Origin of the sequence: Arthrobacter sp. Bi83, assembly GCF_918698095.1 — a bacterium.
In the GTDB taxonomy this organism is placed as follows: Bacteria; Actinomycetota; Actinomycetes; order Actinomycetales; family Micrococcaceae; genus Arthrobacter.
Genome location: NZ_CAKKLY010000034.1, coordinates 1 through 53,388, shown reverse-complemented (window position 1 = coordinate 53,388; position 53,388 = coordinate 1). Strand labels below are relative to the sequence as shown.

The window sequence follows — 53,388 nt, the reverse complement described above, 5'->3', positions numbered from 1 at the left end:
CGAAGACCTCGAACTCGTCGCTCAGAAACTCAACGGCCGGCCACGTAAAACGCTCGGCTGGGAAACCCCAGCCGAGCGTTTACGTGCTTTACTACTAACCACCTAACCAACAGGTGTTGCAACGACCCCTAGAAACCGCCTTGTGAAGCAGGGGCCTCAAGTGTTCGCTCGCGCTTGACGGCAGGGGGAGGGTTAGAAGCCGGAGGTTCCGACGAACACCTGGATGAAGGCGAAGAAGATCGTCGCGATGACCGCCACGTAAAGCAGCGCAGTGATGATCCACCCGGCGTCGCCGAGGATCCTGGCCACCCCGGCAGGCACCGGGATCACGCCCTGGACAATATTGCGTACCGTCACCCAGACGAACAGCGGAATCATGGCTGCCCAGACCACCATGCAGAACGGGCAGAGTATGTGGATCACGTACAGTGCCTGGGACCACAGCCACACTACAAAGATGAAACCCAGCGTGATGCCGGCCTGCAGCCCGAGCCAGTACCACCGTGCAAACTTCGCCCCTGCCAGCAGCGCCATCCCTACCGTGATGGTGACAGCGAAGGCGACGATGCCGATGAACATGTTGGGAAAGCCGAAGACCGAACTTTGGGGAGTCTGCATCACCTGGCCGCAGGAGATCCAGGGATTCACATCGCAGACGGTGGTGTGGTTGGGGTCCTTGAGCACCTCAAGTTTCTCCAGCACCAGGGTGCCCGACGCGAGCCACCCCACGATGCCGGTGATGACCAGCAGCCACCCGAAGGGACGGTCACGGGTCATGGCCGGCAGAGAGGTGCCGGCAGTCGCCGGAGTTCGTCCGGATTCGTCGGCGTAAGCGTGTCCGGAATCCGTGCCGGTGGAAGACGAAATGCTGGGCATGGGGCTGGCGTCCTTTGTCTGGGGGTGCTCCTGCCCAGATTGTATCGCCGCGAACTGGGTGCAAGCTTGGGGCAGCCAGCCGTCCGCGGGTCCCTTGACCGCCTTTGTCACATAATTACGGCGTTTTTGTACGGTGGTGTGAGAGAATGAACGTGGCTGGAGCGCGAACCACATTCGAGTTCCGGTCCGGTGGCTTGTTCCCAAGACCGCCAATGAGAAGCAGTGCAGGCTCCGGATTCGGAAATCCGGCCTCCCGCATTCCATTGGACGGCACCTAGTTGTGGATTGCAGAAACAACGGGTTCCAGTAGCATTCCCGCCGGCCTTTCAGGGCTGCCGCACCCCACTGCCGGTGCGAACCTGAGGGTATCCAATTGACTTCTGTCAACGCCCGCGGGTTTTGACAATATGTGCCCCAACGGGTGCCGGATGTGGCGGCATGTCAGGGGCAGGAGTGTTGCCACATATGGATAATGACCAGGTAATAGCCGTTAACGAAGAACCGGCTGCCAGTGCAGAAGCAGTAGCCGCGGAGGCTCCCAAGAAGGCCACCCGAACCAGGCGCAAGGCAGCGCCGAAGGTAAAGGAACCGGAAGCCCCGCTCTCGCTGCCGGAACCGGAACTGCAGGAGCCCGCCCTGGCTGAACCCGCACTGTCGGCTGAGCCCGCTGTGTCGGACCCGGCAGATGCCGCGCATGCCGAAGTGGCGGCAGTGGAAGCTGCCGTTGCCGAGGCCAAGGCCCCGGTGCGGCGCACGCGCTCCCGCAAGAAGGTTGCCGACGAGCCCTTGCCCGCCTTCGCCGGCGATGCAGGTGCTGACACAGGCGCCGCGGAGGTCACGGGCGCAGACGCAACGCTTCCGGGCGGTGCAGTCTCCCCTCCCGCCGAAGCTGCCGCCGTCGAATCCGCCACTGAGGAACCTGCCGCCGAGGTGAAGCCGGTGCGCCGCCGCCGCGCCACCAAACCCAAGGCCGTGGAACCCGAGACCGTCGCCCCTCAGACCGCGGAAGCGGCGGCTGAACCCGCCGCCGCGGCCGAAGCTCCGGCGTCCGAAACACGGGTTGAAGAAACACCCGTCACGGAAATACAGGCTGAGGCTGCAGCCGCCGCGGCGACCCCGGAAGCCGAGGCCGCAGAGGCCGAGGAGGCACCGTCGCAGGCCGCTCCTGCCGGTTCGCTCTTCCTGGAGCCCGCGTCGGTCACATCGATCATTTTCCAGGCTCCTGACCTGAACACAGTGATCCGCCCCGCAGCGGCGCCCGCTGCAGCGGAGGAAACTGACGCCGAAAGCGGCGAGGACGGTGACCTGGAGGACGACGGCGGACGCCGCCGCCGTCGCAGCCGCGGACGCCGCGGCCGGAACCGCAGTGAAATCACCGACCGCGACGACGCCGAAGGCGACTCCGAAGGAGCCGACGCAGCCGACGACACCGACGAAGAGAACGCCGGCCAGCCCGAAGAAGGCGTGACCTCACGCCGGCGCCGCCGCCGCCGCCGCGGTGACCAGGACCTTGAGCTCACCGGCGGGGGAGATGACGATCCCCCCAACACCGTGACCCGTGTCCGCGCTCCACGTGTCCCCAGTGAACCCGCCGTCAACAACCGCGTAACCAGCGTCAAGGGCTCCACCAGGCTGGAAGCGAAGAAGCAGCGCCGCCGCGAATCCCGCGACACCGGCCGCCGCCGCACCGTCATCACAGAGGCCGAGTTCCTTGCCCGCCGCGAATCCGTGGACCGCCAAATGATCGTGCGCCAGCGCGACGACAGAATCCAGATCGGCGTCCTCGAAGACGGCGTGCTGGCCGAGCACTTCGTGTCCAAGACGCAGCAGGACTCCCTCATCGGCAACGTCTACCTGGGCAAGGTCCAGAACGTGCTGCCGTCCATGGAAGCCGCCTTCGTCGACATTGGACGCGGCCGCAACGCCGTGCTCTACGCCGGTGAAGTGAACTGGGAGGCCGTCAACCTCGAAGGCAAGCAGCGCCGGATCGAGAACGCCCTGAAGTCCGGGGATGCCGTCCTGGTCCAGGTCACCAAGGATCCCGTGGGCCACAAGGGCGCACGCCTCACCAGTCAGATCTCCCTGCCCGGACGCTACCTTGTGTACGTGCCCGGCGGCTCCATGACGGGCATCTCCCGCAAGCTGCCCGACGTCGAACGCAACCGCCTCAAGCGCATCCTCAAGGACCGCCTGCCGGAAAATGCCGGCGTGATCGTCCGGACCGCGGCCGAAGGTGCGTCCGAGGAAGAGCTCACCCACGACATCAACCGCCTCCGGGCGCAGTGGGAGGGCATCGAGAGCCAGTCCAGCTCCACGAAGGTCCTCGCCCCGGAACTGCTCTACGGCGAACCGGACCTGACGATCAAGGTGGTCCGTGACGTCTTCAACGAGGACTTCTCGAAGCTGATCGTTTCCGGCGAGGAAGCGTGGGACACCATCGAGGCCTACGTCACCTATGTGGCACCCGACCTGGTGGGCCGGCTGGAGAAGTGGACCAAGGACACCGACATCTTCGCGGCGTGGCGGATCGACGAGCAGATCCACAAGGCGCTGGACCGCAAGGTGTTCCTGCCGTCCGGCGGTTCCCTCGTGATTGACCGCACCGAAGCCATGACCGTGGTTGACGTCAACACCGGCAAGTTCACCGGCAGCGGCGGCAACCTGGAAGAGACGGTCACCAAGAACAACCTGGAGGCGGCCGAGGAAGTCGTCCGGCAGCTCCGACTCCGCGACATCGGCGGCATCATCGTGATCGACTTCATCGACATGGTGCTCGAATCCAACCGCGACCTCGTGCTGCGCCGCATGGTTGAGTGCCTCGGCCGCGACCGGACCAAGCACCAGGTCGCGGAGGTGACCTCGCTGGGACTCGTGCAGATGACGCGCAAACGGATGGGCACCGGGCTGCTGGAAGTCTTCGGCGAGCAGTGCGAGGCGTGCGCCGGCCGCGGCATCGTCACCCACGACGAGCCGGTCGAGCACCGCCGGGCCAATGTCGTTGCCGCCGAGCACCACATCCCTCGGGCGGAGCACCAGCCCGCCGTGCGCCCGGAGCGAAAGAGCCGCCGCCGCGGTAAGGGCGGCCAGGTTCCGGCCGAGTCCGCGCCTACTGCTCCCGCCGCTGTCCATCACGAGCCAAACGAGGCCGAGCGCCATGCCAAGGCCGAAGCCACCCGGGCGGCCCTCGCCAACATAGCGGCAGCGGCACACGCAGCCCACCTGCATGAGGATGCCGCCCACCACGGTGTCTCCGGCGATGCGGCGCGGCCTGCTCCCGTGCCGGCGGCCTCCGCTCCGGAGAGCCCGGCAGTGCACCGCAGCCCGGAGACGGAAAGCATTTCCGGCCGTCCCGGCGCCGTGCTGACGTTCGGAGGCGAGAAGGTGGTGCTTCCCTTCGTCGAGCACGCCGACGAGCTGGCATCCGAAACGCCTGCCCTGACCCTGGACCGGCTTGAGGAAGCCTTCGCACACCTTGGCGAGCCTGCTGCTCCCGCTGCGGAGGAGCCGACGGCGGCCCCGGTACCTGCTGTTGTTGATCCGGCTGCAGCCGGCCCTGCCACTGCGGTAGCTGCCCCGGCGCGAACCGGGGCGAGTCCCGCTCCGGCGGTTGCGGAGAACGACGCCGACCGGTTCGCGGATCACTCGGCCGTGCAGACCCGGGCCCGACGTCCGCGCCGGAACCGCAGCGCAAGCCGTGCGCAGGGCGCAGCCAACGAGACGTCCGTGGAACACCATGAGACGGCGCCGGCAGCAGTGGCCGGACACTCGCATGAGGCCAAGGCTCCGGAAGCGGAGAAGGTGGCTGCCGCCAAGCCGGCCAGCGAGCCGATCATTCTTGGCGTAGGCGTACCCGCGTCTGAGCTCTGAGTCGACCCCCTTCCAACGGGCCGGTGCTGCAATCGCAGCACCGGCCCGTTGGGTTTTGGGAGTAAGCCGCTAGGCTGGGGGACTGACACGGGGTGCCGAGCAAAGTGCCGGCTGAGATCCAAACCCGTTGAACCTGACCGGTTAGCACCGGCGAAGGGATGTCTCCTTTGTCCTCAGCATCTGTCCTGCCTCCCGCGGTTGATTCCTCCGTTGCCGCCTTCAAATTCTCCCCGCGCACCGGCCGGGACATTCCCCGGGTCTTGGCGATCGCCGGCTCGGACCCTTCAGGAGGCGCCGGCGTCCAGGCGGACCTGAAGAGCATCGCGGCCAACGGAGGCTATGGAATGGCCGCCATCACGGCGCTGACCGCGCAGAACACCCGCGGCGTCAGTGCCGTCCACGTTCCGCCGGCGGATTTCCTCACCGCGCAGCTGTCAGCGGTCAGCGACGACATCACTGTGGACGCCGTGAAGATCGGCATGCTGGGCGACGAAAAGGTGATCACCGCGGTCCGCAGCTGGCTGGAGAAGGTCCGTCCCGGCGTCGTGGTTCTTGACCCGGTCATGGTGGCAACGAGCGGGGACCGGCTCCTGCGGGAGTCCGCCGAGTCTGCACTTCGGGCACTTCTGCCGCTGGCCGACCTGATCACGCCCAACCTTGCCGAGCTGGGCATGCTGCTCGGGGAACCGGAAGCCGCCACCTGGTCCGACGCGCTCGAGCAGGGAAAACGGTTGTCGGCCGAAACCGGGGCTACAGTCCTGGTCAAGGGAGGGCATCTGGACGGTGCTGATTGCCCGGACGCCCTCGTGAACACCGGTGGTGTGCTGTCGGCTGACGTCGTGGTGGTGGACGGCGAGCGGGTTCCGACGCGCAACAGCCACGGCACAGGGTGCTCGCTGTCCTCAGCCATGGCTACGGTGCAGGCGCGCTTAGGGGACTGGGAGCTGTCCTTGCGTACCGTCAAGCCGTGGCTTGAGGGGGCCCTCCGCACGTCCGGGAGGCTCGACGTGGGGCACGGTAACGGACCTGTCCACCACTTCCACCACCTGACGGTGGCGGGCGAAGGCAGCTATGCCGGGATGCTCCACGCCGAAGCCGCACCCGACCTGGAAGCGATCTACGGCCTGGGCTTCATCCGCGGCCTGGTGGAAGGCACCCTGTCGGAAAACGAGTTTGCGTACTACCTCGCCCAGGATGCCATCTACCTCAACGGGTATTCACGCGTCCTGGCGCGGGCCAGCGCCCTTGCCCCCACCGAGGCCGAGCAGCTCTTTTGGGCGCGTTCCGCGCAGCAGTGCCTCGAAGTCGAGTCGGAGCTGCACCGCAGCTGGCTCAGCACCCGGAGGGTGCGGGCGGAGCTGGGCCCGGTCACCAAGGCATATGTGGACCACCTGCTGGCTGCGTCGGCATCCGGAAGCTATGCCGTGCTGGTGGCGGCGGTGCTTCCGTGCTTCTGGCTCTATGCCGACGTCGGGGCGAGCCTCCACGCCGAATTTGCGGCGGCGGGCGCCCCGGAAGAGCATCCGTACGCGGAGTGGCTGCGCACCTACGCCGACGAGGACTTCGCCGCGGCCACCCGGCAGGCCATCGGGATCACCGATGCCGCCGGGCGCGCGGCGTCTGACTGGGAACGCACCCAGATGCTCACGGCCTTCCGGCAGTCCTGCCGCTACGAAGTGGATTTCTTCGACGCGCCACGCCGCCACGGCTGAGTGGCGGCGGGCGCGGCAGCCGGTACGATAGATGCGCACGGTTACGGCAGGCGGTGCGGCAGCCCTTGTGGCGCCTATCACGGACAGCCCGCCGAAACCAGCCTCATTTGCGGCCGAAGGCGAAATTAGCGTAGTCTAGATCTTCGGTGCTTACGCCAACACTTGGGTTATGACCCCGGAACGATCCAATCGGAATTGTTCTTGGGATAGCTCACGGGTTCCCCCGGGGAATCCACGGCGTTGAGGCACAGCGAGAGCCAGGCCAAACAATTGGACCCAGGTTCCGCACGCAAATTTAGTAATAAACGTCGAGAGAAGTGAGTTCCCAAGTGGTGTACGCGATTGTCCGCGCAGGCGGCCGCCAAGAGAAGGTTTCCGTTGGAGACTTCGTTACCCTGAACCGCGTCGCCGGTGGAGCTGGCAGCACCATTGAGCTGCCCGCACTGCTCCTGGTAGACGGTGACAAGGTCACCTCCGCAGCTGCGGACCTGGCCAAGGTAACTGTTACGGCTGAGATCCTTGAGGACCTTCGTGGTCCGAAGATCGTCATCCAGAAGTTCAAGAACAAGACCGGTTACAAGAAGCGCCAGGGTCACCGTCAGGAACTGACCAAGGTCAAGATCACCGGTATCAAGTAACCACTGGTTACTGTTCAGGTTTTCAGCAGATTCCCCAGAATTTAAAGGCAGGCATTCCAAATGGCACATAAAAAAGGCGCGAGCTCCACTCGCAACGGTCGTGACTCCAACGCCCAGTACCTCGGCGTCAAGCGCTTCGGCGGCCAGGTAGTTTCCGCAGGCGAGATCATCGTCCGCCAGCGTGGAACCCACTTCCACCCCGGCGCAGGCGTTGGCCGTGGCGGCGACGACACCCTGTTCGCACTGCAGGCCGGCGCTGTCGAATTCGGCACCCGCCGCGGCCGTCGAGTCGTGAACATCGTTGCTGCTGCAGCTGCAGAGTAACAACAGGATCTGAACCGGTGGAGCGGGCCATGATGGCCCGCTCCACTGTTCTTTTAACCGCATTACAATCAATTTGGGTGTCCAAGACAGTCAGATTAAGCACAGAGGAGATTCACCGTGGCGAGCTTTGTAGACCGGGTAGTACTGCACGTATCCGGCGGTACCGGCGGCCACGGCTGTGTCTCCGTTCACCGTGAGAAGTTCAAGCCGCTCGGCGGACCCGACGGCGGCAATGGCGGCAACGGCGGCGATGTCATCCTGCGCGTGGACCTGCAGACCACCACGCTGCTGGACTACCACCACGCCCCGCACCGGCACGCCACCAACGGCGGCCCGGGCATGGGTGACTGGCGCGGCGGCAAGAACGGTGAAACGCTGATCCTGCCCGTCCCGGACGGCACCGTGGTCAAGACGAAGGACGGCAAAGTCCTCGCCGACCTCGTCGGCGAAGGCACCGAATTCATTGCGGCTGCCGGCGGCATCGGCGGCCTTGGCAACGCCTCGCTGTCCTCGCAGAAGCGTCGCGCCCCCGGCTTCGCACTGCTGGGCATCGAGGGTGATTCCAGCGACATCGTGCTGGAACTGAAGTCCATCGCGGATATTGCCCTGGTCGGATTCCCTTCGGCGGGCAAATCCAGCCTGATTGCCGCGATGTCCGCTGCCCGGCCCAAGATCGCCGACTACCCGTTCACCACGCTCATCCCCAACCTCGGCGTGGTCCAGGCCGGCGAGGTCCGGTTCACCATCGCAGACGTCCCCGGACTCATCGAGGGTGCCAGCGAAGGCAAGGGCCTGGGCCATAACTTCCTCCGCCACGTGGAGCGTTGTGCGGCTTTGGTGCACGTTTTGGACTGCGGTACGCTCGAATCTGACCGTGACCCGCTCTCCGACCTCGCCATTATTGAAGCCGAGCTTGAGAAGTACGCCGTTGACATGAGCTACGCCGGCACCGACGGAGAAGTTGTCCCGCTCAACCACCGGCCCCGGCTGGTGGCACTGAACAAGGTCGATCTGCCCGACGGCAAGGACATGGCCGAGTTCGTCCGCCCGGAGCTGGAGTCCAGAGGCTACCGCGTCTTCGAAGTCTCAGCCACGAGCCACGAGGGCCTGCGCCAGCTTGGTTTCGCCATGGCCGAGATCGTCAAGGCCGCCCGGGACACGGTGGCGGCCACGCCGCCCAAGGTGCACGCTCCTGTCCTGCGCCCCCGTGCGGTCAACGAGGCCGGCTTCAAGATCCGCCGCGAGGAGAAGAACCTGGAGCCGCTGTTCCGCGTCCTGGGCGAGAAGCCTGTGCGCTGGGTCAAACAGACCGACTTCACCAACGAGGAAGCCATTGGCTACCTGGCCGACCGCCTTGCCAAACTGGGTGTGGAAAACGAACTGTTCAAGCAGGGTGCCAAGCCCGGCGACACAGTGGTGATCGGTGAGGACGACGGCGTGGTGTTCGACTGGGAGCCCACCATGATGGCGGGCGCGGAATTGCTCGCCGCGCCGCGCGGTACTGACGTCCGTTTCGCTGACATCGGAGACCGGCCGACGCGTGGACAGAAGCGCGATGAGCAGGTCGAGCGCCGTGAAGCCAAGGCCGCGGCACGCGCCGAGCTGGAGGCTGAGCGCAAGGCCGGAATCTGGACTGAGTCAGTCAGTGGACGCCGTGCCGCACGGCCTCTCAAGGAGAGTGGACTGAACACCGACAATGAGGAGTGAACCCGCACACGTGACCGACAATTCCGCAGTAGTCATCGAGGAAACCAGAACCGACGACCGCAGGATGCTCGCGAGGGCACGCCGCATCGTAGTCAAGGTCGGATCGTCGTCGCTTACCAGCATCAAGGGCGGAATCTCGGAGGAGGCGCTGACCGAACTTTCTGACGCGCTGGCGGCCAAGTGCAACGCGGGCGCCGAAATCATCCTGGTTTCCTCCGGCGCAATCGCGGCAGGACTGGCACCGCTTGGCCTGGCCAAGCGTCCGCGCGACCTCGCCACGCAGCAGGCAGCTGCCAGCGTGGGCCAGGGCCTCCTTATGGCCCGCTACACACAGGCTTTCGGCGCGCACGGTGTCACCGTCAGCCAAGTGCTTTTGACTGCAGATGACCTCATGCGGCGAAGCCATCACCAGAACGCGTTTCGCGCACTGAACCGTCTGCTGAACCTCGGCGTTGTGCCCGTGGTCAATGAGAACGACACCGTCGCAACCCACAAGATCCGCTTCGGCGACAACGACCGCCTCTCCGCCCTCGTTGCCCACCTGGTTCGCGCCGATGCGCTGGTGCTCCTTTCCGACGTCGACTCGCTTTATGACGGTCCGCCCTCGAAGGGCGCCAAGCGCATCCCGCAGGTAGACGGCCCGCAGGACCTTGAAGGTGTATCCATCGGCAGTCCCGGCAAAGCCGGGGTGGGAACCGGCGGCATGCAGACCAAGGTGGAAGCCGCCACAATGGCTGCAGATTCCGGCATCCCCGCGCTTGTAACTTCCACCGCGAATGCGGCCGCGGCCCTTGCCGGCGAAGACGTGGGAACCTGGTTCTCCGTCAACAGCGGACGCAAGTCCGTGCGCATGATGTGGCTCGCGCACCTCGCGCACGTGCAGGGCCGGCTAATACTCGACGACGGCGCCATCACCGCCGTGCGGGACAACCACACCTCGCTGCTCCCGGCGGGCATCACGGCCGTTGAAGGCACCTTTGAATCCGGCGACGCCGTCGAAATGGTATCTGCCGACGGCACGGTCATTGCGCGCGGCCTGGTCAACTACTCCGCCAGCGAATTGCCGCAGATGCTGGGCCGCTCCACCGTGGAGCTGGGGGAGTCCCTGGGGCGCGGCTTTGACCGTGAGGTTGTTCACGTTGATGACCTGGTTCTGGTCTAACGGCCGCACTCGCCTAGACTTGAATGATGACTGAGGCACTGATGAACCAAGCAGCAGAGACATCCACCGACGCTACGCAGGTCCCTTCCATGCCGGAAAACTCCCAGCCGACACCGGCAGAGGTCGAGGCGGCCGTCTACGCGATCGCCGACCGTTCCCGCCACGCGGCCCGCAGCATGTCCCGGGCCAACCGCGCCCTGAAGGACAAGGGTCTTCGTGCCATTGGAAGCGCATTGCTGGAGCGCAAGGCCGAGATCCTTGCCGCGAACGCCAAGGACGTGGAAGCCGGCCGCGCGAACGGAACTACGGCCGCCCTCCTTGACCGGCTGACGCTCAACGACGCCCGGATCGACGCCCTCGCAGGCGCCCTCGAAAATCTCGCGGGCCTGCCCGACCCCGTCGGCAACGTTGTCCGGGGCCAGACGCTGCCGAACGGCCTGCGCCTGCGTCAGATCAACGTCCCCATGGGCGTGGTTGCGGCCATCTATGAAGCCCGCCCCAACGTGACAGTTGATATCGCCGGTCTCGCGCTGAAGAGCGGCAACGCCGTGATCCTGCGCGGCGGCTCAGCGGCGGCTGCCACCAACGAGGCCCTGATCCTCGTACTGCGCGAAGCTCTCGACTCCGTGGGCCTTCCTTCGGATGCCGTCCAGAGCGTCGACCAGTTCGGACGCGAAGGGGCCAATGTGCTCATGCGTGCCCGCGGCCGTGTTGACGTGCTGATTCCCCGCGGCGGCCGTGAACTGATCCAGACCGTCGTGAACAATTCCTCCGTCCCGGTCATCGAGACAGGCGAGGGCAACGTCCACATCTTCATCGACGAGTCTGCCGGCGAGGACATGGCCGTGGAGATCCTCCTCAACGCCAAGACCCAGCGGCCCAGTGTCTGCAACACCGTGGAAACGCTGCTGGTCCACTCCGGCTCCACCGTCCTACCGGCGGTGGCCGAGGCGCTCAGCAAGGCCGGCGTCCGTCTGCATGCCGATGACCGGATCCGCGCCGTGCTGCCCGCATCCGTAGAGTCCGTGCCGGCCACCGACGAGGACTGGGCCACCGAGTACATGGACCTGGACCTGGCGGTGGCCATGGTGGACAGCCTGGACGAAGCGGTGCAGCACATCCGTACCTGGACCACCGGCCACACCGAGGCCATCCTGACCAACAACCTCGCGAACGCCGAACGCTTCATTGCGGAAATTGACTCGGCGGCGGTGATCGTGAACGCGTCCACGCGCTTTACCGACGGCGGCGAATTGGGGTTGGGTGCCGAGGTCGGCATCTCCACGCAGAAGCTTCATGCACGGGGTCCGATGGGCCTCACGGAGTTGACCACCACCAAGTGGATCGTGCAGGGCGAAGGCCAAGTGCGCGGTTAACAACCGCGGTAGCCGTGGCTAACAACGCGGTAACATAGTACAGAAGTCCGGAACGGCGGGAATTTCCGCCGTCGTCATCCTTTCAGTCCTAGGGGAGAAAATGCTGCTCCAGCAGATCGCCGTGTCAGTTGCCGAACACGAAGAACGGGCCCCCCTGTGGGCTGAACCGTGGGTTTTTGGCGTGTCGATCTTTAGCATCCTGCTGGTTCTGATGTTCATCACGCTGTCCTACTCGAACCTGGGCAACCGCCACTCCCCGGTGGACGAACATTCGGATCCGCACCGCCAGCACCCCAACAAGCACGATCACGGGCAGGGCCACTAACATTTCCACCGCATTGCATCACGGCGGTCCGCAACGCCGGCTGAGGTTGGGCGTGATGGGCGGGACGTTCGATCCCATCCATCACGGCCACTTGGTGGCGGCCAGCGAGGTAGCCGCCAAGTTCGGACTGGACGAGGTGGTCTTCGTTCCGACCGGCCAGCCGTGGCAAAAGTCGAGTAAGAAGGTCAGCGAGCCGGAACACCGCTATCTCATGACCGTGATTGCCACGGCGTCGAATCCGCGGTTCACCGTCAGCCGCGTGGATGTGGACCGTCCCGGTCCCACCTACACCATCGACACGCTGCGGGATCTGCGGACCCAGCGTCCCGACGCCGACCTGTTCTTCATCACCGGTGCGGACGCCCTGGCTCAGATCCTGTCATGGAAAGATATCGACGAACTGTGGTCGCTGGCCCACTTCGTGGGCGTCACCCGGCCGGGGCACGAACTGGACGGCATGGGCCGAAAGGACGTCAGCCTCCTCACGGTGCCGGCCATGGCCATTTCCTCAACGGACTGCCGCGCACGCGTGGCGGCCAACAATCCGGTCTGGTACCTGGTGCCGGATGGCGTGGTTCAGTACATCGCGAAATACGGACTTTACGCCGCGCCGCGGACCCAGCAAGGCAGCTCCGCGCTTACCGAGACAGACGATCCCGACAGCACTGAATGAGTTCTTAAATGAGTCAGGAACAGCCACCCGTCCGCAGCCGCCGTGAATTACGGAAGGCCAGAGATGAAGCCCTGGGTAAGAACCGGGATGACGCCAGCACCACGCGTGCCGGCGGGGTAGCCCCTGCCTCAAAGCAACCTTCCCCGAAACAGCCTTCGTCCAAGCAGCCGGCTGATCCCCGCGCAGCGGAAGCGTCCAGGGCCGCCGGCGCTCCACGTCCCGCGGACACTCCCGGCAATCCCGATGGCGCGCGCGCCTCTGATGCAACGCGTCCATCCTCCGAATCTGGGCGTGTCCGCCGCGTCGCGCCGGGGCCCGTGGATTCCGTCCCCGCAGGCTCAGCGGCTGAACGCTCGTCCCAGATCAGGGCGAGGGACCGTGCCGCGCTCCGCACCATCAAAGAGCTCGCGGAAAAAGAAGGGCAACTGTCCGGAGGCGGACCGCCCACTCGCCGCCAGCTCAGGCTGATGCAGCTGGAACAGGCTGTCACCTCGGCCATGCCCGTGGTCCCGCCCGCTGCTGGCGGCCCGGCTCCCGCCCAAAAGAAGGGTTCCACGCAAGCGCAGGCACCTGCCGCGCCTGCTCAAGCTCAGCCCCCAGCCCAACCGCAGGCGCCCGCGCAGCCGAAGGCCGCGCCGGCGTCGGCCGGGGCGTCCGCTGGGGACGAGTTGCCCGAGGGCATGACTGTCGAACAGGCACTTGAGGCCCGCACCCTCATCGCCGAACAGGCCAAGAACCAGCTCGCCAAGATGGAGCACATCGCTGCCACGGACCCGGAAGCCGTAGACCCCGAGATCCTGGCTCAGCAGATAGCCCTCGCTGAACGCGCTGCCGTTCTCAACAAGCGTGCCATGGCCAAACAGAAACTTGCCGAACAGAACGCCCCGACCCAGCCGCAGAACGCCCCGACCCAGCCGCAGAACGGCCCGTCCACGGCCAGCAACCTGGCCATGGTAACGCCCCTGGAATTTGTCCAGGTTCCGGGAGTGGACCGCCCCGTCATGAAGCGGCCGGCCACATCGTATGTTCCGGTCGTGACCAGCCCGGGGCCGCGCGTTCCCTCACGGGCTGCACGCCAGACCAAGAAGCCGCGGTCAGGCGGCAGCACGCCATCGACAGGACGCTCGCGGGTGATCGCCCGTGCCGAGGCGGCAGCAAGGGCCGCGTCCGGAGCCGCAGCTCCTCAGACGAACGCCGCCTGGGATGCGGAGTTGAATGAGGATTTTGCCGGGCTGCCGCCTGTGTCAGCGAAGTCCGCCTACGGACTGGATCCGCTCGATGCCGCAACGGCCGGTCTCGGCAGGGCCCACCGGCTCCGGCTCCTCCAGTTGGGAGTGCTGGCCCTCGGGACCATCGCCCTCATTACCGGAATCATCATGATCATCAGCGGCCTCTCGCGCTGACTTCAGCAATAGCCACCAGGTTTTACACCACAACAAGGAGTCCCGTGACTGCATCCGATTCATCCATCACCACAGCCCGACACGCAGCGAGGGCCGCGGCGGACAAGATTGCCCAGGACATCGTTGCCCTGGACGTCAGTGAGCGCCTTGCCCTCGCAGACGTCTTCCTGATCGCTTCCGCGCCCAGCGAACGCCAGGTCAACGCCATTGTCGACGGCATCGAAGAGGAGCTCATCAAGCAGGACCTTCGCCCGGTCCGCCGCGAGGGCCGCTCGGCCGGCCGCTGGGTCCTGCTGGATTACTCCGACGTAGTGATCCACGTCCAGCACGAGGAAGACCGCGTCTTCTATGCCCTCGAGCGACTCTGGAAGGACTGCCCGGTCGTGGACCTGCAGCTCGGCGACGACACCTCCGCCAAGGCCGCCGCGACTTCCGAATCAGAGTAGGGCTGGCCCGAACAGTGGCCAATATGCCCGATTTGGAATTTTCGGAATCGCTGTTCTAAGATATTTGAGTTGCTTCGGAGAGATCCGAACAAAAGGTCGGGCCCTGAGGCGAACGCTGAAGGTGCCGGAGCAGCGAAAATTAGGGGCTGTGGCGCAGCTGGTAGCGCACCTGCATGGCATGCAGGGGGTCAGGGGTTCGAGTCCCCTCAGCTCCACAAGAAACCGCTGGAACTCAGGGCTGCGGCCCGGTTCCGGCGGTTTTTCTTTGCCGACATTCAGCACGCCTCCGTGTTTTGCCCATGTTTTGAAGACGCGAACACCAGCAATCGACGGCGCGGCAAGCAGCGCAGCGTAGATTCCGGCACCAGAGGTCTTTTGTCGCTCCTTTAGCCGGCCCAGAACCGATGGTGTGTGTGCCATGGTGCCCCTTTCATCTTGGTACGGGCGTCATCTGAGGTGTCGTGAGGGGCCTTTGGGCGGAATGAAGCCTTTCCTGTTCCATGTGCAGCTCGGCGGTTTGAACTGAGGGCCCAACCGCCGTCCACTGTCGGCATTAATCAGCTTCCGGCCTCTCGACGTGCCGGCTGGATCGGAGGACGATTAAGGGGCACCGCTTTTAGGAGGTCAGTGATGTGCGGTTCATACAGCAAGGATTTCCGTCGTGACGCCAGGAAAGACGCCACACGGGATGCTGACGAGCGCCCGGAGCGCCGGGTGGAGGCAAAGGACTTCAAGTTCTGGGCCTTCCCTTGGCGCCGCAGGGAGTTCACGGTCCAGGAACCCGAGCAGGCTCCTGACAGGACCGGGGAGAAGGTCTAATCCGAGAACGGAAGGAGGGGCAGCCGCAATGGTTGCCCCTCTTTCGTGCCTGTCTGGACTATCGGCCGAAGAGCCGGCGGAACGCCGACACCTTCACCGGCTCAGGGCTCTCCGCCGGCTTTTGCTGGCGGCCAATAGTCACTGTCCGCATGGTGCTTTACCAGCCAGCTGCAAATGTCCGGAACGTTGCTCACCCCCCATCGTGGGGGTCGGCGAGTACCACGTATTTGAGGGGGAGCTCCCGTTTTTTCACAAGGCCCTCGGACGAGAGTGAACATGTCCTGGAGCGGACCAAACCGCTAGTCCGAAGCTCCGGATGGCCGGGCCCGGCGTCCCCAGCAGCGACGGGCCCGGCAACACACCCTCGGCTTGGCGGCCGTACTCTGGCGGAAGGCAGGTAGGCGGACAGCCTTCTCGACCTACGGTTCCCTCAGGAGCCCCTACGGTGGCCGCCGGTAAGCGCACGCCAGAAGGCCTGACGGGGCGTTCAATACATCAGACGCTGGTAGAGTCGGTGGTCCTGCCAAACCCCGGCAATCTTCAGGTAGGCGGCCGCAAGGCCTATTTGCTCGAAGCCTGTTGCTAGGCAGCGGACATGAGTTCAGCATCTGCCTGGCCCAGCAATCTGACCTGCACATCCCCGATCAAAGTTTTTATCCCCGCCATCACCGCGCTACTTTAGCGGAGAAGTCGGCGCAACGGTTCCTGGCCGCCAGAGTGCTCGGCGGGTTGCGTGTGCCGAGCGTCGCCGCTTGGTCTGTGGCGTCCGTGGTGGCGCACCCGATGTGCGGCCTCAACGGAGGCATCACTGCCTTCGTAGCTGCTTTTCCAGAAGAAGCCGCTGGACCTGGTCATCAGCCCGGTCCAGCGGCTTTGTTTTATCCGGTGCCGATATGATTTCCTTCACCACTAGCGATTTTTAAAGGGGAGATATGGAAGGTACCGTGCAGCCGGACCCCATGACTCGGCGAGGATGGGTTTGGCTGATTGCCGCGGGATTCTCCGTATCGATCACCGGAATCATCGTCGGCTTGCAGAAAGCCGGCCCGCTTTGCGGCAGTGCGCTTATGCCGCAAAGCCGCGCCGCTGAAATCTTCGACGCCCTTCGGAGCCGCTCCCGTGCCGCGGCAGAGTGCTATCGGAGTGTCGACTCTTCTGCGGTTCCGACCTGGATCCTTATAGTGCTGGGCATCGCCCTGGTCCTTGCCGGAGTCATCATCCGGGTGCTCAGTATCAACCGATACGCGGCCAGCGCAGCATCCCCGTCTGTGGCGTCGCAGATCCAGGAACTTGTACGCCTGCAGCGGCAGGGTCTGATCTCCGACGAGGAGCTCAACACCAGGCGGGCCGAATTACTCAACCGCCTGTAAGGCCGTTGGAGCAGGAGCAGAAGGCGCCAACGGCCACCCGTCGGCTGGCCGCGTGCCCAACGGCTCGAGACATCCGGAACCTCGTGGTTAGGCTGCCTGCCAGCTGACCGGGAGCTCCTTGAGTCCGTAAATGATCGTGCTTTCCACCCGCTCGAGGCGCGTTTGGGCGGCCACGACCAGTCTGGGCAGGCGGGACAGAACGGCCGCAAGTGCGATCCTCGCTTCAAGTCTGGCAAGAGGGGCACCGAGACAGAAGTGAATGCCGTGTCCGAAGGCAAGATGCCGGACAGGACCGCGGTCGATATCGAACTGGTCAGGTCGCTGGAAGTGCCGGTCGTCGCGGTTCGCCGATCCGATCCACGCCACCAGCGGGGCTCCGGCGGGGATCTGGAGACCGCCCAGGATAGTTTCTGTAGCCGCTACCCGGTACATGGACTGGACGGGAGAACGGTAGCGCAGCACTTCTTCTACCGCCTGCGGCAAAAGCGCTGGTTCCGCTTGGAGCCGTTCGATCGTGCCGGGCACTTCCGTGAAACAAAGCACCGCGTTGCCGATCAGGTTGGTGGTCGTTTCATTGCCGGCGACGAGCAGCAAACTGCAGAAGCCCAGCAGCTCGGCGACACTCAGTTTTTCGCCTTCGATCTCGGCTGCCAGCAGGTTGCTGATCAAATCGCTTCCAGGGCGGCGTCTACGCTGTTCGATCATGGCCAGGAAGTACTCAGTCATGTCCCGGTTGGTGGTGCGGTGGTCGGCGCTCTCCGCTCCCGCCCGCGTTTGGCTGACGATGACATCGGACCACTTCTTGAAGCGATCACGGTCCTCGGCGGGTATGCCCATGAGCTCCGCGATCACGATCACCGGCAGCGGGTACGCCAACTCCTCGACAAGGTCGGCCGTACCGATGGCAGCGATCCCGTCCAGTAGTTCCTCCGTGAGCGTTGAGATACGGGGAGCAAGCCCGTCCACTGCCTTCGGCGTGAACGCCTGAGTCACCAGGGAGCGCAATTGCCGGTGCCGGGGTGGGTCGGTGGTGACCAGACTCGCCGCGAACAACTGGCCCGTCTCCGACGGATCGCCCCCGCCCATCCTTGAGGAGAACGTGGCATGTTCGGAAAGCACACGCTGCACGTCGTCATACCGGAAGACGTGCCAGCTCCCGGATGACTCGTCGTGGAGGACAGGTGCGTGTTCCCTCATCCTCTTGTAATGAGGGAAGGGGTCCATTCGATGCTCATTATCCGGTCTGAAGTCCATGGTTGGCCTCCCTGCTCCGCCCGCGGTCTTCCGGGCGCAGACGAAGTGTCGGGGCGCGCGTTGCACGTCTCACCGGTAGACGCGGACCCAATCGACCTGCATCTGGGTTGGTTTGGTGGCCGTTCCGTTCGGGAACCAGTCGAGCTGGAGGGTCTGGTGCATCCCGACGGTCGGCTGATGGGCTGGATTCGTGTCGGTGAACCACAGGATTCCATCGATGTATCCGGTGATCCCCGTTGAGGTCCACTGGACGGCGTAGTTGTGCCATTGGGTGACGTCGATCGTCCGTGCCCCCCGGGTCTGATAGCTGTATGGTCCGGCGCAGGCGTAGTGCAGGGCAAATTTGACCATGGTGGTATCGGTGAGCGCCTCGGCGTAGTCAACTTCAGCGCAGTTCGGGGAAGTGTTGCCGTTCGGCCACAGGAGCACGACAGGGTGGTATTTCGGGTCTCGCACGCTGGTCTTCATTCGTGTTTCCCAACGGCCGTACTTTTGTTGGGCGAAAATCGCCGACATCCCGCCCGTCGTGCCGGAAACGTTACCGCTGACCGTCGCCACTCCATTGGCCACGTTCCACGCCTTTGGGCTACGGATCCCTTTGCCGGCGTGCCCCAGCCCGTCGTACAGTTTCCATTTTTGCGGGTTGGGCGCCCCGACGTAGGAAAACTCGTCGCCTGCCACCACCCGGCCCCATCCCCGCAGGACTGCAGCCTGGACTCCGTCCGTGGCCGCCGTTGCTACGAATCCCGGGTCCGATGCCGGTACCGACACGCGCCCATTCAGATTCACTGCCGCCAGACTCAACGTGGCGGCAGCAATAACCGCTGCTGCCAGCTTTCGCTTCAAACGCATGGCTCTCCTCAGCTCTGCATTATCCACAGCGCCCCAGCAACACGCATGCGGGTCATTCCGCTGGACTCAGGCTACGGGACAGACCTTGGGAAAGTCTTGGAGTCCGGGTCCCCGCTTGCGCTTAGCCACTCAAAAAGGCCGCGGCGGGAAGTCACCGTGCCGGGCACGGGGACGGCCTGATTGGCTTCCAGCCCAATTGTGCATTAGGCTATTCAGGTTGCTTCCGGGAGACACAAAAGACCGGCAGGAACAAGGTTTGGGGCTGTGGCGCAGCTGGTAGCGCACCTGCATGGCATGCAGGGGGTCAGGGGTTCGAGTCCCCTCAGCTCCACCAAGAAACCGCTGGAATTCAGGGCTGCGGCCCGGTTCTGGCGGTTTTTCTTTGCCGAAACTCGACACAGCTCTGACACGTGGGCACCTTTTGACCACTTTTCACGGAACCTTCATGCTCCTTCTGACGCCTGAGGAAATCCAGGCCAGGTCACAGAAACGTCGCAACAGGGTAAATTTTGTCCCACGAACCGCCCTTCCGCCAGGTCGCAGCTTTAGGATGAGCTCGTTTCACTCACTCGAAAACATGGGGGTACAACTTGAGTTATCCGCAATACCCGCAGCAGCAAGCGCAGCCCTGGCAAGGCGGTGAACCGCCACTCTGGGCTCCGTACTATGGCGCGCCTTTCCCGGCAGCAGTCCGCCGGTTCTTCAAGAAGTACGCCACGTTCTCCGGGAGGGCCAGCCGCAGCGAATACTGGTGGTGGACCCTGGTATCCGTTGGCGTAAGCATCATCGTGAACATCATCATAGGAGCGGGAGCTGCCGCCACGCCGGCAAGTTCTAGCCTCGGCAGCACCCCGGCTCCCGGACCTGGTGCCATCGTCGGCTACATTCTGCTCGTCATTTGGGCGCTGGCCACCATCGTTCCGTCCCTCGCGCTCACCGTACGGCGCCTGCACGACGTGAACATGAGCGGCTGGCTGGTGCTCCTCGGGCTGGTGCCGTTCCTGGGTGCACTGGCCTTGCTGGTGTTCATGATTCTGCCCGCCAACCCGGCAGGTCAGCGCTTCGACCAGCCCGGCAGCGTCTAGTCAGGACCTGTCCGCAAGGACCTCCGGTCGGAGAGCGCGAAAGGGGCTGCACTGAGGTGCGGCCCCTTTTGTGTGCCCAGGGCGGGTAGTGTGCCGAAATCCGCCAACAGAGTTCGTTTGCGCCACTTTTGGGTCAGCCCATGCTGCCCGGGCGAGCGGAGGAGTCAGGGGAGTGCCCGGCGGGCGGTGCCGCCGGTGAGGAGGTCCTCAACCCTGGCCGGCACGAGGTCTTTCAGGAACTGCAGCCGGTCATCGGGGGACCTGGTCGCCGCTGCAGCGTGCCCGACGGCTTCCATTGCAGATCGCGCGGTGACCCTGGCATCATCCGCTTCCAGGCCCCAGGCCGCTCCTTCCCGGACGAGGTGTTCCAGTGTGAGGTGATTCAGCCCGATCTGCCCGCCGAGCGCGTGGCCGGCGTTGGAGCTTGGCGGGTAGAGCAACAGCGTGGGCGCCACGTCGTACAGGGGAGCGAGCAGCACTTCGCCGCCGTCCCGGATCAGGATCGAGTAGTTTTTCGAGTGGGCATCGCCGTTGCCGATGACAAGGTTGAAGGTGACGGCCCGGAGCAGGTCACGTCGGAAATCGTCAGGGTGGCGGGTGTGCGGTGACGCGGCAGCAACGACTCGGGTGAGCCGGGACGGCGGGACCGTGGTTCCCTCGTACTTGGCCGTGCTCGCGAGGGCGAGGGCCTGGGTGAAGTCTTCCTGGTGCAGCCTGCCCCCGTCCGGGGTGCGGTCAAAGCGCGTCACGACGATGGCGTCCCGTTCCCCGAACGTTTCCAGGTGCGCTTGGGCTGCCGGCAGCCCTGCTGCCGCAGCGACCCGGAGGGCCCAGTCTTCGGAGGTGAGGAGCTGGGGGATCGGCGAATCGAGCGGCTCGGGCTTGATGATGTGCGTGGACACCGCGCCCCGTCCGGGCCAGGCCCACCCGCCGTCGTGCCTGCTCAGGAGGACCTTTGACTGGACGCCTCCCAGGGAGGCCGTGATGGCGAAGTCGGCGGGCAGATCCCAGGTCGGCAGTGACTCAACGACATGGCGGACCTCCTCGTCCGTCATGGCTGCCGCCTGCGAGGGCCCGTCCGGCCCGGTTCCTGGCGGCAGCGCCTGGACCGCGCCGGCGCAGTCGGCCCCGAGGACGGACAGCAGGCCGAGGGCATCCGGTGTGGTGATCCGGTTCGCGGCAGCCAGGTGCGAGCGCACCTGGCCTTCGGGCAGCAGTCCGTCGAAGTAGTTAAAGACCGCGGGGCCGTCCAGTTTCTTCCGCGTCACCGGGAGCGCCAGGGAGAGCAGGATGGACGATGCACCATATTCGGCGACGATGTCCCGGTCGTACTGGAAGGCCAGCCTCAAGGGCGTGCCGGAGAGAACCCCGATGGGGCGTCCATGCAGAAAGACCTCAAGGCTACGGCGGGTCACGGCCTGACCTGCAGCTTGGAGAACCGGGGGATCAGTGCCACATCCCGGCCGAGGGCACGGATTGCGTCTATCGCGACGATCATGGACACCGCTTCGCCGTGTTCGAGGCGGTGGATGGTGCGGCGGGTGGTGCGGATCCGGTCGGCCAGTTCCTGCTGCGTCAGGGATGCTTCCTTGCGGGCATCGCTGATGGCCAGTCCGAAAGAGACGGCATCCACAGCGCGATAGAACGGGGTCAAGTCCGGCGAATGTGACATATTTTGATCATATAGGGATTTTCTGCGCTTGGGACATATCTGGCACATCCGAGCTTACTTCGCAGATGCGACATATATGTCCCATTATTAGTGGGGTGCGGCTCCGACCCGACCAAGCCTGACCTGCGATCTCCTGGGGCGAGGGGCACTGGAATCTTGTGATGGGGACGTCAAGGCACAGGCCAACGGGCAACGCGGTTCCGGGTGTCCCGGGCACCGGTGCGCCCAAAGTAATCGCCCCGCCTTAGCAGGTGCTGGAACCTGCCAGCGCGCGCCGGAAGCATCATTCCAGGATCTTCTGTTTGACGATCGCCAGGTAGTCTCCGGCGGCTTCCTCGAAGCCGAAATCCAGCCAGTACGCTTTCAGGGCCGTCGTCGCCGCTTCATATTCAGGAGATTTTTCGTCTGGAAAAGCTCCGCTGGTCGCCGGAGCTGCATGAAGCACAACCAGGTCAGCGGACCTGCCGATCGTCTCGATAATTGCGTGCAAAGCCGCGTAGCCGATCCTGTCGCCCCGGTATTCAGGAAGGATTTCCAGGGATGATACGACCATCATGTCACCGCCGTACTGGAGATACTCGGCCACCAAGTCCGGGCGGTCACTCGTCAGCATCTCGGCGACCAGCTCCATTTCCCGGTCCGCTCCGTCGGCTGCCACGGCGAGGTTGAGCATCCCTGCCTTTGGCACAAGGTAGACGGCCGCGCTTCCGACTTGGACGTCGTCTTCGTTGTGTCCGCCGCTAATGGTGATTTCCCACCGCATCGGAAGGTCAGCCGGATCGTGCTCGGGGCCGGGGGCGCCGCGATACCGGAGCCTGTACTCGAAGGTCAGCAATTCCGGATCGATCGCGGTCATGACGCCATCCTTGAGTTAACTCCAACGATGCTTACAGGGGAAGTTTATGCCCGGAGCGGCCCAGGAATCTCGACTTCGTTCGATTGCAGCGACAGCCGCTGCCCCTGACGCGCGGATTAGGATAGGCAACGTGAACGAGACGCTTCCTCCTTGCCCGGATTGCTCAAGCGAATACACGTATGAGATGGGTGCTCTCCTGGTCTGCCCTGAATGCGGCCACGAATGGTCAGCGGCGCCGGCTGAAGCGGACGGGCCGGGGGAGCGGGTCATCAGGGACGCCGTGGGAAACGCGCTGGCCGACGGCGACACCGTTACCGTGGTCAAGGACCTCAAGGTCAAGGGCAGCTCCACCGTCATCAAGGTTGGCACCAAGGTGCGCGGCATCCGCCTCCTGGACGGCGTGGGCGACCACGACATTGACTGCAAAATCGACGGTGTGGGTCCCATGCAGCTGAAGTCGGGTGTGGTGAAAAAGGTTTAGGGACCGACCGCAGTACGAGCCACGGAAACGTCACCGAGCCCTGCCGAAGCCCGTCGTGTGCCATTTCCGGCTTCCGCCCCCCATGTCCTCGTGATAGGGGAATGCCGGTGAAATGGTGTATGTTGCATTCCCGTCAGATAAGAACGTCAGAGAAGAGAATGAACCAAGTGGCAACCGATTACGACGAAGTACGATCCGACGTCAAAGAATCTCAGGACAGGTCCCTCGAAGCGCTTCAGTCCGCGAACGCCCCGGACGCCCGCAGCGTCGTCCGCGAGCTGGACGAGGCTGACGCCATGGACGGCGCCGTCACCCCGGGCGGAGAGTTTGTCGCCGAGGAACTGGTCGTCCAGGTCGTACCCCAGGCGGAGGACGAATTCACCTGCTACTCCTGTTTCCTGGTCCGGCACCGGTCCCAAATTGCGCGTGAGAAGGACGGCCACGCATACTGCACTGAATGTGAAGGCTAAGGCGGAACCACGCGCCGGGCTGCTCCCGGATCCGGAATGATGCACGGTGCCGCCGCGGCGACAGATCCGCGGCCGCATCACGAAGATGACTGCGAAGAGTATGTGCCTCTCAGGCCTTCGGGGCAGAACTTGCTGCGGCTGCCCCGAAATTTCACGGGCAGGGTTGCCGCAGAAAGTTGCCGCCGGCAGAACCTCTTCTCCCGTCATGAAGCGTTCGTGCCGCCAAAACGGACCCTCATAAATCGAACAGAAGAGGGGATGGAGCTTCCGAAGGCCCAGAGCCCCGAGATCCGTGAAGAAGTGAGTACTGGCTGATACTTCTTCAGCCCGAGGGTTGCGGCGAGAGTTCTTTCGGGATTAAAAATCCCCCGGACGCCCGGTGCCGTCCCAGTAAGAGGGTGGCGTCCAACATGACATGGTGTCTCCGGAACAGCTCCCAGCCGACTCTCTCCGACGAGTCAAGCCTAAGTTCGTTGCCGCAAGCAAGCAAGTGGGGTAGCGGCTTCTGGAGGTCTGATGTCGCATTCCGAAGAAGGGTTCATTCCCGTCCGCCGGTGACGGTGCGGGTTTTGGCGGGCGGCCTGCACCGAATTCGCGGTAAGTTTGCTCAGTAGCCTGCCCCTCGAGGGGCACGGCATATTCGGCATTGGCAGGCAGTAAAGAACAGGCGGCGGCATCAGGTGACGGAAAACAGCCTTGGGCACCTACTGGGCAGGCTGCGGAGGTACCCGGACGTTGAGGCCACCAACCTGCAGGCATGGGACGCCACCGACACGCTGCTGCTGGAAACGGCCGCCGACTTCCTGACGCCCGAGAGCAGCGTTGCGGTCCTCGGCGACCGCTACGGGGCTCTCGCGCTGGGGCTGCTCGCTGGCCGTGCGTCACCGCCTGCGCGGGTTCGGGTGTACCAGGATCTCATCACGGGGGAGCGTGCACTCCGCAACAATGCTGCTGCACTCGGCGTCGACGCCGGGTTTGTGCAGCTGCCCCTGGGGGCAGCGCTGCTGGACGGCGCGGACATCGTTCTGCTGCAGCTTCCCAAGACGCTCGCCGAGCTCGAGGAAATTTCCGACGCCGTGGCGCGGTACGCGTCCGCTGGGACCGTGCTGCTTGCCGGCGGTCGGGTTAAGCACATGTCCCTGGGCATGAACGCGGTGCTGGGGAGGTATTTTGAAACCGTCCAGCCGCAGCTGGCGCGGCAGAAGTCACGGCTCCTCGTGGCATCGGGGCCAATGCCCGGGCAGCCAGCGTCGCCGTATCCGGTGATGGAGTACAACGCCGAGCTGGATCTCACCGTCTGTGCGCACGGTGCCGTATTCGCCGGCACCAGGCTGGATATCGGAACGCGCTTCCTGCTGGAGTTTCTTCCGGCGATCCCTGCGGCCGGCAGCGCAGTGGATCTGGGCTGCGGCACCGGGATCCTGGCGGCCATGTATGCGCGAGCCCATCCGGAGTCGGCGGTGACGGCCACGGACCAATCAGCGGCGGCAGTTGCGTCCGCGGCGGCCACGGCAGCGGCGAATGGCCTGGACAGGCAGATCACTGTGCTTCAGGACGACGCGATGAGCTCTGTTCCGGCCGGCAGCGCCGACCTCATCCTGCTAAATCCCCCCTTCCACCTTGGAGCGAGCGTCCACACCGGTGCGGGGATCAAGATGTTCGAGGCCGCGGCCCGGGTGCTGGCTCCCGGCGGTGAGCTGTGGACGGTCTTCAACAGCCACCTGCCGTACTTGCCGGCTCTCGAAAGGCTGGTTGGACCGACCCGCATCAAAGGCAGGAACCCGAAATTCACGGTGGCTGCCAGCACCAAACTGCACGGCAGCTAAGCGTCGCCGCCGGCACGGGCTGCCCTCCGCCTTGGTCCGCGAGTGGGACATACCCGTATACCGGTAGGTAACGTACGATTCAGACATCGATAGTGACGCACCGACGATGCTTAGGGGATTCATTGACCGAGATCCGCCAGCCCACACCGCGGCGCGGAACCAACCTGCCCCGCATGGGTGACTTCAACCTGACAGTCATCCTGGACGCGATCCGGCGATCCTCAGGAGGCCTCAGCCGCGTCGAGCTGGCGCAGATCGTAGGCCTGTCGCCGCAGACCATCTCGAACATTTCCCGCCGGCTGCTGGACCAGAACCTCATTGTCGAGGCAGGGAAAGAGGGGAGCGGGCCAGGAAAGCCACGGACCATCCTGCGACTGAATCCGTCGGGTATGTATGCGGTGGGTGTGCACCTGGATCCCGCCGTCGCAACCTCCGTGCTGCTGGACCTCACAGGTGCAGTGGTTCAGCATTCGCAGATCAAGACTCCGGACGACGGCAATCCGGATGCCGTCATCTCCGCCATCGCCGCGGAGATCGAACAACTCGTGGACGCTTCCGGCGTGGACCGGGACAAAATAGCCGGCCTCGGGGTGGCTACTCCGGGTCCGATCAACCATGACCACGGCACCGTGGTGGAGCCGCCGTTGCTGAACGGCTGGGACAGCGTTCCGCTCCGGGACGCGCTGGCCGAAGCCACGGGGATGTCGGTGCTCATGGACAAGGACGTGACCAGCGCCGCCGTGGCGGAAACCTGGGCTGGCGGCCCCAGCGGCACGGGCAGTTTCATCTTCATGTACATGGGCACGGGAATCGGCTGCGGCATTGTCCTCAACGACGAGGTGGTCCGCGGTACGTCGGGTAACGCCGGAGAAATCGGCCACATCATCGTTGATCCGGACGGGCCGCCCTGCGACTGCGGCCTTCGTGGCTGCGTAAAGTCCTCTTGCATTCCCCAGGTCCTCGTGGCCGAAGCCCAGGCTGCCGGAATCCTGGACAACTCAAGTCCGTTGACGAGCGGGCCTGCGGTGCAGGACGGTTTTGCATTGCTCTGCGAGGCTGCCGAGGCGGGAAACGGGGCGGCCGCTGCGATCATCGACAAGTCTGCGGCGCTCGTGGCACGGGCAGCGGCGGTGGTGGCCAATACGCTCGACGTCGACCGCGTGGTGTTCGGCGGACCATTCTGGGCTCCGCTGTCACGGCGCTACTTGGACCAGGTTCCCGAACTGATCAATCAGAACAGCGACGCGGGGAACATCCATGGCATTGAAGTGGTGGGCACGGGTGTGGGGGAGGATGTGGGGGCCGTGGGCGCTGCGTGCCTCGTCCTCGAGCACACGCTGGCTCCGCGGGCGCAGCGGCTGCTGCTGGAGGGCTGAGGTTTCGGGCCGGCCGACTAGTGCCGGGGGCAGCCCTAATCGATGTCCTCGACAATCGTTCCGTACGGAATGGTGTCGTCAAGGTGCGCCTGGTGCCCCTTCGGAATGAACAGCACACGCACGCCATGGAGCTTGTCGGCGGCGGACTGCATGAGGATCGGACGGACCATGTCAACGAAGCTTGGGTCCTTGCCGACGAGATATTCCTGATAGCTGGCTGGTAGCTGGATCATGGCAAAAGAATAGACCCGTTCCCCCTGCATAGGGAGGGTAACGGCTACTTCTGCGGCGCCGGAAGCGGGACTGGACGACGCCGGGACCAACGTCGTCCGGACCATCCGGGCTGATACGCCCCGGTTGACCGCTGTCATGCCATCTGGCCCAGGCGGGCGCCTTGAGCGAAGAATGTTCTGTGCAGGGCACAACCGGAGGCGTAAGACTGCGTCTTAATTCGATGCCGACTTGAACCGGCCCCCAACTGGCTTCTAAAGTTCTATACAAGTTACCGAGGTAACGTGTCAGCGATCCTCCGCTGTGGTCCTGCCGCCCGTCGGCAGCCAAGGAGGGTGTGGGTGCCCCCATGTGGGCCTGACATTTGCTCACGGACTGCTTTTATTCAGGCGTAACAGTCGCGGCTGCGCCCTGCCGAAGTACGTTCCGTGTTCCCCAAACTCAATTCATTGACCGCACACTGCACGGGCCACCGCCACGGCAGTGCCGCTTTCAATGGCCCATAGCCAAGGACGCAAATGTCACCACCCAGCCTTATTGAGACCCATCCAAATCTTTCCGACACCGCCCCTGTTGCGCTGTCGTATGAGCTCTTCCCTCCCCGGTCGCCCGCGGCTGCGGAAACGTTGTGGACGACCATCCGCGAGCTGGAGACGACGGACCCCGACTACGTGTCCGTCACCTACGGTGCCAGCGGCTCCAACCGGGACACCGCGGTCGAACTCATCAACCGCCTGGTCCTGGAAACCACCCTCCGCCCTCTGGCCCACCTGACCTGCGTCGGAAACACGCCGTCGGAACTTGCCGAAATCATCGGCGAGCTGCTTGACGCCGGAGTACGCGGCATCCTTGCCCTGCGCGGCGACCAGCCCAAGGACAGCGGTGAACCGGTCAGCGGCTCCCTTCGCTACGCTCAGGACCTGATCGAACTGATCCGGCGGGTTGAGCAGCGGCGGTCGGCGCTGCTGTGCGCCGGCAAGGTGGCAGTCGGCGTGGCGGCCTATCCCACCCGGCACCCGGAATCCCCGAGCGAGGCACACGACGTCGAGGTACTGCTGGCCAAGCAGCGCTCAGGCGCGGACTTCGCCATCACCCAGGTGTTCTTCCGCACCGAGCAGTACGCGGACCTCATCACGAGGGCCCGCCGCGCCGGAGTCACGATCCCCATCATCCCAGGCGTCATGCCGCTCACGAGCCTGCGCCGGCTGAAGCGGCTGGGCGAGCTGACCGGCGTCGAACCGGCTCCGGAGCTCATCGAGCGGCTGGCCGCGGCGGATTCCGATGCCGAGCGCCTGCGCATCGGTGTGGGCGCCACGGTGGACCTGGCCAACGCCGCACTGGATGCCGGAGCCCCCGGCCTGCACCTGTACACGTTCAATGAACACCAGAGCGCGCTGGAGGTACTGGACAAGCTCTCGCTCGTCCGTCCGGCACGCTCGGCCAGCCGCCTCAACGCGATCGCCCGCCGCCAGCTCGCCAGCTGACCACGGCCAGCTGACCCCACCCCAAGACCTGCACGCCTTCCCACCCATTCAAGGAAATTCACATGACTGAGAAGAACACCCCGTTCCCGTCCGCCTCAATCCTCGGCTACCCCCGCATCGGCCGCCGCCGCGAACTCAAGAAGGCCGTCGAAGCCTACTGGGCCGGCAAGATCGACGCCGCCGCCCTCGACGCCGCAGCCAAGGAAATCCAGCTGGGCACGGCCAAGCGCCTGCAGGGCCTGGGCCTGACCGAAGCGGCCGCCGTTCCCGGCACGTTCTCCTTCTACGACCAGGTGCTCGACGCCGCTGCTCACCTCGGCGCCGTGCCGGCCCGTTTCGGCAACCTCCTCAACGCTGAGGGCCAGCTGGACATCGATGGCTACTTCACCCTGGCCCGCGGCAACAAGGACGAGCAGCCGCTGGAAATGACCAAGTGGTTTGACACCAACTACCACTACCTGGTGCCGGAAATCGGCCCGGAGACCAACTTCGCGCTGACCTCCAACCGCATCGTTGAAGAGTTCGAATACGCCCTGGCCAACGGTGTGGAGACCCGTCCCTACATCGTGGGGCCCGTCACCTTCCTGCTGCTCAGCAAGGCTTCCGACGACGCCCCGGCCGGCTTTAGCCCGCTGTCGCGCCTCGAGGATGTACTCCCCATCTACACCGCGCTGCTCGAGAAGCTGGCCGCTGCCGGCGCCAGCTGGGTCCAGCTGGACGAGCCGGCCCTGGTTGTCGACCAGGAAACCTCCGCGCAGGAGATCCAGGCCGCCGTTGCCCGCTCTTACGAAGTCCTCTCCGCGGCCGGCCAGCGCCCGCAGCTGTTCGTCTCCGCCCCGTACGGCGCCCTGAACGGCCAGCTCGGCACCCTCGCGGCCACCAACATCGACGCCCTGCACATCGACGTCTTCAAGGGCGCCGTCCCGTCCGCCGCAGCACTGGCGGCACTGGGCAGCAAGACCCTGGTTGCCGGCGTCGTGGACGGCCACAACATCTGGCGCAACGATCTTGCAGCCTCTGCCGACAAGATCGCCGAACTGAAGAAGTCGGTGGCCAAGCTGGCCATCAGCACCTCCACCTCCACCCAGCACGTCCCGCACGACGTCGAGGAAGAGGCACAGCTGTCCGAGCAGCTCCGCAGCTGGCTGGCATTCGCCGACCAGAAGGCCGTTGAGGTTGTGACCCTTGCCGGTCTGCTCACCGACGCCGCCGCCGTGCAGCCGGCCATCGATGAGGCCACCCGCATCATCGCCTCGCGCGCCGCCGCCGAGGGCGTCCAGCGCGCCGACGTCCGGGCCCGTACCGCCGCCCTGACCCCGGCCGACTTCAACCGCTCCGAGTACTCGGTCCGCGAAGCCGCCCAGGAAGAGGCCCTGCACCTGCCGCCGCTGCCCACCACCACCATCGGCTCCTTCCCGCAGACCTCCGAAATCCGTTCGGCCCGTGCCCGCAACAACAAGGGCGACCTCACCAACGAGCAGTACGAGCAGCTCATGAAGGACGAGATCAAGCGCGTCGTCGAGCTGCAGGAAGAGCTCGGCTACGACGTCCTGGTGCACGGCGAGCCCGAGCGCAACGACATGGTGCAGTACTTCGCCGAGAACCTCGAAGGCTTCGACGTCACGGTCCACGGCTGGGTCCAGTCCTACGGCTCACGCTGCACCCGCCCGTCCATCCTCTGGGGCGACGTCACCCGCAGCGCCCCCATCACGGTGGCCTGGGCCGAGTACGCCCAGTCGCTGACCAGCAAGCCGATGAAGGGCATGCTCACCGGTCCGGTCACCATCCTGGCGTGGTCCTTCGTCCGCGACGACCAGCCGCTGGGCGAAACCGCCAACCAGGTCGGCCTGGCGCTGCGCGACGAGATCGCCGACCTCGAAGCCGCCGGCATCAAGGTCATCCAGGTGGACGAGCCTGCCCTGCGCGAACTCCTGCCCCTGCGCAAGGCCGACCAGGCCGCTTACCTGGACTGGTCCGTGAACTCGTTCCGCCTGGCCACCGCCGGTGCCGCCGACGCCACCCAGATCCACACCCACCTGTGCTACTCCGAGTTCGGAGCCATCATCGACGCCATTGACGGACTGGACGCGGACGTCACCTCCATCGAGGCTGCACGCTCCCGCATGGAGGTCGTCCACGACCTCGAGTCCCACGGCTTCGGCCGCGGCGTCGGCCCGGGCGTCTACGACATCCACTCGCCGCGCGTTCCGGGCGAGCAGGAAGTCACCGAGCTGCTGAGCACGGCCGTCAAGCACGTTCCGTCCCGCCAGCTCTGGGTCAACCCCGACTGCGGCCTGAAGACCCGCGGCTACGCCGAGACCGAAGAGTCCCTGCGCAACCTCGTCGCAGCCACCAAGACGGTCCGCGCGGAACTGCTGGAAGCAGCAAAGTAGGAACCAGCAACCACGCACGGCGGCGGGCGGTCACCTTTTTGGTGACCGCCCGCCGTCGGCGTCTAATCATCGATTGCTGAGCAAACGCCGTTCTGAGCCCTCAAAAGGGCCGTTATGGAGCAATCGATTCGACTTGGGGATGGGTTCAGGACTCCCAGACGATTTCGTCGTCCACCACGCCGTCCTCATCCGCAGACGCCACGAGCAGTTCGTCAGTGAAATGGGAACCCAGTGTGAAGTCGAGGACGAAGTAGCGCTCGGGCTGGCCCGGGTAGATTCCCACGTGGCCCAGCTTCAGAGCCTTCAGGAACACCGCATTGGTGAGCTGGCTTTTGTCTGAGACGCCGAAGACCTTCTGCAGGTGCTCATCCTTGATGGCATTGCAGTGGAAGCGGAGATACTCCTGGGGGCTCGTCCCCTCCTGCTCCAGCTCTTCCGCGATCATCTCCCGGACCTCGTCCACGAGCTCGGGCAGGTAGCGCAAACGGTAGTCCACCTTGTGCATGGCCGCCTCATCGAAGTGGTCATGGGCGTTGATGTTGAGGTCCAGCTCAAGGCGTTGGCCAGCCAGCTCGTGCTCCGCGGCGACGTTATGGTCCCGGCCGTGGTTGAGCTCGATCTCTCCGAAGTGCTGGCTCGCTACCTTGGTGGTCATATCTTCAACATAGACCCGAAAAGCGGTGCATTCCAGCTTCGGGGATTATTTATCTGGAGACCCCAGGCTGCCCAGCGTGTCAGCCAGCAGGTCCACGAAGAGCTGAACCCGGGCGGTCTTCTTGTCGTTGATCAGCAGTGCGAAGACGTTGCGGGCCAGCCTGATCTCCGGGACGTCCAGCACCACCACGCCGGCCGGCCGGTGGCGCAGCGCAAGCTCAGGTACCAGTGCGGCGCCCAGCCCGGAGGCCGCCATTTCAAGGCTGGCGTGGAAGTCATCGCTGTAGGCCACCACGCGGGGGTGCAGGTTGCAGCTGGCGAAGAGCCGTTCGATCACCGTGGCGTCGCTCGTGCCCGGGTGGTGCATGATCCAGGGCATGTCGGAGAGGTGGTCCGCGGCCACTTTGGCCTCAGTGCGGAAGCCCCATCCGGTGGGTAGGACCACCCGGAAATTGTCGTCGCCGATCCACTGCCGGTTGATGGTGTGCGGCCACGCCAGCCCGGACTGGCCCACCTGGTACACGAGCGCCACGTCCACGTCGCCGCCTGTACGCAGGCCCTGGATGGTCTGGGCGGGTTCGGCCACGGAAACCCGGAGGTCGATGCCGAGACCTTTCCACGCCGGATTCTTCAGGATCCGCGGGAGGACGTAGGTGGCAAGGCTGGGAAAGATTCCGAGCCTCAGCTCCTGGCTGGTGGTGTCGTGGGTTTTGGACGCGGCGGCCATCAGCGCCTCAATGTCGGTGAGGACCTTGGCCGCGTGGCGGGCCATCACCAGGGCGGCATCGGTGGGCACCACGCTCCGTGCCGAACGCTGGAACAGGTGCACTCCCGTGTCCCGTTCGAGGGCCGACATCTGCTGGGAAACGGCCGAGGCCGTATACCCGAGCCTGCTCGCCGCGGCCGCGAAGGATCCCAGCCTGGTGACCTCCAGCAAGGTCCTCAAATGTACGGGGTTAACCACCAGCTCACCTTACTCTCGGTACCGTTTGCCAGCGAAAAAATTGCCCACCCATCCGTGTGACTGATGGCTCCGAATAGCCCCTGAGTAGTCAATCAGCGGCAGCTGTTCAGCAAAGGAGCAAAGATTGTCACCCAGCCCAGCACGGAGTGGAGACGAGAGCCGGCGCATCGCCGTCGTCGGCAGCGGGGTGGCGGGCCTGACGGCCGCGCACATCCTCAGTCGGCGTGACCACGTCACCCTCTTCGAGGCGGAAGCCAGGCCCGGCGGCCACGCCCACACCCACGACGTCCCACAGACTTCGGGGACGCTCGCCGTGGATACGGGCTTCATCGTGCACAACAACCGCACCTACCCCAACCTCATCCGGCTGTTCGGCGAACTGGGTGTCGAAACGCAGGATTCGGACATGACCATGAGCATCAGGTGCGACGGCTGCGGCCTCGAGTACGCCGGGGCCAGGGGAGCCGCCGGCGTCTTTGCCCGGCCAGCCAACCTGCTGCGTCCCCAGTACCTGCGGATGCTGGCCGAGATCCTGCGCTTCTGGCGAAAGGCGCGCGCACTACTGTCCTCCGCCGCTCCAGAAGACGGCGGCGAGGAAACGCTGGGCGCCTTTCTGGACCGGGAAAAGTTCAGCGATTACTTCACAGCCCACTTCATGGCGCCGGTGGTGAGCGCCGTGTGGTCCTGCGACCCGACGACCGCGCTCGCCTATCCGGCACGGTATCTCTTCACCTTCCTGGATCACCACGGCATGCTCGGCATCAAGGGTTCGCCGCAGTGGAAGACCGTGAAGGGAGGCTCGCGCAGTTACGTTGACCGCGTGGTCGCGGGTTTGCAGGAGGTCCGCCTCGGCAGCCCCGTGCTGGCGGTGCGTCGCACCGGATCCGGCGTGGAAATCACGACGGCGGCCGGCACCGAAGAGTTCGACGCCGCCGTCATCGCCGCGCACCCGCGCGAGGCACTGGCCATGATGGCGGAGCCGACGCCGGACGAAGTCAGGATCCTGGGCGACATGTCCTATTCTGTGAACCACATCAAGTTCCATCGTGATCCCGCCGTTCTGCCGCGCACGGAAGCGGCCCGCGCGTCCTGGAATTACCGGCTTCCTTCCTGCGGGGCCCGCCCGGACCACGTGCTGGTCAGCTATGACCTCACCCGCCTCCAGCGGCTCAGCCCGGACGACGGCGGCAGCTATATCGTGAGCCTTGGCGAATCCGACCTTATCGAACCGGGAGCCGTACTGCAGGACCTCGTCTATGAGCACCCCCAGTACACGCCGGAATCTGTGACTGCGCAGGGCCGCCTTGGTGAACTCGGCGATTCCCGGCTCGCGTTCGCCGGCGCCTACCACGGCTGGGGCTTCCATGAGGACGGTGCAGCGTCCGGGGTTCGGGCGGCAGCGCTGCTGGGCCGGGACTGGGAAGCGCCCGCTGACCGGCACGAGGTGCTGGAAGCCGGGCGGCCGGCGGAGCTTGTCCCATGACGGCGGCCATCTACCGCACCAGCATCCGCCACGTGCGGCGGGATCCGCTGGAGAACGCCTTCACCTACCGAAGCTACAGCTGGTTCGTGGATCTTGACGCGTTGCCCCTGCTGCCCTGGTGGCTGCGTCCGCTCGCCGGCTTCCATGCCGAGGACCACCTGGGGGACCCGGCGGCCAGCATCCGGGAGAACGTTGACCGCTTCCTCGCCGTTAACGGTGCGAAGCCCGACGGCGGCAAGGTCACCATGCTGGCCAACGCCAGGGTGCTGGGACAGGTCTTCAACCCCATCAGCCTCTTCTGGTGCCACGGCGCTGACGGCACGCTGCACGCCGTGATCGCCGAGGTCCACAACACCTATGGCGAACGGCACTGCTACCTGCTGCATCCGGATGAGGCCGGACGTGCCAGGACCGACAAGGACTTCTACGTCTCCCCGTTCAACGAGGTGGACGGCAGCTACCGGATGAACCTGCCTGAACCTGACGGGAACCTCGCCGTCGCGGTGGTGCTTGAACGTGCCGGGCGCAAGCCGTTTACCGCCGCCATGACCGGGGTAGGCCAGGCCGCCACTCCGCGCAGCATCCTCGCCGCGGCGCTCGCCGTTCCGTTGGCACCTCTCCGCCTTGTGCTGCAGATCCATTGGCAGGGAATCAAACTCTGGGCCCGCGGATTGCCCATCATCAACCGCCCCCACCACCCATCACAGGAGGCAGTCTCATGACACTCACAGACCCGACCTACCAGGGAAACGCATCCGGTCCGTTCCGGATCCCGGCTGCTCCGGCGGCCATCGACGCCGAGGTGTGGCCCGGCGTCGCCCGTCCTCCTGCAGGAGCGAAGGCGGCCCTTGCCGGCAAGGCGGCCGGCGCGCTGTTCAGGGGTGCCGCCCGGCGGCTGCCGCTGCGGATTGAGTACCCCGACGGGTCCGTGCTGGGGACCGGGGACGCCGGCTCGCCGGTGATGACCATGGTCAGGCCGGAGGATTTCGACGCCCGCATCGGCGATAACGGCCTGATCGGGCTGGGGGAGTCTTTCATGGCCGGGGACTGGGAGGCGTCCGACCTCGCCGGCGTCCTGGAGGTCTTTGCCTCCTCTCTGGACACGCTCATCCCGGTGCCGCTGCAGAAGCTGCGCAGCCTTTACCTGCCGCGGGCGCCGCGCCAGGAACGCAACACGGAGCAGAACACCCGGGGCAACATCTCGCGCCACTACGATCTCTCCAACGAGCTCTTCTCCAACTTCCTGGACACCACCATGAGCTACTCCTCGGGGCTGTTTGCCGCCGGAGCCGGCCCGCTGCCGGAAGTCGGCTGGGATGCACTGGCCTCCGCCCAGCAGGCCAAGATCGACAGGCTGCTGGACAAGGCCGGGGTGGGCCAGGGGACCCGGCTCCTGGAGATCGGCACGGGCTGGGGTGAGCTCGCCCTACGCGCCGCTGCCCGCGGCGCCACCGTGTACACGGTGACGCTGTCCAGCGAGCAGCAGGCGCTGGCACAGCAGCGCATCGAGGAAGCCGGTTACTCAGGCCGGGTCACGGTGGCCCTGCAGGATTACCGCGCGGTGGAAGGCGAGTACGACGCCGTCGTCTCCGTCGAAATGATTGAAGCGGTGGGCTATGAGTACTGGCCGGTCTACTTCCAGACCATCGACCGGGTGCTGGCTCCCGGCGGCAAGGTGGCCATCCAGGCCATCACCATGCCGCACGGCCGCATGCTCGCCACGCGGAATGCCTACACCTGGGTGCACAAGTACATCTTCCCCGGCGGGTTCCTTCCTTCCGTGCGGGCGATCGAGAGCGTCACCGAGCAGCACACCACGCTCCGTGTCCGGGAACGCCGGGGGATGGGTGACCACTACGCGGCCACGCTGCGGCTGTGGGAGGAGCGGTTCCTGGTCCGCTCCCGCGAAGTGCGGGAGCTCGGGTTCGACGAAGTCTTCCAGCGGATGTGGCTGTTCTACCTGTGCTACTCGCGGGCCGGTTTCCAGTCCGGCTACCTGGACGTGCAGCAGATCGTCCTGGACCGCCGGGAGGCACAGCTCTAGATTTGCCGTTTCCTTAATCACAAGGAGGGGCCCGGAAGCATGCTTTCGGGCCTCTTCTGCGTGCCCCGGACCACAATTCCTGGCATGCGCGGGCACGTTCGACACGCCGTCTTCCGCACGACACGCAGGCGTTTAAATGTGTCTAAGTACTCCACAGGGTGTGGATTTCGTCCTCGAAAAAGCCGGAAATCCGGACATTTTGGCGACCCTTGCCTGTGGATTAAAAGTGCATTAAATGACATACTTGTAATACATCATCTAGGGGTTCCGCTGGGGGCCTTGCACTACATGTAGTATCGACATACAGATTGAGCGGGAGACCGGCGCAGCCAGTATCGGACAGGGATTTCAGTTCCAGGCCGATTCCAGTTCCAGGCCAGAGTCCACCGCAACGATGAACAAAGACTTCAAGCAAGACAAGACGTCAAGAGTACAGAAGCAGTGACTTCGACAAAGGGGACAGGGACCATGACCGTTACGGTTTACACGAAGCCGGCCTGTGTTCAGTGCAACGCAACCTACCGCGCGCTGGATAAGAAAGGCATCACCTACCAGAGCGTGGACATCTCCCAGGACGCGGACGCCCTCGAGCGCCTGAAGTCATTGGGATACATGCAGGCTCCGGTTGTCGTGACGGACCAGGACCACTGGTCAGGCTTCCGCCCGGACAAGATCGAAGAGCTGGCGCTGAGCGCCGCCGCTTCGGTGGCCTAGGCTTCATCCGCCGTTTCCGGCAAAGAACTTTACGTAGATGAGGTGACCCCCATGGCAGCGCCGGCACTTGCCGATGCGCCGTTCGCAGCGGATGTTGCGAATACGACGCCCATGAACCGGACATCCAGTCACCTCATCTACTTCTCCTCGTCCTCCGAGAACACCAAGCGCTTCATCGACAAGCTGGGTACGGACGCCGCCAGGATTCCGCTGCATCAGAAGGACCAGCCGCTCACGGCTTCCGAGCCGTTTGTGCTGGTACTCCCGACGTACGGCGGAACCGGCGGCGAAGGCTCCGTACCCAAGCAAGTCATCAGGTTCCTGAACAACCCGCTGAACCGCAGCCTGCTCAGGGGCGTCATCGGGGCGGGAAATACGAATTTCGGGGACAACTACTGCATGGCGGGGGACATCATCGCTGCCAAGTGCCAGGTCCCGCACCTATATCGTTTCGAACTCATGGGGACGCCGGAAGACGTCGACCGTGTACAAAAAGGATTGGAAGAGTTTTGGACACGACTGTCGCAGACACAGAAGTAACCAGGTCCGAAGGAAGGGACACGCCCATGGATTCGGTCGCCGGTGCGGTTGAACAGCAGGAGAAGCCGGCACTGCCCGCCGCCTACAAGGGCCTGGGCTACCACGAGCTCAACGCCATGCTGAACCTGTACGGTCCCAACGGCGAGATCCAGTTCGAGGCGGACCGTGAGGCCGCCCACCAGTACTTCCTGCAGCACGTGAATAACAACACGGTCTTCTTCCATGACCTCGAGGAGAAGCTCGACTACCTGGTGAAGAACCAGTACTACGAGCGCGAGACTCTCGACCAGTACACGATGAACTTCATCCGTGAGCTCTACAACCGCGCGTACAAGAAGAAGTTCCGCTTCGAGACCTTCCTGGGCGCGTTCAAGTTCTACACGTCCTACACGCTGAAGACGTTCGACGGCAAGCGTTTCCTCGAGCGCTACGAGGACCGCGTTTGCATGGTGGCCCTGCACCTGGCCCGCGGCGACGAGCAGCTGGCGCTGCAGATGGTTGACGAGATCATCGAGGGCCGCTTCCAGCCGGCCACCCCCACGTTCCTGAACGCCGGTAAGCGCCAGCGCGGCGAGCTGGTCTCCTGCTTCCTGCTCCGCATCGAAGACAACATGGAGTCGATCGGCCGCTCCATCAACTCGGCCCTGCAGCTGTCCAAGCGCGGCGGCGGCGTGGCGTTCGCGCTGACCAACATCCGCGAGGTTGGCGCGCCCATCAAGCAGATCGAGAACCAGTCCTCCGGCGTCATCCCCGTGATGAAGCTCCTCGAAGACAGCTTCTCCTACGCCAACCAGCTCGGTGCGCGCCAGGGTGCCGGCGCCGTGTACCTGCACGCCCACCACCCGGACATCTGCCGGTTCCTGGACACCAAGCGCGAGAACGCGGACGAGAAGATCCGCATCAAGACCCTCTCGCTCGGCGTCGTGATCCCGGACATCACCTTCGAGCTGGCCAAGAAGGACGAGGACATGTACCTGTTCTCGCCGTACGACGTCGAACGGGTCTACGGGATGCCGTTCTCCGACGTCTCGGTCACCGAGAAGTACTACGAGATGGTGGACGATTCCCGGATCAAGAAGACCAAGATCAAGGCCCGAGAGTTCTTCCAGACCCTCGCCGAGATCCAGTTCGAATCCGGCTACCCGTACATCATGTTCGAGGACACCGTGAACCGGGAAAACCCGATCGACGGCAAGATCATCATGTCCAACCTGTGCTCCGAGATCCTCCAGGTTTCGCAGCCCACGACGTACCATGACGACCTGTCCTACGACGAGACCGGCAAGGACATCTCCTGCAACCTGGGGTCGCTGAACATCGCGAAGACCATGGATTCGCCGGACTTCGGCCTGACCATCGAGACGGCCATCCGCTCGCTCTCGGCTGTTTCGGACATGTCCAACATCACGTCGGTTCCGTCCATCGCCCGCGGCAACGACCAGAGCCACGCCATCGGCCTGGGCCAGATGAACCTGCACGGCTACCTGGCCCGCGAGCGGGTTCACTACGGTTCCGAAGAGGGCCTGGACTTCACCAACATCTACTTCTACTCGGTGGTGTACCACGCGGTCCGTGCCTCGAATAAGCTGTCCATCCAGACGGGCCAGACGTTCGGCGGGTTCGAGAAGTCCAAGTACGCCTCCGGCGAGTTCTTCGACAAGTACACGAACCAGGAATGGGTCCCGCAGACCGCCAAGGTCGCGGAACTGTTCAAGAACATCCACATCCCCACCCAGGATGACTGGCGCGAGCTGAAGGCTTCCGTCATGGAGCACGGCATCTACAACCAGAACCTGCAGGCCGTCCCGCCGACGGGCTCGATCTCCTACATCAACAACTCCACCTCCTCGATCCACCCGGTGGCGTCCAAGATCGAGATCCGCAAGGAAGGCAAGCTGGGCCGCGTGTACTACCCGGCGCCGTACCTGACGAACGACAACCTGGAGTACTACCAGGACGCGTACGAGATCGGCTACGAGAAGGTCATCGACACCTACGCCGCTGCCACGCAGCACGTGGACCAGGGCCTGTCCTTGACGCTGTTCTTCAAGGACACCGCCACTACGCGCGACATCAACAAGGCCCAGATCTACGCCTGGAAAAAGGGCATCAAGACCATCTACTACATTCGTCTCCGCCAGCTCGCGCTGGAAGGGACCGAGGTGGATGGCTGCGTCAGCTGCATGCTTTAAGATTCAACTAAATTGTGACAGTACGACGGCGGGCAGCCGCCCGCCGTCGTACGCTTAACTTAACGAAGAACCCAACTTTTAGGGGATGACATGACCGAAAAGGTCAAGCTGCTTAGCCACGTCGAGGCGATCAACTGGAACCGCATCCAGGACGACAAAGACGTGGACGTCTGGAACCGCCTGGTCAACAACTTCTGGCTCCCGGAGAAGATCCCGCTGTCCAACGACGTCCAGTCGTGGGCGACGCTGACCCCAGACGAGCAGCAGCTCACCATGCGCGTGTTTACCGGCCTTACCCTGCTGGACACCATCCAGGGCACCGTCGGGGCCGTCAGCCTGATCCCGGACGCGATCACCCCGCACGAAGAGGCCGTCTACACGAACATCGCCTTCATGGAGTCCGTGCACGCGAAGAGCTACTCCTCCATCTTCTCCACACTGGCCTCTACCAAGGAGATCGACGAGGCGTTCCGTTGGTCCACCGAAAACGTAAACCTTCAGAAGAAGGCCCAGATCGTCATGGACTACTACCAGGGCGACGATCCGCTGAAGCGTAAGGTGGCCTCCACGCTGCTGGAGAGCTTCCTGTTCTACTCGGGCTTCTATCTGCCGATGTACTGGTCCTCACGGGCCAAGCTGACCAACACGGCCGACCTGATCCGCCTGATCATCCGCGATGAGGCCGTGCACGGCTACTACATCGGCTACAAGTTCCAGAAGGGCCTCGAGGGCCTGTCCGAAGAGCGCAAGCAGGAGATCAAGGACTACACCTTCGAGCTGCTCTTCGAGCTGTACGAAAACGAAGTCCAGTACACACACGATCTCTACGACTCCGTCGGCCTGGCCGAGGACGTCAAGAAGTTCCTGCACTACAACGCCAACAAGGCGCTGATGAACCTGGGCTACGAGGCCATGTTCCCGGCTTCCGTCACCGACGTGAACCCGGCCATCCTCTCCGCGCTGTCGCCGAACGCGGACGAGAACCACGACTTCTTCTCGGGTTCGGGTTCGTCTTATGTCATTGGCAAGGCCGTCAACACTGAGGATGACGACTGGGACTTCTAGTCTTCTTCTGCTGTGAGATGTCGACCTAAGCTGTGAGATGTCGACCTAATTGGAAGAATCGCTTCCTATTTGGAAGAAACTCGTCGCCTAGTTGGAAGACTTCCAATTAGGCGTGAGACCGGAAGCTAGTTAGCGATTCACCGGATAACTGGCTCATCGCAATCGGGAGTGTAGTTGGGGTCCGAATTCGTTCGCTTCGAGCAGGCTGCGCGCGGTGGCAGACTGTGGTCAGGCCAAGGGCGTTGAAGGTTGCGTAGGACGCATTGAGTCCTTCGGGCGGCCAGTGTAGCAACTTCCATCATTGGAAACGTCGACTCTACCGGGCACCGACACACCACGCCCCGGCCACACGGCGAAAAGCCACTTTTAGGAGAAAGCGTTGCCGCTCCCCACTGACATATCAGTTCCAGGCGCGTTGACGCCGATTGAGTTTCGAGCAGGTCTATCTACAGTTATCGTTGGCGCCAACAGGTCCGGTAAAACAAAATTGGCGGTTGAGTGCGAACGGCAGCTCGGGGTCACTAGGCACCGTATCTCGGCGCAGCGGATGCTAGCGATTGATCCGTCAATCGAAAAAATCAGCGAGGAGGCTGCCCGAGGTCAGCTCCGTTACGGATACGCTAAACCGAGCGAATATGGCAGCCTAGAAGTAGCGCGTGACAACCAACGATGGGGCCGAGCTCAACCTCGCTTCATACTTAACGATGCAGGCGCCCTACTTCAAGTGCTCTTCGGAGAGCAAGCGAATACGGCTGTTAGCGCCTACAATGCCGCTGCGGATGGCGTTCCGATCGCAAGCGGCGATACTTTGATGCGCAAGTTGAAAGCGATTTTCCATTGGGTGTTGCCAAACCGCGAGTTATACATCAAGGCTGACCACATCACGGTTTCTCCCGTTACAGACGAGACAGTCGGCGAGCCTTACAGCGTCACTGAAATGAGTGACGGCGAATAAGCGGTTTTTATATGCTCGGCCAAACGCTGGTCGCCGACCACAGCTCAGTCTTCATCATGGACGAGCCCGAGATTCACGTTCACCGCTCCATCCTCGGCCGTCTTTGGGACGAATTGGAAGCCGCGCGTCCAGATTGTGCCTTTCTCCTGATCACGCACGATTTAGAGTTCGCAGCATCGCGCGCCGGCAAGAAGCACGTAGTGCGGAGCTATGCACCCACTACCGGTTGGGTCATCGAAAACGTGCCCGAGGCGGCAGGCTTCAGCGAGGATCTCGTGCCATTGATTCTTGGCAGCCGCAAACCGATCCTTTTCGTCGAAGGCGAACAGGGCAGCCTCGACCTTGCCTTCTACCGCGCTTGTTATCCCGCCTGGACGGTCGTGCCTCGCGGCGGTTGCGAAGGCGTGATTCACTCGGTCGTCACCATGCGGCGCAATGCAGCGTTCACCCGAATCCAGTGCGCTGGATGGTTGACGCGGACGGCCACGACGAAAGCGACCGTGCGAATCTCGCTGCCCACGGCATCCAAATACTGCCCGTGGCGGAGATCGAGAACCTTCTCCTGCTCCCTACTGTCTCGCGCGCGATCCTAGAGATGAACGACCTCGAAGGGAATGAGTTAGAAACGAAACTCGCTGAGCTAAAGGCAGCAATCCTCGCCGATGCAACGATCGAGAAAAACGTGAGTGAGGTTGTCCTGAGCTATTGCCGTCGACGCATCGACAGAATGCTCAAGCAGATTGACTTCTCAGCGGACAAGTCGATCGCGGACCTCACTACCAGTTACGCCGCCCGGACGGGCGAGCTGGACGTCTCCGAGCTCGCCTCCGATATAGAAACGAAGATAGCCGCCGCTGTTAGCGCCGGTGACCTCGCCGCTCTGCTGGCGGTTTACGATCGCAAGAAGCCCCTTTTGGCACTGGCATCGTCCCACCTCCGCAACTGGAAGGTCGAGGTGTTCAGTGCTTGGACTACGCGCGCTATTCAGAGTACGCGTGACGACCGACTTCGCCGAGCCATTAGCTGCGTAATTCCGGACGTCACTGCCTTTTGAAAACGCTTGCCCCTCATCCAAGGTGAATTTGGTGAATTCGAGATTTGACTATCGATAAAGGTGACTCGCAGGAAGCTTGATGCGCTCCGAAAACCTGCGTGCCGATGAAAGAACCGGGCACGAGCCCTTTTGACCAGCCGGCCGCCGGCGTAGGCAAGGGCTTGTTCGACGCCCGCCTGTTCCTGCGCGTGGAGCTGGCCTCGTGTCGTCCAACAAAGGCGCCGACCACGCCAGGAATGTGCTGGTCAATGAGATCGAAGAAGCTGAACTTCGATTCCTGCCAAGGGATATGACGCTCGCGCCGAACCGGTCAGGAACTAACCAGCTGGTGGTGCAGCCAGACGCTCTCATCACTTCTCCAGGCTCTTTTGTCCTTGTTGAGGCCAAGCGTGTTCGATCGAGTTCCTTCCAGCCAGAGCAGCTGGCAAAGGAATATGTGGCAACGATGGCGCATGTAGCTACACGCACTCCTCGGGCTTCGAGGAAGCCCATCTCCGGGCAGCCCTCCGTGCTATCGCAGGGAAACACCCCGCCTGGGGCTGGCGGAAGGCCCGCTGGCACCTGCTGGCCCAGTCCGAGTGGGACGGCGTGGTGCTGAACAGGAAGCGCGTGCGCCGGCTCTGGCGCGATGAAGGGCTGGCCTGTAAACCCAGGGCGCGGAAGAAGCGCCGCACCGGGCCCGCCGGGGAGCAGAAACGGCTCATAGCCGAGTATCCGATGCATGTGGTCAGCTTCGACTTCCAGTCCGACGTGACCTCCTGCGGCTGGCACATCCGGTCCTTCAACGTCATCGACGAATACACGCGCACCGCGCTGGCCATCATTCCGTGCCGGCCTTTCAAGGCCTCGGACGTGGTCGCGGTGCTGGAGGACGTCATCGACGAAACCGGCACCGCTCCGACCTACGTCATGTGTGACAACGGGCCGGAATTCACTGCCGCCCGCGCTACTCGAGTGGTGCAATACCGCCGGGGTCGACACCGCATTCATCGACGCGGCACCCTGCCAGAACGGCTTCATCGAGTCCTTCAACGCCCAATTCAGAAGGGAACAACTCTCCGGAGAAATCATGGACACCATGTCCGAAGCGAAGTATTTGGCCGAGGAATGGAAAGCTATCTACAATCATGAACGGCCCCACGGATCCCTGGACGGCATGACACCGAAACGCGACTGGGAAACCTGGACGCAAGAAAACCAATTAGCTATCGCATAGGCGCTGGACTGCTAACGGGGCCAAACCAGTGCCTTGAACTGTCGAACGATTAGGGCCGGGGTGAAGACTTCGACGATGAGCTCCGCTTCGGAATCCTCTGAGCGTCTGACCGCGGTCTCCGCAGGTCGGGGGCCCAGATCAAGCGGATGAAGGTCCTCGGTGGTTTGGCGCGTTCCAAGGGATGGATTGACCAGTTGTTGTCGTATTCTCAGACCAGATAGGCCGAAGAGGGGCGGTCCTGGTGGACCGCCCCTCTTCTTTCTTATTCCCGCGCCCAAGAAAACCTGGATCAACCAACCAAACGAAACCTCAAACTGTCACAGACAGCGTGATCTATTCCCGAATCCCGCGAAGGTCAGTTGGCCGCTTGGTTCCACCGGCAAGCCAACCGAGACGACCTACAATCCCAGCCACCAGACCGCCGTGCTGTGAGGCATTTACGAAATCGAGAGGTTGGCGCTGACGCTCCACTTGGACCAATCCGTCCAGATGTCAAGGTCTCTCGAGCCTTCCTGGATGGCAGCCTTGTGGAAGACTTCCTCGTTTCCGGGCTCCCCGTTGACGAGCGTGCGGACGTTGTTGATGATCAGCGTCTTGCCGGCCCCAACATGGTATTTCCATGACGATGCACCCAAGAAATCGTTGCCGTCGAAGGGGGGCCAATACGTGTAGTCATCTTCCCAACGTTCTTGCTTGATGTTCACGTCCCGGGCCTTCTCGCAGTACACCTTTATCTTGTAGTTGACCTTCGTGACCTTGTAAATGGTGTATCCAGCGAATTCGGGCTTCAGTGCTTTGACCGTGCAGACAGTTTTGGTGGTGGCTGCCTGGGCCGGGGCGGCCAAGGCGAAGGGAACGGTTGTCAGTGCGAGCGAAGCCGCGGCTATGAGAGCAATTTTGCGGCGTGCAGTGCGGGATTCTTTTGTTGGTGTTCCTTTGGAAAACATGATTAACGCTCCTGGGTGATGATCGGGTGGACGTCCTTGGCTCATGTGTCACATAGCGATGGCAGCAGCCGTGTCGGTCCTAATTGGTTGGAATTGGATAAACCTCGAGAGGCCCAAGTTCCGTTTCCGGATTCGTTTAATCCGGTAACTCCATGTTGCGTCGGCGTGGGAATTGGGCACTTCCGTGCCAGCACGGTTTCCGAGAAGCAGGCTCCCCGGAAACGCCCCGCGGCGACGGTGTTCCGAATCCGCCCCTGTCGTGCACAACCCTATTGACGAGCTGGGCAGTGGGACGTGGAGACTGGCCAGCCCCTCGGCCAACCGGCCGACCGATCGGCGAACCGCTGATTGGACATAAGAACAGGGTGGTCAGTGTGGCGTTTAGCCCCGATGGGAACCGGATTGCCTCCGCCAGTGCCGACGGCACCGTCCGGCTGTGGCCAGGGCCCCCAGTCTGGCCAGACGTGCTATGTGCAAAGCTCACCCTGAACATCAGCCACGAACAGTGGCGTGAGTGAGTCTCACCGGGCATCGATTTCATCGAGGTTTGCCCGAGCATGGCCGTTCCTGCTGGCAGCACGACGGCCAGTCATGTCGCGGAAACCGGGCTGCCCCAGCGGTAGGTATCGGCAGGAATATCCTGAGGAATGCAGGAAAGTAAGGGGGCCCAATCACCTCACATGGGGCGCGACGAATGTCCCAATTTTCGTAGCACTGCAGCGCTTCAAAAAGACTGTCTCAGCAACAGGGAACCACACGCGCTGCCCGGCCCCTCCTATCACGGCCGGTACGCCTGCAACCTCCACCGGCAGGGGAAACGAGAGCCTTCCCATGCTGTAAATGGTCCACCTGAGCACCGCACTGCAATGACCAGTTCAAGTCGCCCCGAAACCTCATCGTGATTGCTTGAGGAACACTACCGCCGGGCGCTTGCAGGGACCCTGCTTCTCGGAAAAGCGTGCTGGCACGGTAGTGCCCAATTCCAACGCGGACGCAACATAGAGCTACGGGGTTACACGGATCCGGAACCGGAACTTGGGCCCTCGAGGTTTATCCATTTCCAATCAATCAGGAACCGACCCTTTCTAGTCACGGGAACATCAAAAATGATAAGCATCATGTTTCGCGGCGCCGGCGATGCCCCAGGCCTCCCCGGCGGACCAGCTCTCGCCATCCCCACCAGCCCCGGGTCCGCCACAGTCAACGCGGCGAGGGTTCGACAGCCTAGAACCCCGGCATCAAACACCATGCCGGGCTCCTGCAGCCTGGCCGCGCAGGAGCGGGTCAGGGATGCCGCGTATGACGCGGTCGAGAAGGTCCTGAACAGCCTGTTTCAGCCATTGAGCCCGCAGGCCCTCGCAACACGGTGGAACGATGCTGCAGACGCCATGACGAAACACCTTGAAATAAAGAACATCGGCCGATAGAAATTAGTCGATGGAAACAGAATTGGACTTACGCCATGCAGAACCCGGCGATGCCGAAGAGCTCGGGGACCTTCACCCCCGGTGCCGGCGCGAAGCGTATGCTGGCCTGCTGTCGGCAAACTTCTTCGAGCAGCAGAACCCCGCGGACCGCATTGCGCAGTGGTCCCAAATTCTCACGGGACCACATGCTGCCCGGCATTGGGTCGCCGTGCATGACGGACGCCTGATCGGATTTTCTGGCTCCATACCCCCGGCACAAGCTCAGTCACCGAGCTCTGGGGCATCTATCTACTCTCCGCTTATCACGGTTCTGGGCTCGGACAACGGCTCCTGGAGGCCACCATTGGCACGGAAAATGCGATGCTGTGGGTGGCCCAAGACAACCCGCGAGCCCAAGCGTTTTATCGACGTAACGGCTTTAGCCCCAATGGTACGAGAAAGGTCGTCGAAGACTGGGAAGGAATTCCTCTAATCCAGATGAGCCGCTGATACATATTGTCCGAAGCCAGAGAGACGCAAGTTGCGACTGCAAAGCCTAGTTTTGAGACGACTGTACACATTCCTGCACTCATTTCGGCCCTGGAAGTCGCAAGCGCAACAACCTTCCAGATCCTCGGTCACCGCAGTCGAAGGAGCAGGTGGTCTCAGGTGAACGAACAAGGCACTGGCAAGGCACCCGGATCCAGGTCGCGGGACTTTGGATCACGGCATGCAGCGTCGCCCCGCCGCTGCTCCGAACCGTGTTCGACGTGCTCGAAGTTATGGGACGGTGAGCGGCTGGAGATGCTGGGCGTTCCAAGTGCCAGAGCGTTTGGCAACCCCGTCGGTACCCTGCCGATTCATCGCAATTACAGATTCTGCAAAGTTTTGAACTACTGGAACGCCGGTTATCGGCGTTGAAATATCGCCAGAAACGCGGGGGATAAAACGCTTTCCGACGGGGCCGGGGTGTGTTCTCCGCGGGAGCCGGAAAAGGACGTGCCCGCATCCACGCCGCGGTGCATCAAACAGCCGCGCAAAAGCCCGTGGCGCTCTCTGGCTTGATTAGAGCTTTGCAGGAGCGCAACTGGCCCGCAATTCCGAGCGCTTGGCGGAACAGATTGATTGTAGGCACCAATCCCGATTCGTCGATCTGTCGAAGGATGAACTCAGAGGACTAGACGCCTGCAGCTTTTCCATAGAGGAATCCCAGCAGCCTAACGGAGTTCCTGGGTTTCAGGTGATTTCCCTACGAGGCAGCTCACGCTCACCAGAAACTCCATACATGATTTTAATTCTTGCGGGTCGCCGGCGATAGCCCTCGACGAGACTCACGAATAGTGCTCGCGAAATGGGGTGCGTGCCTCATTTTGGAAATGCTCGCGAAACGGGTCCGGCTCCGGGTGCTGCTGGGACCATGATGGATGGGCCAGGGGTTGTCGTTGTCAGCGCGCAGGGAGATCACCAGGGCGTCCGCGGGGGAGTATGCGCGGGCGACGAAAAAGGCAAGGGGCAGATTCTGGATGATCTCGTCGCTGTCACTGGCTGGTCCCGGGCCAATGCCCGCCGCGCCCTGTCCACGGCGCTGAAGCGTAAGACTCCGGTCCGGAAGGCGCGGCGGAAGCCTCGGCCCCGGACCTATGGATATGACACGCTGACGGCGCTGATCAGGGTTTGGCGGCTGGCCGGCATACCCTCGGGCAAGTATCTCGCGGCGACGATGGGACTGTGGCTGCCGAAGCTGGAGGCCTGCGGTGAGCTGAAGAACGTGCGGTTCAGCCCCGGAGTCCCGGACCAGCTGATGGCCGTCTCCGGGGCAACGATCGCGGACCGTCTGCCGTTCCCGCTCACAGGCCTGGACACCGATAACGGCGGGGAGTTCATCAACCATGCCATCGTCGGCTGGGCAACGGCACGGGACATCTACTTCACCCGGGCCAGGCCCTACAAGTCCAACGACAACGCCCATGTGGAGCAGAAAAAATGGGGGCATCGTGCGCCGGCACGCCTTCCACTACCGGTACGACACCACCCTGGAACTGCAGCTCCTGAACGAGCTCTACGCCCTGGTGCGGATCCGGTTCAACATGTTCACCGCCACGAAGAAGGCCGCCGGCTGGAGGGAGAACCGGAACGGGCACAAGACCCGCAGCTACGATCGGCCCCGAACCCCCTACCAGCGGGTCACTGACTCCGGTGTGCTCACACCAGGGAAAGCCGCCGAACTCGAGGCCCTATTCAACGCAACAAATCCCGCCAATCTCACCCGCGGAATCACGGACATCCAGCTCCAGCTCATCAACCCGCCGCCGACAAGACCCAGGCGATGCGCCCGTCTCCCACGCGAGCAAAAATACGTGAGGCACGCACAACCGTTTCACGAGCATCTTGACGTGAGGCACCACGGATGGAGCCTAGGGCGTCCTCGCCGACTTAACCGGATTAGGCGTCGTGCGGTGTGACATGCAAACAGGAGCGGAGTGCGGGAACTCCAGCCAGGGAACTCCCTATTCGTCGGGTTCGTAGTGTGATTCGAATCTTTCGGCGGTCATCGCGTAGCCATCGGTGCCGTCTTCGTTGTTGAACACGACGACGTCGCCCCTGTTGTAGTGTGTGCGGCCTTCCTTGGTCACCACGCTGCCGGCTTCCGGGGCAGCCTCAGCCCAGACCGGGGTGCATTTCACATAAGCACCCCGATGGAGCTGGAGGTAGGTGGCGGCGAAGACATCAGCGTCGACTGTGTGGATGTCGCCGTCGTCGTCCACCAGCCAGTCCCCGGGTTTGCACTGCTGTTCGCCGCCCCACTTGCGGTAGCTGAATCCTTCGGTGTCCAGGCGCAAAGGAATGGCGACCACGTACTGGTCCGGAAGGCGCCTGTAGCGACGGAGCTCCCTCATAAAAAGTCCCCTTTCCGTTCACGCCTGCGGCAGGTCAAAAACCCCACCAAAATCAGTTTCCCGCATATCCCGTGCCGCGGCCAGCCTGCCCAGCCGGTGGAGGACCTCCATATTTCCGGGGACATCCATGGCGCTCAGCGAGGTGACGATGTCCATTGCGGCAAGGGTTCCGTCCAGGCTGCGGACACTCGCCGGACGCAGGTCCACGTTATAACGCAGGTAACTCATCAACGGGGCACCGTTTAGAAGATCACCCTCCAGCTCCCCCAATTCCCGGTCGATCATCCTCGCGGTAGGGCTGGCGGACATCCACTGCAGCATCGTCTCCTGCAGCACGGCACAGTCCTGCAGCACGGACTTCAGCGCCCGCACGGCGTGACTTGCGGTCAGCTTTGCCTGGCTGACGGCAGGATCCGCCGCGCCTGTGCCGACCGATACCAGCAGCAGCTTCTCGGCACCGGTCTCCCAGCCCACGCGGTAGCCCTCCAAAGAGGCGTACATGAGCGCCTGCAGGGCAGGATTGTTGAAGGGACTGACACCACCGTCGACAAAGCTGCCGGTCACCGGGCTCACATTGCGTCCGCCCGTGATGGTGATGGTTTCCGGTTCGAAAAAGGACGGCGCAGCCGTGGAGGCCCGGACAACCTGCCAGAGAGGATAGTCCCGGTTACCCATCCTGCCGCTGGCCCCGGCAACAAAATACTTGCCGCTGGGATTGTTACTCACCGGCCACGGACTGCCGCTGTCCAAGCGCTTGATGACCACCAGTAATCCGGTCAGCAGCTCGGAGCCGCCCAAGGTGGTGTCCGTACCGAAGACATCCTTCAACTCCGCAACCAGGGCCTGCTCGTCGTACCTGGCGCGGAGAAGAACTTGGCGCAACCGGCTTTTCTCAAACACCCGCCACCCGAGGCTGAAATACTTCTCAGTGAGTTCGCCGACGCTCAAGCCCTGGGCGAGAGCCGCCGCGATGATCGCCCCGGTGGACGTGCCCGCTATCAGGTCAAAGTAATGGCAAAGACGAAAGTCATCACCACTGCCGTGGCGTTCCCGCAAGAGGTCCTCTATCTTTTCCAGTATTCCGAGGCTCAACACGCCCCGCAACCCGCCACCGTCAAGTGCAAGAATGCGCTTGGGCCTGCCATCACAGCGGAAGTGCTCGTCCCGGTTCAGTATGCGATAAGGCATCTGGACGCCTCTTCTCATGTCGAGCTGCGTAACACCATGCTAGCTGGACACCGTTTGGTAGTCAGGGCCGTGCGCTTGACCATCGGGCGGAAACCGTCCTCAGGGCTGGGGCTGCCGATCCGCGAAGGTACGTTCGTTACAGGCTAGACTCCACGAAGCCGGCCCCGGTCCTTCCAATTGGAAGCGTACTTTGGCGTCCGGAGATGCTCCATTGTGCGGATCCATGACCCTTGAAGCGCGTGACACGCGGGGAGGACTATTGACTATAGGCAGCCGCCGGATCGTTGATATTCGGACCGACGGGACGGAGGCTGGCCCGAGGGGCCGCGGAGCTGCGGCAGTGAACTTCGGGTGGCTGGGTGATTCGCTTCCACGGGCAGGAGACATTGTGTACGCAGCACAAGGCGGCCGGCGCCAACCTCGTCGGCGTGTGGTTCTACAGCGGTGCCGGCCGGATCATAGGACGTTTCTGATGCGAAGCCGTTCGTCTTTACAGCAGTGGATTACGGTGCAGGCATGTCACGTGTTTTCTTGAGTCATTCCAGCCGGGACACTTGGCAGGCGGTTGCGTTAAAGCGGTGGTTGGTGCGGCAGGACCCTGGTCTTGCGGACGAGATATTCCTGGACCTTGATCCAGTGACGGGTATTTCGCCCGGTGAGCGGTGGAAGGAGGCCCTGCTCCGGGCCAATGAGCGGTGCGAGGTGGTGATCTGCCTGCTCTCTGCCAGCTGGGAGGCCTCCCGCGAATGCATGGCCGAGTACCGGACCGCGGAGAATCTGGGAAAGCTGATTCTGTGTGCCCGGCTAGAGCCTCTGGAGGAGGAAGGCGTCACCGGCGAATGGCAGCGCTGCGACCTCTTCGGCAACGGACCCACCACCGAAATTCCAATTGACGGTCAATGCAGTCCTGTTGTTTTTCTCACGGACGGCCTCCGGCGGCTGCACCAGGGGCTGCGCCGTGCAGGGATCGGGGCCGAGCACTTCGCCTGGCCGCCGCCGCAGGATGCTGGGCGGTCCCCCTTTCGGGGGTGGGAACCGTTCGAGGAAGCCGACGCGGCGGTATTCTTCGGCCGGGACGGACAGATCGTGCGCGGTTTGGATGCACTGCGCACCATGCGCAGCTCCGGTGTCGAGTCGCTGTTCGTGATCCTGGGTCCGTCGGGTGCGGGCAAGTCCTCGTTCCTGCGGGCGGGGCTGGTGCCGCGGCTGCGGCGTGAGGACCGGCAGTTCCTGGTGCTGAACACCGTGCGCCCCGAGCGCAACCCGCTCACCGGGGACCGCGGCCTCGCCTGCGCGGTCCATGCCAGTCGCATCCGTCTGGGACTGGACACCCCCACCCTGGGAGCTATCAAGGATGCGTGCACTCGCGTCGACACGGCACAACTGAAGGAGTGGCTGGCCGAAGCCCGGCAGGCGGCCGCCGAACGGCTGCTGGAGGTGCCGGTCGGGGCGTCGCCGCCCACCCTGGTCCTACCGCTGGACCAGGCCGAGGAGCTCTTCAGTGCCGATGCCGGCCCCCAGGCGCACCGGTTCCTTGATCTGCTTGCCGGTCTGCTGGACCACGAAGTCGGGACCGTGCCGGCGTTAATTGTTGCCGCAACGGTCCGTTCGGACTTCTACGAACCATTGCAGACCGCACCTGAGCTGGCCGGGCTTAAGAGCGTCGTCTTCGACGAGCTCAAACCTATGCCGGTCGCACGGTTTAGGGAGGTCATCCTTGGCCCGGCAGCCCGTGCCACCGGCGCGGGGAGACCACTGGAAGTAGAGACTGTTTTAGTGGACCGGCTGCTGGAAGAAAGCATTCAGGGCGCGGACACCCTTCCGTTGCTCTCGCTGACCCTGGCACGCCTGTACCAGGACTACGGCGGCGACGGGGATCTCCGTCTTGCCGAATACCATGCGATGGGTGGAATGCAGCAGGTGGTGCAACACGAGATCGACACCCTGCTGTCGCCGGGCCCTGCAGTGCGGCGGGGCCAGCTGGAGCTGCTGAAATCTGCGTTCATTCCCTGGCTGGCGACCATCAACCCAGACAACGACCAGCCGGTTCGCCGGATCGCCCGCCTGTCCGATCTACCGAACGACGCCCGGCCACTCATAGATGCCATGGTGGCCCGGCGTTTGTTGGTCGGGGACGAGCGCCTCGGGGAGACCGTGATCGAAGTAGCTCTGGAGAGCCTGCTGCGCCAATGGCAGGATCTGGCCGGGTGGCTGGCCAGCGAGCAGGAGGACCTCAAGGAGGCCGACAACCTCGAACGCGCCGCAGCCGCTTGGGAACGCAGCGGCCGCAATGAGGCGTGGCTCTTCGAAGGAGAAAGGCTGACTCGTGCCGAGACACTCTTCGGAAGACCAGGATTCCGGGAACGGCTGGACCCTGCCCGCGAGTTCCTCCGCGCCTCCCGAAGCCGGGAAGAGGAACGGCTCGCAACTGAGAAGAAACGGCAGGATGCCGAATTACGGGCGGCCCGCGACAAGCAGGAAGTGGCCGCAACGCACGCCGCGGATTTACGGAAACGATCTCGCATACTCAAGATCGTCCTATCATCAGCGGTCGTTATCACCATGGTCGCCGCGGCTGGCTTCGTGTGGGCCTCCTTTGCAGAGCGCGAGGCCACCGCGCGCGACCGCGAGGCCACTGCTCTTCGGCTTGTATCGGAAGGGCTGTCCATGCTCGAAGGGACCCGCGGCGGCGGCGATGCAAACGGTCTAAAGCGCATCCTCGCCGCGCAAGCGATTGCCTCGACAGCGGGAGGCGAAAGCGCATTACTAAGCGCCGTTAATATGAACCGTGAACTGCAAAAAATCATAGAAACGGCGACCAAAATCAGTAGTACAGCGTTCAGCCCGGACGGCAACCGGATAGTCGCCAGCGGTGCCGACGGCACATTGCGGCTGTGGGATGCTGCGACGGGCCGGGCTCTCGGGGAGCCGATGACCGGACACACGGGGGTGGTGACGAGTGTCGCGTTCGGCCCCGACGGGCGCCGGATCCTTTCGGGGGGTAATGACGGCACATTGCGGCTGTGGGATGCTGCGACGGGCCGGGCTCTCGGGGAGCCGATGACCGGACACACGGGGGTGGTGACGAGTGTCGTGTTCGGCCCCGACGGGCGCCGGATCCTTTCGGGGGGTAATGACGGCACATTGCGGCTGTGGGATGCTGCGACGGGCCGGGCTCTCGGGGAGCCGATGACCGGACACACGGGGGTGGTGACGAGTGTCGCGTTCGGCCCCGACGGGCGCCGGATCCTTTCGGGGGGTAATGACGGCACATTGCGGCTGTGGGATGCTGCGACGGGCCGGGCTCTCGGGGAGCCGATGACCGGACACACGGGGGTGGTGACGAGTGTCGCGTTCGGCCCCGACGGGCGCCGGATCCTTTCGGGGGGTA

At 63.6% G+C, this 53,388-nt stretch carries 47 protein-coding genes, 2 tRNA genes, 1 pseudogene and 1 riboswitch; of the genes and pseudogenes, 37 read left to right on the top strand and 13 right to left on the bottom strand.

All coding sequences use genetic code 11. The features are described from left to right. Nucleotides 1-192: 192 nt before the first annotated feature. The gene (locus LQ144_RS15745) at nucleotides 193-876 is read right to left on the bottom strand and encodes a vitamin K epoxide reductase family protein (protein ID WP_230119641.1); all 684 of its coding nucleotides are present in this window, start codon (nucleotides 874-876) and stop codon (nucleotides 193-195) included. 465 nt (nucleotides 877-1,341) lie between these two features. Here LQ144_RS15745 and LQ144_RS15740 point away from each other — a divergent pair, with 465 nt between their 5' ends. The 14 genes from LQ144_RS15740 to LQ144_RS15675 all read left to right on the top strand — a co-directional run bounded on the left by LQ144_RS15740 (nucleotide 1,342) and on the right by LQ144_RS15675 (nucleotide 16,698). Then, nucleotides 1,342-4,743, top strand: a complete 3,402-nt coding sequence (locus LQ144_RS15740) for an Rne/Rng family ribonuclease (protein WP_230119640.1) — start codon at nucleotides 1,342-1,344, stop codon at nucleotides 4,741-4,743. Nucleotides 4,744-4,821: 78 nt separating this feature from the next. Then, nucleotides 4,822-4,919: riboswitch (TPP riboswitch) on the top strand. Then, nucleotides 4,902-6,455 carry a bifunctional hydroxymethylpyrimidine kinase/phosphomethylpyrimidine kinase gene (thiD, locus tag LQ144_RS15735; protein ID WP_230119639.1) on the top strand — a complete coding sequence of 518 codons (1,554 nt, stop codon included), beginning with the start codon at nucleotides 4,902-4,904 and terminating at the stop codon, nucleotides 6,453-6,455. (Overlaps the previous riboswitch by 18 nt.) A gap of 329 nt (nucleotides 6,456-6,784) precedes the next feature. Beyond that, complete coding sequence (gene rplU, locus LQ144_RS15730; RefSeq protein WP_230119644.1) at nucleotides 6,785-7,093, top strand: 50S ribosomal protein L21; 309 nt, start codon at nucleotides 6,785-6,787, stop codon at nucleotides 7,091-7,093. Nucleotides 7,094-7,153: 60 nt separating this feature from the next. After that, on the top strand, nucleotides 7,154-7,417 hold the full coding sequence (gene rpmA / locus LQ144_RS15725) for a 50S ribosomal protein L27 (protein WP_003803426.1): 264 nt from the start codon (nucleotides 7,154-7,156) through the stop codon (nucleotides 7,415-7,417). 117 nt (nucleotides 7,418-7,534) lie between these two features. Continuing rightward, complete coding sequence (gene obgE, locus LQ144_RS15720; protein WP_230119638.1) at nucleotides 7,535-9,124, top strand: GTPase ObgE; 1,590 nt, start codon at nucleotides 7,535-7,537, stop codon at nucleotides 9,122-9,124. A gap of 64 nt (nucleotides 9,125-9,188) precedes the next feature. Further along, entirely contained in the window at nucleotides 9,189-10,286 is a 1,098-nt protein-coding gene (gene proB, locus LQ144_RS15715; RefSeq protein WP_230119643.1) for a glutamate 5-kinase, read from the top strand. Between the two features lie 26 nt (nucleotides 10,287-10,312). Next, nucleotides 10,313-11,662: a glutamate-5-semialdehyde dehydrogenase gene (locus LQ144_RS15710; protein ID WP_230119637.1), complete on the top strand. Its 1,350-nt coding sequence runs from the start codon at nucleotides 10,313-10,315 to the stop codon at nucleotides 11,660-11,662. A 100-nt stretch (nucleotides 11,663-11,762) separates the two neighbouring features. Then, a complete protein-coding gene (locus LQ144_RS15705; protein WP_230119636.1) occupies nucleotides 11,763-11,987 on the top strand; it encodes a hypothetical protein in 225 nt (74 codons plus the stop codon). Between the two features lie 40 nt (nucleotides 11,988-12,027). Next, a complete protein-coding gene (gene nadD, locus LQ144_RS15700; protein WP_290369776.1) occupies nucleotides 12,028-12,660 on the top strand; it encodes a nicotinate-nucleotide adenylyltransferase in 633 nt (210 codons plus the stop codon). A 317-nt stretch (nucleotides 12,661-12,977) separates the two neighbouring features. After that, entirely contained in the window at nucleotides 12,978-14,063 is a 1,086-nt protein-coding gene (locus tag LQ144_RS15695) for a hypothetical protein (protein ID WP_354962163.1), read from the top strand. A 44-nt stretch (nucleotides 14,064-14,107) separates the two neighbouring features. After that, nucleotides 14,108-14,509 carry a ribosome silencing factor gene (gene rsfS, locus LQ144_RS15690; protein WP_230119633.1) on the top strand — a complete coding sequence of 134 codons (402 nt, stop codon included), beginning with the start codon at nucleotides 14,108-14,110 and terminating at the stop codon, nucleotides 14,507-14,509. A 142-nt stretch (nucleotides 14,510-14,651) separates the two neighbouring features. Further along, nucleotides 14,652-14,724: transfer RNA gene (locus LQ144_RS15685), tRNA-Ala, on the top strand. Between the two features lie 415 nt (nucleotides 14,725-15,139). Beyond that, entirely contained in the window at nucleotides 15,140-15,328 is a 189-nt protein-coding gene (locus tag LQ144_RS15680) for a hypothetical protein (RefSeq protein WP_230119632.1), read from the top strand. Between the two features lie 959 nt (nucleotides 15,329-16,287). Next, nucleotides 16,288-16,698 carry a hypothetical protein gene (locus tag LQ144_RS15675; RefSeq protein WP_230119631.1) on the top strand — a complete coding sequence of 137 codons (411 nt, stop codon included), beginning with the start codon at nucleotides 16,288-16,290 and terminating at the stop codon, nucleotides 16,696-16,698. A gap of 87 nt (nucleotides 16,699-16,785) precedes the next feature. Here LQ144_RS15675 and LQ144_RS15670 read toward each other — a convergent pair whose 3' ends face one another. Next, nucleotides 16,786-17,922 (bottom strand): cytochrome P450, encoded by a 1,137-nt coding sequence (locus tag LQ144_RS15670; protein WP_230119630.1) that lies wholly within the window; start codon nucleotides 17,920-17,922, stop codon nucleotides 16,786-16,788. Nucleotides 17,923-18,021: 99 nt separating this feature from the next. Next, nucleotides 18,022-18,804 carry a glycoside hydrolase family 16 protein gene (locus LQ144_RS15665; protein ID WP_230119629.1) on the bottom strand — a complete coding sequence of 261 codons (783 nt, stop codon included), beginning with the start codon at nucleotides 18,802-18,804 and terminating at the stop codon, nucleotides 18,022-18,024. Nucleotides 18,805-19,062: 258 nt separating this feature from the next. Between LQ144_RS15665 and LQ144_RS15660 the strand changes: the two genes are divergently transcribed. After that, a tRNA-Ala gene (locus LQ144_RS15660) sits at nucleotides 19,063-19,138 on the top strand. A 256-nt stretch (nucleotides 19,139-19,394) separates the two neighbouring features. Beyond that, nucleotides 19,395-19,889: a DUF805 domain-containing protein gene (locus LQ144_RS15655; protein WP_230119628.1), complete on the top strand. Its 495-nt coding sequence runs from the start codon at nucleotides 19,395-19,397 to the stop codon at nucleotides 19,887-19,889. Nucleotides 19,890-20,053: 164 nt separating this feature from the next. On the opposite strand, the gene LQ144_RS15650 is transcribed toward LQ144_RS15655, so the two are convergent. The 3 genes from LQ144_RS15650 to LQ144_RS15640 form a co-directional block, all read right to left on the bottom strand. Beyond that, a complete protein-coding gene (locus LQ144_RS15650) occupies nucleotides 20,054-21,304 on the bottom strand; it encodes a HipA domain-containing protein (protein ID WP_230119627.1) in 1,251 nt (416 codons plus the stop codon). Further along, a complete protein-coding gene (locus LQ144_RS15645; RefSeq protein WP_230119626.1) occupies nucleotides 21,301-21,561 on the bottom strand; it encodes a helix-turn-helix transcriptional regulator in 261 nt (86 codons plus the stop codon). The genes LQ144_RS15650 and LQ144_RS15645 overlap by 4 nt, the downstream gene beginning before the upstream one ends. 283 nt (nucleotides 21,562-21,844) lie before the next feature. Next, nucleotides 21,845-22,417 (bottom strand): hypothetical protein, encoded by a 573-nt coding sequence (locus tag LQ144_RS15640; protein ID WP_230119625.1) that lies wholly within the window; start codon nucleotides 22,415-22,417, stop codon nucleotides 21,845-21,847. Nucleotides 22,418-22,547: 130 nt separating this feature from the next. On the opposite strand from LQ144_RS15640, the gene LQ144_RS15635 reads away from it, so the two are divergent. The 4 genes from LQ144_RS15635 to LQ144_RS15620 all read left to right on the top strand — a co-directional run bounded on the left by LQ144_RS15635 (nucleotide 22,548) and on the right by LQ144_RS15620 (nucleotide 26,570). Further along, nucleotides 22,548-22,898, top strand: a complete 351-nt coding sequence (locus LQ144_RS15635) for a zinc ribbon domain-containing protein YjdM (protein ID WP_230119624.1) — start codon at nucleotides 22,548-22,550, stop codon at nucleotides 22,896-22,898. A gap of 167 nt (nucleotides 22,899-23,065) precedes the next feature. Then, nucleotides 23,066-23,368, top strand: coding sequence for a DUF4193 domain-containing protein (locus LQ144_RS15630; RefSeq protein WP_230119623.1), 303 nt, complete (start codon nucleotides 23,066-23,068; stop codon nucleotides 23,366-23,368). A 680-nt stretch (nucleotides 23,369-24,048) separates the two neighbouring features. Then, nucleotides 24,049-25,194: a class I SAM-dependent methyltransferase gene (locus tag LQ144_RS15625; protein ID WP_230119622.1), complete on the top strand. Its 1,146-nt coding sequence runs from the start codon at nucleotides 24,049-24,051 to the stop codon at nucleotides 25,192-25,194. Nucleotides 25,195-25,316: 122 nt separating this feature from the next. Further along, entirely contained in the window at nucleotides 25,317-26,570 is a 1,254-nt protein-coding gene (locus LQ144_RS15620) for an ROK family transcriptional regulator (RefSeq protein ID WP_230119621.1), read from the top strand. 35 nt (nucleotides 26,571-26,605) lie between these two features. On the opposite strand, the gene LQ144_RS15615 is transcribed toward LQ144_RS15620, so the two are convergent. Beyond that, nucleotides 26,606-26,803, bottom strand: a complete 198-nt coding sequence (locus LQ144_RS15615; protein ID WP_230119620.1) for a hypothetical protein — start codon at nucleotides 26,801-26,803, stop codon at nucleotides 26,606-26,608. Between the two features lie 516 nt (nucleotides 26,804-27,319). Here LQ144_RS15615 and LQ144_RS15610 point away from each other — a divergent pair. Then, entirely contained in the window at nucleotides 27,320-28,285 is a 966-nt protein-coding gene (locus tag LQ144_RS15610; RefSeq protein ID WP_230119619.1) for a methylenetetrahydrofolate reductase, read from the top strand. A 62-nt stretch (nucleotides 28,286-28,347) separates the two neighbouring features. Further along, the gene (metE, locus tag LQ144_RS15605) at nucleotides 28,348-30,678 is read left to right on the top strand and encodes a 5-methyltetrahydropteroyltriglutamate--homocysteine S-methyltransferase (protein WP_230119618.1); all 2,331 of its coding nucleotides are present in this window, start codon (nucleotides 28,348-28,350) and stop codon (nucleotides 30,676-30,678) included. A gap of 145 nt (nucleotides 30,679-30,823) precedes the next feature. On the opposite strand, the gene LQ144_RS15600 is transcribed toward metE, so the two are convergent. Together LQ144_RS15600 and LQ144_RS15595 are read right to left on the bottom strand one after the other, a co-directional pair. Next, entirely contained in the window at nucleotides 30,824-31,333 is a 510-nt protein-coding gene (locus LQ144_RS15600) for a DUF2004 domain-containing protein (protein ID WP_230119617.1), read from the bottom strand. 45 nt (nucleotides 31,334-31,378) lie between these two features. Continuing rightward, on the bottom strand, nucleotides 31,379-32,296 hold the full coding sequence (locus LQ144_RS15595) for a LysR family transcriptional regulator (protein WP_230119616.1): 918 nt from the start codon (nucleotides 32,294-32,296) through the stop codon (nucleotides 31,379-31,381). Nucleotides 32,297-32,420: 124 nt separating this feature from the next. Between LQ144_RS15595 and LQ144_RS15590 the strand changes: the two genes are divergently transcribed. The 10 genes and pseudogenes from LQ144_RS15590 to LQ144_RS15545 form a co-directional block, all read left to right on the top strand. Further along, on the top strand, nucleotides 32,421-33,779 hold the full coding sequence (locus LQ144_RS15590; RefSeq protein WP_230119615.1) for an FAD-dependent oxidoreductase: 1,359 nt from the start codon (nucleotides 32,421-32,423) through the stop codon (nucleotides 33,777-33,779). Further along, a complete protein-coding gene (locus tag LQ144_RS15585) occupies nucleotides 33,776-34,501 on the top strand; it encodes a DUF1365 domain-containing protein (protein ID WP_230119614.1) in 726 nt (241 codons plus the stop codon). The genes LQ144_RS15590 and LQ144_RS15585 overlap by 4 nt, the downstream gene beginning before the upstream one ends. After that, a complete protein-coding gene (locus LQ144_RS15580) occupies nucleotides 34,498-35,823 on the top strand; it encodes a class I SAM-dependent methyltransferase (protein ID WP_230119613.1) in 1,326 nt (441 codons plus the stop codon). The genes LQ144_RS15585 and LQ144_RS15580 overlap by 4 nt, the downstream gene beginning before the upstream one ends. Before the next feature lie 468 nt (nucleotides 35,824-36,291). Beyond that, a complete protein-coding gene (gene nrdH, locus LQ144_RS15575; RefSeq protein WP_056625338.1) occupies nucleotides 36,292-36,537 on the top strand; it encodes a glutaredoxin-like protein NrdH in 246 nt (81 codons plus the stop codon). A gap of 111 nt (nucleotides 36,538-36,648) precedes the next feature. After that, the gene (gene nrdI, locus LQ144_RS15570; RefSeq protein WP_230119642.1) at nucleotides 36,649-37,077 is read left to right on the top strand and encodes a class Ib ribonucleoside-diphosphate reductase assembly flavoprotein NrdI; all 429 of its coding nucleotides are present in this window, start codon (nucleotides 36,649-36,651) and stop codon (nucleotides 37,075-37,077) included. Between the two features lie 26 nt (nucleotides 37,078-37,103). Further along, the gene (gene nrdE / locus LQ144_RS15565; protein WP_230119612.1) at nucleotides 37,104-39,269 is read left to right on the top strand and encodes a class 1b ribonucleoside-diphosphate reductase subunit alpha; all 2,166 of its coding nucleotides are present in this window, start codon (nucleotides 37,104-37,106) and stop codon (nucleotides 39,267-39,269) included. A gap of 90 nt (nucleotides 39,270-39,359) precedes the next feature. Continuing rightward, complete coding sequence (gene nrdF / locus LQ144_RS15560; RefSeq protein ID WP_024368367.1) at nucleotides 39,360-40,334, top strand: class 1b ribonucleoside-diphosphate reductase subunit beta; 975 nt, start codon at nucleotides 39,360-39,362, stop codon at nucleotides 40,332-40,334. A gap of 547 nt (nucleotides 40,335-40,881) precedes the next feature. Beyond that, nucleotides 40,882-41,289, top strand: a complete 408-nt coding sequence (locus LQ144_RS15555) for a hypothetical protein (protein ID WP_230119611.1) — start codon at nucleotides 40,882-40,884, stop codon at nucleotides 41,287-41,289. Between the two features lie 466 nt (nucleotides 41,290-41,755). Then, nucleotides 41,756-42,343: a hypothetical protein gene (locus LQ144_RS15550; RefSeq protein ID WP_230119610.1), complete on the top strand. Its 588-nt coding sequence runs from the start codon at nucleotides 41,756-41,758 to the stop codon at nucleotides 42,341-42,343. A 477-nt stretch (nucleotides 42,344-42,820) separates the two neighbouring features. Continuing rightward, nucleotides 42,821-43,559, top strand: a pseudogene (locus tag LQ144_RS15545) (IS3 family transposase); the annotation flags it as partial. 437 nt (nucleotides 43,560-43,996) lie between these two features. On the opposite strand, the gene LQ144_RS15540 reads toward LQ144_RS15545, so the two are convergent. Continuing rightward, nucleotides 43,997-44,506 carry a hypothetical protein gene (locus tag LQ144_RS15540; protein WP_230119609.1) on the bottom strand — a complete coding sequence of 170 codons (510 nt, stop codon included), beginning with the start codon at nucleotides 44,504-44,506 and terminating at the stop codon, nucleotides 43,997-43,999. Nucleotides 44,507-44,658: 152 nt separating this feature from the next. Here LQ144_RS15540 and LQ144_RS23160 point away from each other — a divergent pair, with 152 nt between their 5' ends. Both LQ144_RS23160 and LQ144_RS15535 read left to right on the top strand, forming a co-directional pair. Next, nucleotides 44,659-45,024: a WD40 repeat domain-containing protein gene (locus tag LQ144_RS23160; protein ID WP_354962162.1), complete on the top strand. Its 366-nt coding sequence runs from the start codon at nucleotides 44,659-44,661 to the stop codon at nucleotides 45,022-45,024. 600 nt (nucleotides 45,025-45,624) lie between these two features. After that, on the top strand, nucleotides 45,625-45,933 hold the full coding sequence (locus LQ144_RS15535; RefSeq protein WP_230119608.1) for a hypothetical protein: 309 nt from the start codon (nucleotides 45,625-45,627) through the stop codon (nucleotides 45,931-45,933). Nucleotides 45,934-45,961: 28 nt separating this feature from the next. Here LQ144_RS15535 and LQ144_RS15530 read toward each other — a convergent pair whose 3' ends face one another. After that, nucleotides 45,962-46,147 (bottom strand): hypothetical protein, encoded by a 186-nt coding sequence (locus LQ144_RS15530; protein WP_230119607.1) that lies wholly within the window; start codon nucleotides 46,145-46,147, stop codon nucleotides 45,962-45,964. Between the two features lie 17 nt (nucleotides 46,148-46,164). On the opposite strand from LQ144_RS15530, the gene LQ144_RS23155 reads away from it, so the two are divergent. Next, nucleotides 46,165-46,422, top strand: coding sequence for a GNAT family N-acetyltransferase (locus LQ144_RS23155; protein ID WP_354962164.1), 258 nt, complete (start codon nucleotides 46,165-46,167; stop codon nucleotides 46,420-46,422). A 907-nt stretch (nucleotides 46,423-47,329) separates the two neighbouring features. Then, the gene (locus tag LQ144_RS15525) at nucleotides 47,330-48,103 is read left to right on the top strand and encodes a hypothetical protein (protein WP_230119606.1); all 774 of its coding nucleotides are present in this window, start codon (nucleotides 47,330-47,332) and stop codon (nucleotides 48,101-48,103) included. 316 nt (nucleotides 48,104-48,419) lie between these two features. Here the strand turns inward: LQ144_RS15525 and LQ144_RS15520 are convergent, their stop codons facing one another. Both LQ144_RS15520 and LQ144_RS15515 read right to left on the bottom strand, forming a co-directional pair. Next, complete coding sequence (locus tag LQ144_RS15520; protein WP_230119605.1) at nucleotides 48,420-48,809, bottom strand: hypothetical protein; 390 nt, start codon at nucleotides 48,807-48,809, stop codon at nucleotides 48,420-48,422. An 18-nt stretch (nucleotides 48,810-48,827) separates the two neighbouring features. Next, nucleotides 48,828-49,997, bottom strand: a complete 1,170-nt coding sequence (locus LQ144_RS15515; RefSeq protein ID WP_230119604.1) for a patatin-like phospholipase family protein — start codon at nucleotides 49,995-49,997, stop codon at nucleotides 48,828-48,830. 516 nt (nucleotides 49,998-50,513) lie between these two features. Between LQ144_RS15515 and LQ144_RS15510 the strand changes: the two genes are divergently transcribed. Continuing rightward, nucleotides 50,514-53,388, top strand: a 2,875-nt coding sequence (locus LQ144_RS15510) for a TIR domain-containing protein (RefSeq protein ID WP_230119603.1), incomplete at its 3' end; no start/stop codon positions are given.

Bases quoted from the DNA above. Each gene is read 5' to 3' on its own strand.
- LQ144_RS15745 (WP_230119641.1), bottom strand. From the start codon at position 876: ATGCCCAGCATTTCGTCTTCCACCGGCACGGATTCCGGACACGCTTAC.
- LQ144_RS15740 (WP_230119640.1), top strand. From the start codon at position 1,342: ATGGATAATGACCAGGTAATAGCCGTTAACGAAGAACCGGCTGCCAGT.
- thiD (WP_230119639.1), top strand. From the start codon at position 4,902: ATGTCTCCTTTGTCCTCAGCATCTGTCCTGCCTCCCGCGGTTGATTCC.
- rpmA (WP_003803426.1), top strand. From the start codon at position 7,154: ATGGCACATAAAAAAGGCGCGAGCTCCACTCGCAACGGTCGTGACTCC.
- proB (WP_230119643.1), top strand. From the start codon at position 9,189: ATGCTCGCGAGGGCACGCCGCATCGTAGTCAAGGTCGGATCGTCGTCG.
- LQ144_RS15710 (WP_230119637.1), top strand. From the start codon at position 10,313: ATGACTGAGGCACTGATGAACCAAGCAGCAGAGACATCCACCGACGCT.
- LQ144_RS15705 (WP_230119636.1), top strand. From the start codon at position 11,763: ATGCTGCTCCAGCAGATCGCCGTGTCAGTTGCCGAACACGAAGAACGG.
- LQ144_RS15680 (WP_230119632.1), top strand. From the start codon at position 15,140: ATGTGCGGTTCATACAGCAAGGATTTCCGTCGTGACGCCAGGAAAGAC.
- LQ144_RS15675 (WP_230119631.1), top strand. From the start codon at position 16,288: ATGACTCGGCGAGGATGGGTTTGGCTGATTGCCGCGGGATTCTCCGTA.
- LQ144_RS15670 (WP_230119630.1), bottom strand. From the start codon at position 17,922: ATGGACCCCTTCCCTCATTACAAGAGGATGAGGGAACACGCACCTGTC.
- LQ144_RS15665 (WP_230119629.1), bottom strand. From the start codon at position 18,804: ATGCGTTTGAAGCGAAAGCTGGCAGCAGCGGTTATTGCTGCCGCCACG.
- LQ144_RS15645 (WP_230119626.1), bottom strand. From the start codon at position 21,561: ATGTCACATTCGCCGGACTTGACCCCGTTCTATCGCGCTGTGGATGCC.
- LQ144_RS15640 (WP_230119625.1), bottom strand. From the start codon at position 22,417: ATGACCGCGATCGATCCGGAATTGCTGACCTTCGAGTACAGGCTCCGG.
- LQ144_RS15615 (WP_230119620.1), bottom strand. From the start codon at position 26,803: ATGATCCAGCTACCAGCCAGCTATCAGGAATATCTCGTCGGCAAGGAC.
- LQ144_RS15610 (WP_230119619.1), top strand. From the start codon at position 27,320: ATGTCACCACCCAGCCTTATTGAGACCCATCCAAATCTTTCCGACACC.
- metE (WP_230119618.1), top strand. From the start codon at position 28,348: ATGACTGAGAAGAACACCCCGTTCCCGTCCGCCTCAATCCTCGGCTAC.
- LQ144_RS15600 (WP_230119617.1), bottom strand. From the start codon at position 31,333: ATGACCACCAAGGTAGCGAGCCAGCACTTCGGAGAGATCGAGCTCAAC.
- LQ144_RS15585 (WP_230119614.1), top strand. From the start codon at position 33,776: ATGACGGCGGCCATCTACCGCACCAGCATCCGCCACGTGCGGCGGGAT.
- LQ144_RS15580 (WP_230119613.1), top strand. From the start codon at position 34,498: ATGACACTCACAGACCCGACCTACCAGGGAAACGCATCCGGTCCGTTC.
- nrdH (WP_056625338.1), top strand. From the start codon at position 36,292: ATGACCGTTACGGTTTACACGAAGCCGGCCTGTGTTCAGTGCAACGCA.
- nrdI (WP_230119642.1), top strand. From the start codon at position 36,649: ATGAACCGGACATCCAGTCACCTCATCTACTTCTCCTCGTCCTCCGAG.
- nrdE (WP_230119612.1), top strand. From the start codon at position 37,104: ATGGATTCGGTCGCCGGTGCGGTTGAACAGCAGGAGAAGCCGGCACTG.
- nrdF (WP_024368367.1), top strand. From the start codon at position 39,360: ATGACCGAAAAGGTCAAGCTGCTTAGCCACGTCGAGGCGATCAACTGG.
- LQ144_RS15555 (WP_230119611.1), top strand. From the start codon at position 40,882: ATGCTAGCGATTGATCCGTCAATCGAAAAAATCAGCGAGGAGGCTGCC.
- LQ144_RS15550 (WP_230119610.1), top strand. From the start codon at position 41,756: ATGGTTGACGCGGACGGCCACGACGAAAGCGACCGTGCGAATCTCGCT.
- LQ144_RS15540 (WP_230119609.1), bottom strand. From the start codon at position 44,506: ATGTTTTCCAAAGGAACACCAACAAAAGAATCCCGCACTGCACGCCGC.
- LQ144_RS23160 (WP_354962162.1), top strand. From the start codon at position 44,659: ATGTTGCGTCGGCGTGGGAATTGGGCACTTCCGTGCCAGCACGGTTTC.
- LQ144_RS15535 (WP_230119608.1), top strand. From the start codon at position 45,625: ATGTTTCGCGGCGCCGGCGATGCCCCAGGCCTCCCCGGCGGACCAGCT.
- LQ144_RS15530 (WP_230119607.1), bottom strand. From the start codon at position 46,147: ATGCACGGCGACCCAATGCCGGGCAGCATGTGGTCCCGTGAGAATTTG.
- LQ144_RS15525 (WP_230119606.1), top strand. From the start codon at position 47,330: ATGATGGATGGGCCAGGGGTTGTCGTTGTCAGCGCGCAGGGAGATCAC.
- LQ144_RS15520 (WP_230119605.1), bottom strand. From the start codon at position 48,809: ATGAGGGAGCTCCGTCGCTACAGGCGCCTTCCGGACCAGTACGTGGTC.
- LQ144_RS15515 (WP_230119604.1), bottom strand. From the start codon at position 49,997: ATGCCTTATCGCATACTGAACCGGGACGAGCACTTCCGCTGTGATGGC.